The 57,120-nt window shown below is 47.4% G+C and carries 62 protein-coding genes (2 of these 62 only partly in view); 40 read left to right on the top strand and 22 right to left on the bottom strand.

Annotated elements, in window-relative coordinates; all coding sequences use genetic code 11:
- The 4 genes from GC130_RS14200 to GC130_RS14185 all read left to right on the top strand — a co-directional run.
- Window positions 1-158 carry the end of a GyrI-like domain-containing protein gene (locus tag GC130_RS14200; protein ID WP_151998987.1) on the top strand. It extends 466 nt beyond the left edge of the window, so only the last 158 of its 624 coding nucleotides appear in the window; the start codon falls outside the window, past its left edge; its stop codon occupies window positions 156-158.
- 68 nt (window positions 159-226) lie between these two features.
- On the top strand, window positions 227-658 hold the full coding sequence (locus GC130_RS14195; protein WP_151998986.1) for a MarR family winged helix-turn-helix transcriptional regulator: 432 nt from the start codon (window positions 227-229) through the stop codon (window positions 656-658).
- Between the two features lie 42 nt (window positions 659-700).
- Window positions 701-1,213, top strand: a complete 513-nt coding sequence (locus GC130_RS14190) for a DOMON domain-containing protein (protein WP_151998985.1) — start codon at window positions 701-703, stop codon at window positions 1,211-1,213.
- Between the two features lie 20 nt (window positions 1,214-1,233).
- Window positions 1,234-1,668, top strand: a complete 435-nt coding sequence (locus GC130_RS14185; RefSeq protein ID WP_151998984.1) for a nuclear transport factor 2 family protein — start codon at window positions 1,234-1,236, stop codon at window positions 1,666-1,668.
- 59 nt (window positions 1,669-1,727) lie between these two features.
- Here the strand turns inward: GC130_RS14185 and GC130_RS14180 are convergent, their stop codons facing one another.
- From GC130_RS14180 to GC130_RS14165, 4 genes are all read right to left on the bottom strand, one after another.
- Entirely contained in the window at window positions 1,728-2,414 is a 687-nt protein-coding gene (locus tag GC130_RS14180) for a hypothetical protein (RefSeq protein ID WP_151998983.1), read from the bottom strand.
- 108 nt (window positions 2,415-2,522) lie between these two features.
- Complete coding sequence (locus GC130_RS14175; RefSeq protein ID WP_151998982.1) at window positions 2,523-3,152, bottom strand: hypothetical protein; 630 nt, start codon at window positions 3,150-3,152, stop codon at window positions 2,523-2,525.
- Window positions 3,153-3,298: 146 nt separating this feature from the next.
- Window positions 3,299-4,600 (bottom strand): amidohydrolase family protein, encoded by a 1,302-nt coding sequence (locus tag GC130_RS14170; RefSeq protein WP_151998981.1) that lies wholly within the window; start codon window positions 4,598-4,600, stop codon window positions 3,299-3,301.
- Window positions 4,601-4,625: 25 nt separating this feature from the next.
- Window positions 4,626-7,664 (bottom strand): amidohydrolase family protein, encoded by a 3,039-nt coding sequence (locus tag GC130_RS14165; protein WP_226940490.1) that lies wholly within the window; start codon window positions 7,662-7,664, stop codon window positions 4,626-4,628.
- 305 nt (window positions 7,665-7,969) lie between these two features.
- Between GC130_RS14165 and GC130_RS14160 the strand changes: the two genes are divergently transcribed.
- Window positions 7,970-8,650: a DUF3667 domain-containing protein gene (locus GC130_RS14160; RefSeq protein ID WP_193217863.1), complete on the top strand. Its 681-nt coding sequence runs from the start codon at window positions 7,970-7,972 to the stop codon at window positions 8,648-8,650.
- 61 nt (window positions 8,651-8,711) lie between these two features.
- Window positions 8,712-9,008, top strand: coding sequence for a putative quinol monooxygenase (locus tag GC130_RS14155; protein WP_151998979.1), 297 nt, complete (start codon window positions 8,712-8,714; stop codon window positions 9,006-9,008).
- Window positions 9,009-9,162: 154 nt separating this feature from the next.
- Here the strand turns inward: GC130_RS14155 and GC130_RS14150 are convergent, their stop codons facing one another.
- On the bottom strand, window positions 9,163-10,968 hold the full coding sequence (locus tag GC130_RS14150) for a right-handed parallel beta-helix repeat-containing protein (RefSeq protein WP_151998978.1): 1,806 nt from the start codon (window positions 10,966-10,968) through the stop codon (window positions 9,163-9,165).
- A 281-nt stretch (window positions 10,969-11,249) separates the two neighbouring features.
- Here GC130_RS14150 and GC130_RS14145 point away from each other — a divergent pair, with 281 nt between their 5' ends.
- Entirely contained in the window at window positions 11,250-11,546 is a 297-nt protein-coding gene (locus tag GC130_RS14145; RefSeq protein ID WP_151998977.1) for a putative quinol monooxygenase, read from the top strand.
- A gap of 72 nt (window positions 11,547-11,618) precedes the next feature.
- Here the strand turns inward: GC130_RS14145 and GC130_RS14140 are convergent, their stop codons facing one another.
- From GC130_RS14140 to GC130_RS14095, 10 genes are all read right to left on the bottom strand, one after another.
- The gene (locus GC130_RS14140; protein ID WP_226940489.1) at window positions 11,619-12,308 is read right to left on the bottom strand and encodes a heavy metal transporter; all 690 of its coding nucleotides are present in this window, start codon (window positions 12,306-12,308) and stop codon (window positions 11,619-11,621) included.
- 147 nt (window positions 12,309-12,455) lie between these two features.
- Entirely contained in the window at window positions 12,456-13,016 is a 561-nt protein-coding gene (locus tag GC130_RS14135; protein WP_151998976.1) for a DUF4256 domain-containing protein, read from the bottom strand.
- A gap of 4 nt (window positions 13,017-13,020) precedes the next feature.
- Window positions 13,021-13,599 (bottom strand): YdeI family protein, encoded by a 579-nt coding sequence (locus GC130_RS14130; RefSeq protein WP_151999042.1) that lies wholly within the window; start codon window positions 13,597-13,599, stop codon window positions 13,021-13,023.
- A 24-nt stretch (window positions 13,600-13,623) separates the two neighbouring features.
- Complete coding sequence (locus tag GC130_RS14125) at window positions 13,624-14,061, bottom strand: DoxX family protein (RefSeq protein WP_151998975.1); 438 nt, start codon at window positions 14,059-14,061, stop codon at window positions 13,624-13,626.
- Window positions 14,062-14,107: 46 nt separating this feature from the next.
- On the bottom strand, window positions 14,108-14,569 hold the full coding sequence (locus GC130_RS14120; protein WP_151998974.1) for an SRPBCC domain-containing protein: 462 nt from the start codon (window positions 14,567-14,569) through the stop codon (window positions 14,108-14,110).
- A 10-nt stretch (window positions 14,570-14,579) separates the two neighbouring features.
- Complete coding sequence (locus tag GC130_RS14115; RefSeq protein WP_151998973.1) at window positions 14,580-14,900, bottom strand: metalloregulator ArsR/SmtB family transcription factor; 321 nt, start codon at window positions 14,898-14,900, stop codon at window positions 14,580-14,582.
- A 114-nt stretch (window positions 14,901-15,014) separates the two neighbouring features.
- On the bottom strand, window positions 15,015-15,380 hold the full coding sequence (locus GC130_RS14110; RefSeq protein WP_151998972.1) for a DUF2200 domain-containing protein: 366 nt from the start codon (window positions 15,378-15,380) through the stop codon (window positions 15,015-15,017).
- 354 nt (window positions 15,381-15,734) lie between these two features.
- A complete protein-coding gene (locus GC130_RS14105) occupies window positions 15,735-16,637 on the bottom strand; it encodes a hypothetical protein (RefSeq protein ID WP_151998971.1) in 903 nt (300 codons plus the stop codon).
- Window positions 16,638-17,119: 482 nt separating this feature from the next.
- Complete coding sequence (locus GC130_RS14100) at window positions 17,120-17,476, bottom strand: VOC family protein (RefSeq protein WP_151998970.1); 357 nt, start codon at window positions 17,474-17,476, stop codon at window positions 17,120-17,122.
- Between the two features lie 87 nt (window positions 17,477-17,563).
- Window positions 17,564-17,803, bottom strand: coding sequence for a DUF1059 domain-containing protein (locus tag GC130_RS14095; protein WP_151998969.1), 240 nt, complete (start codon window positions 17,801-17,803; stop codon window positions 17,564-17,566).
- A gap of 181 nt (window positions 17,804-17,984) precedes the next feature.
- Here GC130_RS14095 and GC130_RS14090 point away from each other — a divergent pair, with 181 nt between their 5' ends.
- From GC130_RS14090 to GC130_RS14010, 17 genes are all read left to right on the top strand, one after another.
- On the top strand, window positions 17,985-20,924 hold the full coding sequence (locus tag GC130_RS14090; protein WP_151998968.1) for a sialidase family protein: 2,940 nt from the start codon (window positions 17,985-17,987) through the stop codon (window positions 20,922-20,924).
- Window positions 20,925-21,677: 753 nt separating this feature from the next.
- Entirely contained in the window at window positions 21,678-22,295 is a 618-nt protein-coding gene (locus GC130_RS14085) for a Uma2 family endonuclease (RefSeq protein ID WP_151998967.1), read from the top strand.
- A gap of 120 nt (window positions 22,296-22,415) precedes the next feature.
- Window positions 22,416-22,910: a hypothetical protein gene (locus GC130_RS14080; RefSeq protein ID WP_151998966.1), complete on the top strand. Its 495-nt coding sequence runs from the start codon at window positions 22,416-22,418 to the stop codon at window positions 22,908-22,910.
- A gap of 55 nt (window positions 22,911-22,965) precedes the next feature.
- Complete coding sequence (locus GC130_RS14075) at window positions 22,966-23,787, top strand: DUF4349 domain-containing protein (protein WP_151998965.1); 822 nt, start codon at window positions 22,966-22,968, stop codon at window positions 23,785-23,787.
- A 49-nt stretch (window positions 23,788-23,836) separates the two neighbouring features.
- Window positions 23,837-24,310, top strand: coding sequence for a hypothetical protein (locus GC130_RS14070; protein ID WP_151998964.1), 474 nt, complete (start codon window positions 23,837-23,839; stop codon window positions 24,308-24,310).
- 97 nt (window positions 24,311-24,407) lie between these two features.
- Window positions 24,408-24,650, top strand: a complete 243-nt coding sequence (locus GC130_RS14065) for a UPF0175 family protein (protein WP_151998963.1) — start codon at window positions 24,408-24,410, stop codon at window positions 24,648-24,650.
- Window positions 24,651-24,902: 252 nt separating this feature from the next.
- The gene (locus tag GC130_RS14060; protein WP_193217862.1) at window positions 24,903-25,136 is read left to right on the top strand and encodes a DUF3368 domain-containing protein; all 234 of its coding nucleotides are present in this window, start codon (window positions 24,903-24,905) and stop codon (window positions 25,134-25,136) included.
- 109 nt (window positions 25,137-25,245) lie between these two features.
- Complete coding sequence (locus GC130_RS14055; protein ID WP_151998961.1) at window positions 25,246-25,674, top strand: SRPBCC family protein; 429 nt, start codon at window positions 25,246-25,248, stop codon at window positions 25,672-25,674.
- 21 nt (window positions 25,675-25,695) lie between these two features.
- Entirely contained in the window at window positions 25,696-26,538 is an 843-nt protein-coding gene (locus tag GC130_RS14050) for a helix-turn-helix domain-containing protein (protein WP_151998960.1), read from the top strand.
- A 103-nt stretch (window positions 26,539-26,641) separates the two neighbouring features.
- The gene (locus GC130_RS14045) at window positions 26,642-27,436 is read left to right on the top strand and encodes an SDR family oxidoreductase (RefSeq protein WP_151998959.1); all 795 of its coding nucleotides are present in this window, start codon (window positions 26,642-26,644) and stop codon (window positions 27,434-27,436) included.
- 1 nt (window position 27,437) lies between these two features.
- Entirely contained in the window at window positions 27,438-27,848 is a 411-nt protein-coding gene (locus tag GC130_RS14040; RefSeq protein ID WP_193217861.1) for a hypothetical protein, read from the top strand.
- A gap of 53 nt (window positions 27,849-27,901) precedes the next feature.
- Window positions 27,902-30,913 carry a sialidase family protein gene (locus GC130_RS14035; protein ID WP_151998958.1) on the top strand — a complete coding sequence of 1,004 codons (3,012 nt, stop codon included), beginning with the start codon at window positions 27,902-27,904 and terminating at the stop codon, window positions 30,911-30,913.
- 180 nt (window positions 30,914-31,093) lie between these two features.
- Complete coding sequence (locus tag GC130_RS14030) at window positions 31,094-31,489, top strand: hypothetical protein (RefSeq protein WP_151998957.1); 396 nt, start codon at window positions 31,094-31,096, stop codon at window positions 31,487-31,489.
- Window positions 31,479-31,682, top strand: a complete 204-nt coding sequence (locus GC130_RS14025) for a helix-turn-helix transcriptional regulator (RefSeq protein WP_151998956.1) — start codon at window positions 31,479-31,481, stop codon at window positions 31,680-31,682. Before GC130_RS14030 ends, GC130_RS14025 begins: the two co-directional genes overlap by 11 nt.
- Before the next feature lie 35 nt (window positions 31,683-31,717).
- Window positions 31,718-32,398, top strand: a complete 681-nt coding sequence (locus GC130_RS14020) for an SGNH/GDSL hydrolase family protein (RefSeq protein WP_151998955.1) — start codon at window positions 31,718-31,720, stop codon at window positions 32,396-32,398.
- A 149-nt stretch (window positions 32,399-32,547) separates the two neighbouring features.
- Window positions 32,548-33,249, top strand: a complete 702-nt coding sequence (gene rpiA, locus GC130_RS14015) for a ribose 5-phosphate isomerase A (RefSeq protein WP_226940488.1) — start codon at window positions 32,548-32,550, stop codon at window positions 33,247-33,249.
- Between the two features lie 141 nt (window positions 33,250-33,390).
- Complete coding sequence (locus GC130_RS14010; RefSeq protein ID WP_151998954.1) at window positions 33,391-34,875, top strand: M20/M25/M40 family metallo-hydrolase; 1,485 nt, start codon at window positions 33,391-33,393, stop codon at window positions 34,873-34,875.
- A 409-nt stretch (window positions 34,876-35,284) separates the two neighbouring features.
- Here GC130_RS14010 and GC130_RS14005 read toward each other — a convergent pair whose 3' ends face one another.
- Window positions 35,285-36,217: a glycosylase gene (locus GC130_RS14005; protein ID WP_151998953.1), complete on the bottom strand. Its 933-nt coding sequence runs from the start codon at window positions 36,215-36,217 to the stop codon at window positions 35,285-35,287.
- 105 nt (window positions 36,218-36,322) lie between these two features.
- Here GC130_RS14005 and GC130_RS14000 point away from each other — a divergent pair, with 105 nt between their 5' ends.
- From GC130_RS14000 to GC130_RS13975, 6 genes are all read left to right on the top strand, one after another.
- Window positions 36,323-36,760, top strand: a complete 438-nt coding sequence (locus GC130_RS14000) for a MarR family winged helix-turn-helix transcriptional regulator (RefSeq protein ID WP_151998952.1) — start codon at window positions 36,323-36,325, stop codon at window positions 36,758-36,760.
- 49 nt (window positions 36,761-36,809) lie between these two features.
- Window positions 36,810-37,715, top strand: a complete 906-nt coding sequence (locus GC130_RS13995) for a hypothetical protein (RefSeq protein ID WP_151998951.1) — start codon at window positions 36,810-36,812, stop codon at window positions 37,713-37,715.
- Between the two features lie 72 nt (window positions 37,716-37,787).
- On the top strand, window positions 37,788-38,231 hold the full coding sequence (locus GC130_RS13990; protein WP_151998950.1) for a hypothetical protein: 444 nt from the start codon (window positions 37,788-37,790) through the stop codon (window positions 38,229-38,231).
- Between the two features lie 131 nt (window positions 38,232-38,362).
- A complete protein-coding gene (locus GC130_RS13985; protein WP_370455783.1) occupies window positions 38,363-41,536 on the top strand; it encodes a glycosyl hydrolase in 3,174 nt (1,057 codons plus the stop codon).
- Between the two features lie 131 nt (window positions 41,537-41,667).
- A complete protein-coding gene (locus GC130_RS13980; protein WP_151998949.1) occupies window positions 41,668-41,994 on the top strand; it encodes a PadR family transcriptional regulator in 327 nt (108 codons plus the stop codon).
- On the top strand, window positions 41,991-44,579 hold the full coding sequence (locus tag GC130_RS13975; RefSeq protein ID WP_151998948.1) for an ABC transporter permease: 2,589 nt from the start codon (window positions 41,991-41,993) through the stop codon (window positions 44,577-44,579). Before GC130_RS13980 ends, GC130_RS13975 begins: the two co-directional genes overlap by 4 nt.
- A gap of 108 nt (window positions 44,580-44,687) precedes the next feature.
- Here the strand turns inward: GC130_RS13975 and GC130_RS13970 are convergent, their stop codons facing one another.
- Window positions 44,688-45,377 carry a ThuA domain-containing protein gene (locus tag GC130_RS13970; protein ID WP_226940486.1) on the bottom strand — a complete coding sequence of 230 codons (690 nt, stop codon included), beginning with the start codon at window positions 45,375-45,377 and terminating at the stop codon, window positions 44,688-44,690.
- A gap of 99 nt (window positions 45,378-45,476) precedes the next feature.
- On the opposite strand from GC130_RS13970, the gene GC130_RS13965 reads away from it, so the two are divergent.
- From GC130_RS13965 to GC130_RS13950, 4 genes are all read left to right on the top strand, one after another.
- On the top strand, window positions 45,477-46,643 hold the full coding sequence (locus GC130_RS13965; protein WP_151998947.1) for a glycoside hydrolase family 5 protein: 1,167 nt from the start codon (window positions 45,477-45,479) through the stop codon (window positions 46,641-46,643).
- Between the two features lie 6 nt (window positions 46,644-46,649).
- A complete protein-coding gene (locus GC130_RS13960) occupies window positions 46,650-47,360 on the top strand; it encodes a hypothetical protein (RefSeq protein ID WP_151998946.1) in 711 nt (236 codons plus the stop codon).
- An 86-nt stretch (window positions 47,361-47,446) separates the two neighbouring features.
- A complete protein-coding gene (locus tag GC130_RS13955; protein WP_151998945.1) occupies window positions 47,447-48,691 on the top strand; it encodes an ectonucleotide pyrophosphatase/phosphodiesterase in 1,245 nt (414 codons plus the stop codon).
- Between the two features lie 11 nt (window positions 48,692-48,702).
- A complete protein-coding gene (locus GC130_RS13950; protein WP_151998944.1) occupies window positions 48,703-49,302 on the top strand; it encodes a YdeI family protein in 600 nt (199 codons plus the stop codon).
- Here the strand turns inward: GC130_RS13950 and GC130_RS13945 are convergent, their stop codons facing one another.
- Window positions 49,303-50,049 (bottom strand): DeoR/GlpR family DNA-binding transcription regulator, encoded by a 747-nt coding sequence (locus GC130_RS13945; RefSeq protein ID WP_151998943.1) that lies wholly within the window; start codon window positions 50,047-50,049, stop codon window positions 49,303-49,305.
- Between the two features lie 81 nt (window positions 50,050-50,130).
- On the opposite strand from GC130_RS13945, the gene nudK reads away from it, so the two are divergent.
- Window positions 50,131-50,712, top strand: coding sequence for a GDP-mannose pyrophosphatase NudK (gene nudK, locus GC130_RS13940; protein WP_151998942.1), 582 nt, complete (start codon window positions 50,131-50,133; stop codon window positions 50,710-50,712).
- Between the two features lie 67 nt (window positions 50,713-50,779).
- On the opposite strand, the gene GC130_RS13935 is transcribed toward nudK, so the two are convergent.
- Window positions 50,780-51,391: a hypothetical protein gene (locus GC130_RS13935; protein WP_151998941.1), complete on the bottom strand. Its 612-nt coding sequence runs from the start codon at window positions 51,389-51,391 to the stop codon at window positions 50,780-50,782.
- Window positions 51,388-51,882 carry an RNA polymerase sigma factor gene (locus tag GC130_RS13930; RefSeq protein ID WP_151998940.1) on the bottom strand — a complete coding sequence of 165 codons (495 nt, stop codon included), beginning with the start codon at window positions 51,880-51,882 and terminating at the stop codon, window positions 51,388-51,390. The genes GC130_RS13935 and GC130_RS13930 overlap by 4 nt, the downstream gene beginning before the upstream one ends.
- A 154-nt stretch (window positions 51,883-52,036) precedes the next feature.
- Between GC130_RS13930 and GC130_RS13925 the strand changes: the two genes are divergently transcribed.
- From GC130_RS13925 to GC130_RS13910, 4 genes are all read left to right on the top strand, one after another.
- A complete protein-coding gene (locus GC130_RS13925) occupies window positions 52,037-53,062 on the top strand; it encodes a glycoside hydrolase family 43 protein (protein WP_151998939.1) in 1,026 nt (341 codons plus the stop codon).
- Window positions 53,063-53,103: 41 nt separating this feature from the next.
- Entirely contained in the window at window positions 53,104-53,526 is a 423-nt protein-coding gene (locus GC130_RS13920) for a hypothetical protein (RefSeq protein WP_151998938.1), read from the top strand.
- Window positions 53,527-53,606: 80 nt separating this feature from the next.
- Complete coding sequence (locus tag GC130_RS13915; protein ID WP_151998937.1) at window positions 53,607-53,825, top strand: hypothetical protein; 219 nt, start codon at window positions 53,607-53,609, stop codon at window positions 53,823-53,825.
- A complete protein-coding gene (locus GC130_RS13910) occupies window positions 53,818-54,108 on the top strand; it encodes a type II toxin-antitoxin system RelE/ParE family toxin (protein ID WP_201568261.1) in 291 nt (96 codons plus the stop codon). The genes GC130_RS13915 and GC130_RS13910 overlap by 8 nt, the downstream gene beginning before the upstream one ends.
- A 43-nt stretch (window positions 54,109-54,151) precedes the next feature.
- On the opposite strand, the gene GC130_RS13905 is transcribed toward GC130_RS13910, so the two are convergent.
- Both GC130_RS13905 and GC130_RS13900 read right to left on the bottom strand, forming a co-directional pair.
- On the bottom strand, window positions 54,152-54,715 hold the full coding sequence (locus GC130_RS13905) for a gluconate 2-dehydrogenase subunit 3 family protein (RefSeq protein ID WP_151998935.1): 564 nt from the start codon (window positions 54,713-54,715) through the stop codon (window positions 54,152-54,154).
- Window positions 54,716-54,725: 10 nt separating this feature from the next.
- Window positions 54,726-56,411, bottom strand: a complete 1,686-nt coding sequence (locus tag GC130_RS13900; RefSeq protein WP_151998934.1) for a GMC oxidoreductase — start codon at window positions 56,409-56,411, stop codon at window positions 54,726-54,728.
- Between the two features lie 139 nt (window positions 56,412-56,550).
- Here GC130_RS13900 and GC130_RS13895 point away from each other — a divergent pair, with 139 nt between their 5' ends.
- Window positions 56,551-57,120 carry the 5' portion of a cyclase family protein gene (locus GC130_RS13895; protein WP_151998933.1) on the top strand. It continues 312 nt past the right edge of the window, so the window shows 570 of its 882 coding nt (coding positions 1-570); the start codon lies at window positions 56,551-56,553; its stop codon lies beyond the right edge, outside the window.

Raw genomic sequence — 57,120 nt, 5'->3', positions numbered from 1 at the left:
CGTTTGACAACGAGCCTGAGAGCCTGGGCAAACTACAGGGGTTTATTGAAGCCAATGGCTTAAAACGCAACGGTCTGCATCATGAAATCTATTTGTCGGACTTTAGGAGGACAGCCCCGGAAAAATTAAAGACAATTTTGCGGGAGCCAATAAAATAACCTTTTCAAAACTTTCTCGTTAAGCAGATCATTTATAAATTTGTATATCAATAATTGATATATCAATAATGAAAGATGATTTGTCGCAAGTTGTGCTCTTCATGCTTGACCAAACCAACAAGCTCGCCAAGCAATACTCCCAAAAGGAGCTGGATAAGAGAGGTGCAGGCATCACTGTCGACCAATGGGTATTGCTAAAAGTGATCGAAGCAGACCCTGGTCTTTCTCAGCGTGACCTTGCCGAAAAGTCTATTAAAGATCCGGCTTCCATCACCAGAATGCTCGATTTACTGGAAAAGAAAGGACTCATTCAAAGGGAAGCCATAGAGGGCAATAGAAGACAATACATGATTACTGTTTCCAAAGAAGGACAAAAATTCATCAATAAGCATATGGCTATGGTGCAAAGTCACCGGGCCAAAAGCCTGGAAGGGTTCTCTAAGAAAGAGGTAAATAAATTGAAAGATATGCTGCTGAGAATCCAGGGCAACATGATGTAAAAAAATTTCTACAAACAATTGATATATCAATAATTGATAGTAATGAAAATAATAATTACAACCATCGGTATCCTTTGTGGCGCTCTAGCAATGCTGTATAACCCCACCCCTTCTAGTCAAACCAACATCATTCGCAAAAACGGAATGGAAGTCATCTGGGCCCATCAGGACGATCGGGTGCAATTCGAACTGAAAGCCCCGACAACGGGCTGGGTAGCCATAGGCTTCAACGAGGCGGATCAGCTGAAAAACACCTACCTCATCATGGGCAGGGTGGCCAACAACTTGGCGACAGTGAAAGAACACTTTGTTGTCGAGCCGGGAGACTATCGACCTATTGAAACTTTCGGAGCTCCTGTATTGGTCGACTCTATTGAAGGCCTGGAAAGTGAAGATGGGACAGTCATCAGGTTCTCATTGCCTATAGAGGCAATTGACGCCTACCGCAAGGATTTAGAGCCTGGCAAAAGCTACTCCCTATTAATGGCCTTTAGCCTGGAAGATGACTTCCAGCATCATTCGGTCATGCGAACACAAACAACAATTCAATTATAAAGCTCAAACAATTTCTAATCATGAACACAAACATTTCAAACATTATGATGACCGTATTTGGTACTATGGTATTTAGTATTGCTCAGGGACAGGAAACTGGCGTGGAAGAGGTAAAAAAGACGATCATGCAATTCGCCACAGGCGCCGACTATCAGGATTCGATTATCCTTGAAGAAGTGCTGGACGCCAACTTCACGGTGGTAATGAACCGCCTCTTTGGCTCAGAAGGGGTGGCCATCATGCCCCGGGAAGTGTACCTCGCCAAAATCAAAAACAAAGAATTTGGTGGCGACAAAAGAGAGGTAACTATTTCTAATGTGACTATCAATGGAAATACTGCCAATGCGCTAGTAAGCTTTAAAGGCAGTAAAATGACTTTTGTTTCTACCCTGCTCCTGGTTTTGACCAGGGAAGATAAATGGAAGCTGGTAGCTGACCTGCCAAATGTGATCTAAACACTGTGAGGCTGTCTCTACCACTGGCTTATAGTCAATGCCTTGAGGCAGCCTCCAATTTATGCCCCAGCAGATACGGTAATGTGTTCCTTCCTTGTTTTAAACTTGCGCTGAAAGAAAATGATCGCAGGTGTAAAAATCACGGTCGGGATAAGCCAAAGCAGCCATTGATACTGCGAACCTCCCATGATACGGTCACCGTTTTGCACGGCGAAAGCTGTAATGGCTGCAATATAACTGCCACCAATGGCACTGATATGCTGGCGCAACCACCACAGTTTATAGGTCTCTTCCTTCGGCTTTAGTAAAAAAGCCAAATCTCTGTAGGCAGCAAAAGCAGTGAGAAAACCGAAAATGTAACTGAGGATAGCCAAAGATGCTCCAAAACCAGCGATACTTCCCACATAGAATCCGTAGCCCACGAGCCCAACGCCAAAAGCCATAGTAAGTCCCGAAGCACCCAGGTCAACCCAGGTGTGCTCTCCCAGCTTCTTTCGTTTGGTCACCCTATAGCCAGTGAAGGTGGCGTAAAAGCTCACTACCCCTACTACCATGAGAAAAGCACTGAACCGGTAGAAAGCTATGATAAGTATGGCAGAAACAAATATCCAGGCCATGCCCAGCACATACGCTATCCCCAGCTTTTTGTGGAGTTTGCCGCCCTTCTTGCTAATGAAGTTGAGCAGGCCGGTGAGTAGTACCAATGCACCAGCAGAGGCGTGAGAAATGAGTATCGCTTTTTCCATATCGTTTCCTTTTGATCAAAGAAACGCCGCAAAAAGCGACTATACCATAAAGAAATGCTGAACCGTCGATTTACAATGACGAGTTGTGCGGGATACTGGATGTAGCAATTAAATAGTTGTTTGTTCAAGCAACTCCCTGAGAGCGCTCATCGACTTGGTCATTTGATAGTGAACGATGGGATCTGTGATAAGCCGTGGTACGGCGCTTGGCTTGGTGCTGACCTGATAGCTGATTTCGACTACGTCAAATCCCAAAGATCGGATCGTCCATTTTCCCTGCACTTGTTCCATCCTTTCGGCGCCTTTCTTCAAAGGAAGGACATCGTCCACACTTTCAATAGCCACCTCAATAATATTACCCTTCTCTACCAGAGAGTGGCGAAGCACGGCATCGTGGTCGTTCAGTGGCCAGGGTAGGTCGTATTCAATATATGTGACCCAGGTGTGTTTCTCGTTGTTGAGCACATCGTAAGCACCGGCGCCAATATTCCACTGCATCCCTTTGTCAGCGTTTCTCAGCATTTCTACAACCATCGCAGAGCTACTTTTGGCAGTAAAGACCGCTTTCACCTCCCTAACATCAACGCCATAACTGTTAACAATAGGTCTTTCATGAAGGGTAATGTTTTCCCGGGCGTACACCTGCCTGAACGCTACTTCTTTGGCAACATCAGTCTTGTCCGAAGCAATGGGCCATGCCGATGCAAAAAGGACAACAGCGGAAACTAATTTTAACATCTTAACGGATTGACAATAATAATACCACAATGACGAGCGGGCGCAAAAATAGTTGCTGTTCGTGAATAAAAAATTTATTTCTTAGGGGAGAGCACAAAAAAAGGCCTCAAGATACTTGAGGCCTTTCACTTAATCACTTTTGTGATCTATTTCTGAGACTCATACTTGCGTTTGAAGCGGTCGTACAGCATTTGCTGCTTGCCATCCAATATGATGCCTTTGCCCATAATAAAGGCACTGGTCACCTTGCTGGTGCGCATGTCGAGAATATCTCCTTCAGACACCACGATATTGGCATCCTTGCCATTCTCCAAGGTACCCGTAGTGCCATCGATGCCCAGTATCTGCGCAGTGTTAGAAGTAATCATCTTCAATGCCTCCTCTTTGCTGATACCGCCATAAGCTGCTACTGTTCCTGCTGTGAAAGGCAGGTTCCTTGAGCCATGAAGGGTTTCATACGTCAATCCTACTTTGATGCCTGCATTTGAAAGAATAGCCGGTAACTTATAGGCCAGGTCATAGTCCTCATCTTCTCTGCCTGGGATTCTGTGCACGTCGGTCAGCAACACTGGAATGTTGTTGTCTTTCAGAAAATCGATGCAGTTGCCTGCGTCGGTTCCGCCCACAAGAACAATGCTGGTGGCACCACTCGCCTTGGCAAACTGAATACCCTCCATGATCTCCACCCTCCTGTCGGCATGAACAAACAGCTTCTGCGCTCCGGTAAACAAGCCCTTCATCGCTTCCAGCCTTAGGTTGGTGACGGCAGGCTGTCCTTCGCTGTAGGCTTTTGCGTCAGCAAAAAACTTCTCCAGCTTGTCAATCGATGATTGGTAGTTGGGGTTCTTGCGAGGCTCCGTCTCTCCCATCCACCAGCGTGGGCTAAAGGTTTTCGTAGGCCAGTTCAGGTGAATAGCATCGTCGGCTTTGTACTGCGCATCTTCCCAGTTCCAGCCTTCCAACATCATGATAGAAGAAGTGCCCGTAACCAGGTCGCCCTGCGGGGTGCTCTGAGCAAGCAAAATGCCGTTGTAGCGTAACGTGGCAATCACTTCAGAATCTGTATTGTAAGCAACCAGGCTCCTTACATGTGGATTCAAGTCGCCAACTTCCTCACTATCGATAGACGCTCTTACGGCTGAAATATCCTCAAGGCCCAAGGTAGTATTAGGCAGTATCAAGCCCGGATACACATGCTTGCCTGCAATATTGATCACTTCGAATTTCGTCATGTCTAACCGCACAACGGTGGCATCGCCCACGTTGGTGATTTTTCCATTCTCAAAAGTCACGAATGAGTTTTCGATCACCTGGCCATTGCCAATGTGCGCCGTGCCATTCATTAGCAGAATAGGTTTTTCCTGCGGCCCCACCGGCTCAGGTACCTGAGCTTTGGCTTGTCCTGCTATCAACAAACAGGCTGCAACTATGTATTTTAATTTTTTCATCTCGTTTAGCTTTTAAAGTGGACGGTTAGTCTTCCTGCGAGGCTTTGATGATGTCTCCAAGGTATTCATCCTCGCAATCCCATCTGTGCTTGTACTGGCGGGACGGTTTCTGAGTAGCAGCGCCGGAAGCCTTCGCTGACTTCATTTTGGCAATAATCCTTGCTCTCTCATCCTGAACGGCGTCTCTCATTTGCGCATCCTTTTCTATATCGAAATACACAATACCATCTACCATAGTCTTCTCTGGCTTGGCATAAATTGAAAGCGGATGGTCGTTCCAAAGCACAAGGTCAGCATCTTTGCCTACCTTAATACTACCCATTCTGCTATCGAGATGAAGCAGTTTGGCAGGATTGATGGTCACCATTTTCATAGCTTCTATCTCGCCCATATCAGCATACTTGATCGACTTGGCAGCTTCCTGGTTCAGGCGGCGGGCCATTTCAGCATCGTCTGAGTTGATAGCTACCGTTACGCCGGCCATGGTCATCAAAGCAGCATTGTAAGGAATCGCCTCACGCACTTCGTACTTATACTGCCACCAGTCGGCGAAAGTACCGCCACCGGCACCATGCTCGGCCATTTTATCTGCCACTTTGTAGCCTTCCAAAATATGTGTGAACGTGTTGACACGGAAGTTGAAACGCTCAGCCACTTTCATCATCATATTGATCTCAGGCTGCACGTAGGAGTGGCAAGTCACAAAACGCTGTTTGTTCAATATCTCCGCCAGTGCATCCAGCTCGAGGTCTTTCCGTGGCTTCACCGCTGTTGCTTTCGCCTTGGCAGAAAGGCCGTTGTAGGCCTTCCACTCCTTGTCGTATTCCCCGGCTCTTGTAAACGCATCCGCCATTACCTGCTCCACACCCATACGGGTTTGAGGGAAACGGATATTGCTGGTAGGAGGTCGGTTCGACTGCTTTACGTTTTCACCCAAAGCAAACTTGATGTACTTATCAGCACCTTTGATCAGCAGGTCCTGAGGAGCTGCGCCCCAACGGAACTTGATCAATGCAGACTGGCCGCCAATAGGGTTGGCCGAGCCATGCAGCAGCTGAGCGGCTACTACACCACCAGCCAGCTGACGGTAGATATCAGAGTCCTCAGAGTCAATCGCATCTTCCTGGCGTACTTCTGAAGTAACAGCTTCAGAGCCTTCGTTCACGCCGCTAAGTGCAATATGCGTGTGTTCATCGATGATGCCCGGCGTCAGGTGTTTGCCTGCACCGTCGATAGTTACTGCGCCAGCCGGAGCGGATAGCCCCTTGCCTACCTGCGCTATCTTGCCGTTTTGTACCAACACATCAGTGCTTTCCAGCTTACCGGCATCTTCGCTGGTCCAAACTGTAGCGCCTTTGATCAGGTATGTTTTGGCTGTTGGAAGCTCTTCGTTACCGAAGGCTACAAAAGGATACATGATCTTACCAAGACCTGGTGCTTTGTCACTGTCTCCGTCCTCTTTCTTCTCTTTCTCCTCCAAAGCACTCTGGTAAGTAGCTGTCCACTTGATCCAGTCGCCGTTTTCAACCTGGCCGTCACCTTTAAAGTTTTTGCCGTTCAGCCAGCCTGCCAGGCGAATGTTGCCATCTTTCTTTTTGTCGGGCTGGAAGCTCAGGCTGATATTCTGTCCGTCAATAGTTGTTTTGGCGTCTACAGAAGTCGAGTCGTTCACTTTAACTTTAGCTTTCTGTGAACCTGCTTTGCCCGAAATTTCCATAGTGAAGCTGTTGCCACCATAATTCAGCTGATAGCTACCAGCATAGTCGGGTGCGTTCATGTCGGTCACTTCAAACTTATCACCCTGCACCCAGTTTTCGTAAATAGAAGTTTTCTCATCGAACAGGTTACCAGAAGTAATCAGGAAGTTGGCCAGCATGCCTTTTTTCAGACTGCCTACTTTGTCGGCTGCCTTCAAAAGTGATGCAGGAGTGTACGTAATCGCTTTCAGCGCTTCCTGCTCACTCAAGCCGTATTGAATGGCTTTTCTTACGTTAGGCAAAAAGTCGGCAGGGTCTTTCAAATCGCTGGCAGTAAACGCAAAGGTGATGCCGTTTTTCGCTACTGTAGCGGCGTTGGCAGGAGCAAGCTCCCAGTGCTTTAACTGAGAAAGCGACACATTCAATGCGTCGTAAGGGTCGTCCACGTCGTAGGCAGCCGGGTAGTTCACCGGAATGATAAGTGGCGCCTGGGTAGCTTTTACCTCGTTGATCCGCTGATACTCATCGCCCGAACCTTTGATGATGTACTGAACGCCGAACTCATCGCCCACTTTGTCGGCCAGCAGAAGTCTCAGCTTGTTGTCAGTTTCGAAAATTTGTGGAAGGCTTTGAAGCGCATTGAATGCCTCAAGGCTCACATTGGTTTGCACCTTGTTGAGGGGTGAGGTGTACCACTGAGCATCGTAGTGAGTTTGGCGAAGCAAAGCCACATAACCCATGATTGAGTTGGGATAATTCTGCGTGGAGCTACCTTTGTCAAATGCGTAGTTGGCAGCTGCTCTTTCTTTCACAATCACTTCGTTCACCGGGCCATCGCTGAGCGTCACCAGGGTGGCGCTTCCTCTCACAATGCCGTCGGGCCTGAAGGCCAGCACAGTGCCAAAGCCTTGCTTTCTCCACTTCTCGGCTGTTTTGGCATCGATGGTAAACTCGCTGGCTCCGTCGAAGTCGGCTTTGATAGCGTCGTTCCAGCCATAAGCTTCCTTGCGGTCGGAATCAAGCTGTGGAGGATCCATAAAGCTTCTCCTTCCTCGCTTCACCTCAGGCATACCATAACTGGTATAAGGGTCTACGATAGAAGGATAAATGAATTTTCCGCCAAGGTCAGTAACGATGGCGCCTTTGGGGATGGCAACACTCGCTCCGACTGCTTCTACGAAGCCGTCTTTCACAAGCAATGTTGCATTCGCTAATGTTGTTTGATAATCCACCACCACGGTGGCGTTCGTAAAAGCATAAATATTCAGCCGTTTATCCTGGGCACCATTCACAGGAAAGTTTTCCTGAGCCAGTGCCGGAGACAAGACCATACTTACGCCCATAAACAGGAGTATTAATCTCTTCATGTCCTCAATGTTTTTTGGTTTTCTAAGAGAGCGAAGATACAAGGATGAGGATCAAATTGCGGCTGGATTTATACAGGTGGCTATGTTGATAAAATGTCGGAATTATTAGTCTATTTATGAAATAGAGCCCTTCCGGAGAAAAGTCATGCCGCCGATATTTGCCTCACATAATATACCGTCGCCGTGATAGTTAAGTAGCCGTTTTGCTAATTTCACGGCTGATGGTATGTAAAAACTGCGGAACGGTGTTCCAGGGTAATTTTTGCCCGAATTGTGCACAAAGCGCCAAAGTGGATCGCTTTGATATGAAAACATTGTTGGGGGAGTCTTTCGAATCGTCGCTCGATATCGAAACCGGCCTGTTTGGCACCCTCAAAGAACTGGCGATACGTCCGGGACAAGCCATTAGGGGGTATATCGATGGCAAGCGGCTCAGTCTTTATGTGCCAGCCAAATTCTTGTTGTTGGTTGGCGCTGTTACCACCATTCTTTCTATCCGCTACGGCATCTTCAAAGTGGCTCAGGAAAACAACTTTTTTGAAGACTGGCATTGGTACAAAATGCATTTCGTTGGTTTCTGGGACTTCGCCAACGAGTATTCTACCCTCATCAACATTATTGCCATTCCTATCTATACCTTTTCCACCTGGCTTTTTTTCAAACCCATTGGCGACAACTTTTCCGAACATTTGGTAATGAATATATACGTAACGGCCCAGCAGCTCGCACTTATCGTTGTCATATTTCCATTGCTTCAGCTATTCCCGGATGCCAAGGCGGCCATCATAACCGTTTACACAGTAATGGTGCTTTCGTACAATATTTGGGTCTACACCACTTTCTTTCGAATGAAAAACTGGATGGGTGTTACGCTGTCGATCATGGCCACAGCCTATGCCCAGCTCTGCACCATCATCATGACACATTTGACTTTCCTGGCACTGGACATGTTGAACTTACTGCCCTATCTGGAGTTTGAATTGTAACAAGACAGGGGAAAAAATTGTATCTTTAGAATACAAGTTCAACTTAAAACACCCACCAGCGATGCTCTACGTAATGGTTCAATTTCGTGTAAAAGGAGGCCATGTGCAGGAAGCCGAAAGGCTGATACGTGGCTTTATCGACAATATCAGAAATAACGAGCCTGGCACGCTGGCCTATCAGTCCTTTCAGTTCAATCACGACATACAGGAGTTTGTGCACCTTATGTGCTTTACGGGTGAGGATGCTGACGAAAAGCACAAAGATTCCCCCTATATCAAGCAGTTTGTGGACACCCTCTACCCTATCTGCGAGAGCGAACCCAGGTTTCATCACCTGGGGTTGGTGGCGGAGAAGTAAGGCATATTGCGATAAAAAAGTGGGGCAGTTTGCTAAAATGAGTCGGGACTATTTATCTCAGGTAAGATATTTTTGAACTATTTTGAACATCAGGAGCTGGCGAATAAATTACTGCCTTTACTAGTTGAAGCTTTTGCGAAAGGGGGTAAACCTGCTACCTGCTTTGAACAGGAGTAAGCAAGGGCCTGACAATCTGTGGTCCGGCCTCTTCAATTACTTTTAGAGCCTCACCCGGCCATTTCTCCCCTTCAATTTCAATATTGTTCTCGAATACATTTCCCTCGGTCCTTACAACAATCTCGTCTCCTTTTAAATACCAGTTCTGTCGAAAAGTATTTCCATAGTTTGGTTTGTTCCATGATGAAAGTGCTCTGGGAGCAGATCCAATTACATTGCGCTCTATCGTGTAATAACAACTGCCTTTGTCTAGATATATAGCAGCCATTGGCCAATCCTCATTCCAATTGCCTCTGTTGATATGATGGATGTAGTTGTTGGAGAACTCGGTGCCAGGTGCTTTAGAAAGAGAATAGATGCCAGCGCCATCGTCGTGTAATTGCATCACATGGTGGATATCATTGTAACGCACTTTATTGTTTTTAAGATTTGTGGTTGCGTCAGTCCATCCCCATCCTATGCTTATCGCCGTATAGGGTAAATCAAAAATCTCATTGTGTTCAATCACAATACCGTTCACATAGGTCGCATTGATTCCAACGCCTCCTGTGTAGTCACGAGCTACTTTCGTGATATAATTATTATCGATCGAGTCTCCTTTGCATTCATGAGCGGTATCGGGGTTGGGATTCCAGACATCGGAATAAACCTGTATACCATTGCTAGCTATCTCTGTTATCAGGTTCCCTCTAACAACATTATTGTATGATGAATGAGAAAATTCTATCCCCATTCCACCAAAGAATCGTACAACATTCCCATCAAACCGAATATTATTCGATCGAACAATCCGGATACCACCTGGTATGAATCCTGCACTGTAGCCCCGGCGAGCCCCGGCCTGAATACCGATTCGTGCTTCATCCGGCATGGCCCAATTTGTGTGTTCGAATATCAAACCCTCAAATGATAGATGGCTTGCGCCATCAATATTGAGCAGTAAATTTTGAACAGGAGCAACTACCACGGCGTTTTTCATAGATTCACCCTCCAAAGGATGATAATACACCTCAGCCGATGATTCATCGAAAAACCACTCGCCCGGAACATCCAACAGGTCAATGGAATTTTCAAAATGAAATGGTTGTTTATCAGCCCACCCTGGGCAGCATCCTTTTTGCCAGGGTTCTGTACTCATTTCAGGTTCTCTAAAATAAACCCACGCATGATCACCTTTGATTTCGAACCGGTCAATTCGGTACCTAGCCTGGTTCCAATGGTGTTTAATTACCATTTCTATGTCTTGGATTCCAGCCCAAGTCTGTATTTCGGAGGCATTCACCCTCACTCTTCTACCCTCCGCCTCCCAGCCTTTGTACCAGTAGTAAGGCCCGAAATTTCTTTCGTCGACTCTATTCGGGCTTCTTGCCCGTGTAGCCCTGACACCATTGACGTAAAGCTGCCTAAACATTGGTCCTCCATAAAAAGCTTTATAGATGCCTCCACCCACTTCCAACCAATTGTCTATACGCACACCTCCACTAATACTTGAAGACTGGTCGCCAAATCTCTTGTAGCGCACATAAAACCCGTTCCTGCCGCCATGTCTCTCTGAAAAAGTCAGTGTGGTGTCCAATTCATACCTTCCTCCCAACAGGTATACAATTATGTCGCTTGCCATCGACGGACTAAAGTCCGCAACTTTCTGTTGCACAGCCACAAGGCTGCAAGGTCGTTTCAATGAGCATTTGTCACCTTTGCCATCAGGAGCAACATATAATAAAACCTGCGCCTTTGCATTAACAAAAAGAAAAAACAGAAGTAGCAAAGCAATATTTTTCATGGGTAATTACTGAAATTACTTAAGTGAAAAAAAAAATAAAAGGCGCCATGCCAAACGACCTGTTAAATTTAACAAAATTAATGCAAGGCACTCAAAGCATAAGTAGTTTACTGTAAATACAGGAAGCTTTGCTATTTTCTCACTTTCAAAAAAACCTATCCGATCGAGTAATTCAAACCTCTGAAACGTTCGACATTGATCACCTAAAACTTCCTGGTTAACCGATCAAATACGTTGATCAGGCCTGACCAATTTAGTACTTCCCACAAAAGAAGAATCCTATGGTTCACGTAATGGTTCAATTTCGTGTAAAAGAAGGCCATGTGCAGGAAGCCGAAAAGCTGATTCGCAACTTCATAGCTAGCATCAGAGATAACGAACCTGGAACGATAGCTTACCAATCTTTTCAGTTCAATCACGATATCCACGAGTTTGTGCACCTGATGTGCTTTACAGGCGAGGATGCCGACGAAAAGCATAAAGACTCCCCTTACATCAAACAGTTTGTGGACACCCTCTACCCTCTCTGCGAGAGTGAACCCAGGTTTCATCACCTGGGGTTGGTGGCGGAGAAGTAACCCACCGATATGCGGCTGACAAGGCAGTACCCTAACACTACCGACGAATTCCTTCTTTCTTTTATACGCTGCTTAAGCAGAAATTTTGGCTTCCTTCAGAATGGTTTCGTAGTGAGCTTTAAGCGCCTCATCAATCGAGTTGTAAAAGTCGGCCAGCTCCATTTCATCCAGGTCAATTATCACCTGATTGTTGTTGGTCAGCTGCACCTGAATCTTGTGAAGAACATTCCTCTCATCTTTCACAGGTATAATGTGCTGAACCTCGGCTATCTTAAATACTCCTTCTTTTCTATTGTTTTTATAGGCGATCTCCTCGTTGGTCAGCTTCAAAAAATCATTGTAGTTATTGATCCCTGAAATTAGCTTCCCGGCAACAGGTGCAATGACACAAATGGCCGCCCAGATAAAGAAACGAACCTGGTTTACTTCGTAGTTGACATAAATGAAAACAAAAATAGCAGGTATGCTGAAATAGATGAATAATTGTGTCAGCAACTTGTTTCGGTGGTTTCTGAAGACCACCTGCCCTTCGGTGGGTACTACTGTAATGGGGAACAAAAACTCTTCCCAAAGGATTAACACCATAATAACGACCGCAAGACCAACGAGGGCCATGCCTATATACCCGCTAGTGTCCTCCTTGAGTTCGCCGAAGGGAGCCTCAAAAAGCTGGGAGCCCAAAAAGGAAGACAAAGCGAAAATAAGCAAAAGAAGCCCTACGCTGAATTCTACCGGATAGGTTGGTCTGATGATTTTTCCCATAACACTGACGTCTAGCTATGATTATTTTTTTGCGATATTACCAAAAAAAAGACTCAGAGTCAGCTTTTGTTTGAGGCGCAAGAATAATTAACTCGAAGGAACAGACTGGGAGACAAAGAACCTGGCAACAGCAGTGATCCTGCCTATCTAAACCCTCAAAGAGCCACGGAATCCTCTGGCGCCATAGTAAGACTCAGCACCGTTGTGGTACAGGAAAACATGGTTGAAGCGGCGGTCGCAAAACAGGGCGCCGCCAAGCTTTCTGACATCAGGAGGTGTTTGCACCCAGCTTGAAGTTTTCAAGTCGAACTCGCCAAGGGTTTGCAGCATACGGTACTCTGCTTCTGTCAGCATTTTTATACCCATGTTGGCAGCCATATTGGTGGCACTGTCCGCTGGCTTATGTTCTTTCCTCGACTCCAGCGCCTCATGGTCGAAACAAAGGCTTCTCCGGCCTTTAGGGCTTTCAGCGGAGCAGTCATAAAAAATGTACTCTTTTGTGTTGTCATCAAAGCCAACAACATCGGGCTCACCACCTGTTGTTTCCATGTCGTCGAGCACCCATAACTTGCCCGGGTTGGCTTCCAACCTTGCCTTTACTTTAGCCCATTCCAGCCCTTTATGGCGATTTATATTCATCTCAAAGCGGGCCTTCAAGGTGTTAATCAACTCTTCGCTTTGCACGGGTGACAATTCCTTTTTTGACATCTCGCTAATCATTTAGTCCTTTTCCATCCAAAATATGTTGCATATACTTTTCGATTCTTGCCTCCCGGGTTTTGGATTGCTTTGGCTGAGAAAAATACAGCAGGTATCCTCTTTGCCGCCCAGGCGTCAGTGCCTCAAAAGCGGCTTTCAATGTCGGGGTTTCATCCAGTGTCTGGCGAAACTCATCGGACATATTGAACTCCGACGTTTTTTTAAGCTCAACCTGAGCACCAGATTTTTCTATTCGAATGGCGTCGAGAATGTAGTCTTTGATCATCGGCTCCATCTCTACTACTTGCTCAGCACTGGTGAATCTTAGCTGACGTGCCGCCTGCACATTGTCAGTTTGCTGAATGAGCAAGCCATGCTCGTCCTCCAGCAGCACTCCTTTATGGAAAAGCACGGCGCAGTATTTCTTAAAACCATGGATCAACGCCACATTGTTTCCCCGCAACGTGTAGCAAGGCTTTCCCCATTTCAACTCCTCCTCCAGTTCAGTGTCAAGAATAATCCTCCTCAATTGATAGAAGGCCTCCAGCCAGCGGGAAGTTTTGCTGAAAAAAGCATCGATACTGGGACTCATATGGCTCATAACGTTAAATTTAGGTCAGGCAGAGTAAAAAACACAATTCGAAGCATGGATAACTTTCGTATCACCGGCTACTCGGACAGCCGTTGCAAGTTTCCTGGAAGGCGGCCTGAAATACCAGGACACCGCCGTAAGCACCAGTAATAGTGAAGGGCCAAAGAGCTCCACAGGATCGCTGCCGGCCGCTATGTGAGAAAAGATGGCACCCACCATGTTGAAGAAAAAGCCAGCGTAGGCCCATTCCTTTAGTAGCGGGAATTTGGGAACAAGTACTGCCACCACTCCCAGGAGCTTCAGAGGGCCAAGTATAGTGAGGATGTAGCCAGGGTAGCCCAGTTGAGCCATTTTCTCTACTTCTTCCTGCATCTTAATGATCTGCACTATGCCAGTTGAAGTCATGCCCAGAGCCAGCCAGCCAGTGGCAATCCAGTAAATAATTTTTTGTGTCTTTGTCATGGTTAGTTTTTTTTGTTCGGGTGTAAGTTTTAATGTCATTTAGGGATTAGTTCTGGCTTAATATTTCCTGGATGCGGTTGTGAGCCATATTAATGCCTTGCGCAAAAGGCAACTGCAATATCTGGTCCCGGATGGCCACCGACCTGTAAACCACGTGCATGGTGAGTTTGCTGGTATCTGCATCCAGCTTTTCAAATTCAAGAAACTCCAGCTGAACCCCAAAAGGCGCATTGTCCATTTCAAAAGTCCTCGTTATCTTTTCATTGGGAACAAATTCATGTATTGTCCCATTGAAGCCATGCTTATTCCCTTTTGGGTCGGTGGTTTCAAATTGCCAGCTACCGTGCTTTTTGCTTTCAAGCTTCAGCACTTTCGTGCCCATCCATTGTTCCACAATGCCTGACTCTACATACGCTTTAAAGAGTAGCTCCAATGGCAAATCAAACTCTCTCGTGATGAGCAATTCCTGCTTACCATCTTCGGCCTGAATCTTTGTTTTTCGTTCCATAAAATCCTCTTTACCGGGTTTTGTGCTGCTTCATCACAGCTTCCAATTTATTGAATCTGTCGTCCCACATTTTGCGAAATGGTTCAATGAAATCGGCTACCTCTTTCATTTTTTTCGCATTGAGGTGATAGGAAATCTCCCTTCCGTTCTGCTCTTGTTCAAGCAATTCGCATTCAGTGAGAATCTGCAGGTGCTTTGACACCGTGGGCCTGGCAGTGTCGAAGTTGGAGGCAATGGCCCCTGCTGTCATCGACTGGGAAGCCACCAGAAGAAGAATGGCCCTCCTTGTGGGGTCGGCTATGGCCTGGAAAACGTCACGTCTTAAATTCATTATGTAGCTATTTGACTACAAATATATGTGTAGTTATTTAGCTACGCAATAATTTTATGGAATAATCAGCACTTTCCGACAGGGTCAGGGCATTTCGGGGGCTCGCAGGCAAGCTTACACTACCCGCAAAATCTTCTCCATCTTGCGGCCTTTTGCCAGCTCGTCGACCAGCTTATCCAGGTATCGGGTTTGTTGTGTCAATCGATTTTCGATCTCTTCCACCCGATAGCCGCAGATGACGCCGGTGATCAGGTGAGCATTGGGATGGAGCGAGGCACCCTCAAAAAATTGTTCGAATGTGGCCTTGTTTTCAATGAGCTCGTGAAGCTTCTTTTCATTGTAGCCGGTTAGCCATTGAATGACCTCGTGCAATTCAGCTTTGGTTCTACCCTTCTTTTCAACTTTCGTTACATAATGCGGATACACGGAAGCAAAGATCATTTTTGCAATACGCTCATCGTGGTGACTTGTGTCCTTCATATTCGTTCTATGTTCTAGCTAATTTCGATGCTGCCAGCTGGCACGCTCCTGTTAATAAGTTTGGGTAATCAAAAATACACAAAGTGGCGAGAACTAGGTTCGAAAGCATTTAGAAGCCACCGCCATGTCCTGATCTGCAAGCCCAAACAGTTTATTACTTTTTGGCCAGGGTCAAAACTACTTTTCCAATAGCGTAGTGGGTTCCAAATAGTTATTAAACGTGATTGTTATTGGAAGACGTTACCTTAAACAATACCGTGTCGATTGAGTCAGAGTGTGTTTTGCTTTTTATTTGAGCTACGCCACATTGAAACGTTAACAGCGAAACAGAGACCACAGAATAAATATGTCTTTTTACTGTATGCTCCATATTACTCTCTGATCGTTTTGTTCATTCAGTAGGGTTAAGTGAGGTTTAGGGGTGCTTCCATCAAAAATCAATTGCGATGAAAACAATAGTTTTTCTTTGTTCCAGAATGCCACCCAGTGAGGTGTCAATGGTTCAGTTTGTTGAAGAATAATTTGACGGTTTCCTTTTGCATCAATTAAATCAAAAGATCTTCTGCCCCAATAAGAAAGCAGTAATTCTCCATTAGAATAATCTGCGTCAAATAATTGATTTCGGTTCAATGGCGAATTTTGCACACTAGGATCAGTTAATTCATTCCATTGTTCAAGGATGCTTCCATTTTGTTGCACCAAATAGCAACCCTCATCATCCAAAAGAAGGATTTGGCTGTCCTCAACAGCCCGGATTCTTTTTATTGGAAGGTCAAATTCAAAATACTTTGTGGGCTGCTCTCCTTTTTTCGAGCTATATATTTCAGGGTATTTCCCGAAAACCATTTGATTGTCAGAAAGCATAAAAAATCCACCTTCTCCAATCCTGTAATCGTCTTTGAACCAATCCCAAATAACCTTTGGCTGCGAACCAATTGTTGATTTTAAAACCCTTATATGAAATTCATCGGATGCTTGCAAAAACCTCCTTTCTATAATGTAGATTTCATTTTGGTTATTGTAAAGCATAAAATCACTTGCTGCATACTCGGATTGAATAAACACTTTTGGTTGAGAACCTTTTGTCCAAATCATTACACAGGCATAATGGTTTAGGTCATTTATTGGGTTTATATATGACCATAGCACATTCTCACCAATAGTAATCATATTTCCTGTTGGGTGTGCAAATGCAAACGACGTGAGGAAAAACAGAACAGTTCCTAATATTGTGTTTTTGATGTTTAGTGTTTTCATTTTCCAAGTTAACGCCCAGCAGCAACTCTTGGGATAGGTAAGAGATACCTCTGCCCTCCGCAAATAGCCACGCCAATGAATAAAAATACATAATGTGTGCGGGGACTGCAATCCCTACTGCGATTTCCTTGCAGGTGAGGCCCCATAATATCTTGTGTTAGCGCACTATTTAACGGTGATTTTTTTGGACGCTACATAGGCATATTTATCAATCAGCATATTCGCCGCAAATAGCTCTAAAATGGGACAAGACTCTATTACCATTTTATCTTCGAATAACGGCCAGTTCACGTATAGGTCTTACACCCTTAGCAACCCAAGCTCTGCAAAAACTGGACTTTTCTGAAGAGGAGTTTGCGACGTAGCATACGAAGATGGGCTGTATTGCAAAGAATAAAGAGGCAAAAGGTGAAAGAACGGGACACAAACACCTTCCAACAATAATATTCGAAAAAGAAGCCGAAATGGCTGCATTTCGCACTTTAACTGTACGCCTCCCCAAACGTGAGACAAGTACCGTTGGGGTCGGCGATGGCAAACTCCTTTTGCCCCCAGGGTTTCGACTCCAAACGGCTGATGATTTTTACCGCCGAACTGCCCTGCCTGCACTTTTCAAAAAGACTTTCAATGTCGCTGTCCACACGCACATAAATCATAAAGTCGGACTTGGCCGGAACAATAGTGGGGAATGAAAAGAAATGCAACTCCACCCCGTCTTTGTCCATGATCAGGTAGTCGCCATAATCGGACCGCAGAGTAAAACCCAGCTGATTCACATAAAAATTGACAGTTTCCTGCTTGTTGATAAAAGGAAGCTTGGGAACAACGGAAGTGAGCATATCTTTTTTTAGGCAATTTATACACTTCCATGCATATGAGCACTTGATTGGAATCAAGAAACGAGGCGCACAAGCCGCCACGCAGTTTTACAAATGATCAGGAAGCGCTTTAAATTCCTTTTTCTTTGCCTCAAACCAGGCTTTCATTTTCTCCGGCGATTTCATTAGCTCGCCCATGGCCTGCATCGCTTCGAGATGGGCCGCATCCCCTTTTTGAAACATTTCAGTTCCGTGGGCTTTGCTTAGCTGGGCTATTTCGTCGAACGTGGCAGCATGGAAGGCTTTGTCGCAGGCCCCTCCCAACTGTCGGCAGGTCATCGTTTTCATAGTAGGGTAGTTTGTGTAAATGTTTGGGATAAACAGCCTTATTCAGCATTTCTACAGTCGACACCTACTTAAAGGTAGTCAATTTGCCGATTAATCCACGACCAACATCACCCCACTTACCACTATTCACATTTCACCTTTGCCTACTTTTAGTTAAATAGTACAAAAAAAGAGGATTCAAATGAACAACAGACAATTACTAATCACTTTATCGTTGACCCTTTTCCTGGCCTTGCCAGCATTGGCGCAGCGAAAAAAGGCTGCTCCCGCCGAAATAGTACCCAAAGCAACACTCGCCGCAGAGCGCTGGCAGGGCTACCAGCAAAGGCTGGCTCTTCAGCAAAATTCTCTGGTGAAAAACATTCCCTTCCGCAACGTGGGGCCCACAGTAATGAGCGGCCGGGTGGATGACATAGAAGTAGACCCCTCCGACCCTACCCACTTTTATGTGGCCTATGCCTCGGGTGGCTTATGGGAAACAAAAAACAACGGCATCAGCTTCACCCCTATGTTCCAAAATGAGATTGTAATGTCGATAGGCGACATAGCTGTCGACTGGGGCACCGGAACTATTTATGTTGGCTCAGGCGAAAACAACTCCAGCCGTTCTTCTTATTCTGGTTATGGCATATTCAAAAGCACCGACAATGGCAAAACCTGGATCCACCTGGGCCTCGAAGAAAGCCATCACATTGGCAGGATCGTCCTGCACCCCACTAACCCCAACACCTTCTGGGTGGCAGCCCTTGGTCACCTTTATTCCGACAATGCCGAGAGAGGCGTTTACAAAACCACCGACGGCGGAAAAACCTACACAAAAACCCTCTTCAGCAACGACAAGTCGGGCGCTATTGAGCTGGCAAAAGACCCCTCCAACGCCGACATCCTTTACGCAGCCCTTTGGCAAAAAGACCGCAAGGCATGGAACTTCGACGGCGCTGGTGAAGGCTCCGGTCTCTACAAAAGCACCGACGGTGGCAGCAACTGGACGAAAATCAATACCGAAGCCAGCGGCTTCCCTACTACGAAAGGTGTGGGGCGCATAGGCCTGGAGGTGTCGGTGTCCAATCCGTCGATCGTGTACGCCATGCTCGACAACCAGGACTTCCGGGATAAAAAAGAAAAGAAAGACGAAGAAGAAAAGGTGACCAAAGACCTGCTGAGGTCGATTTCGAAAGCTGACTTTCTGGCACTCAACAACAAGGACATCAATGCCTACCTGGATGCCAACCGATTTCCTCAGAAATACAATGCCCCCGATATTAAAAAAGACGTGGAAGCTGGCAAAGTAAAGCCGCTCGACCTGGTGGAATACACCGAAGACGCCAACTCGCTCCTGTTCGACACCGAAGTGAAAGGCGGGGAAATGTACCGCTCTAACGACGGTGGGAAAACATGGTTCAAAACACACGCAGGTTACATCGAAGACCTGGTGTACAGCTACGGTTACTACTTTGGGCAGGTGCGCATCGACGCCCGGGACCCCGACCATATTTACACCATGGGCGTGCCCATCGTTCGCTCGCTCGATGGCGGCAAAACCTGGGAGTCCATCGACAACGACAATGTACACAGCGACCACCACGCCCTGTGGGTAAACCCCAATCGCACTGGTCACCTCATCCTCGGCAACGACGGCGGCATCAACATTTCCTACGACGATGGCAAAACCTGGAACAAGTGCAACCCCATTCCGCTGGGTCAGTTTTATTCCGTGACCTACGATATGGCCAGCCCCTACAATGTGTACGGCGGCCTGCAGGACAACGGCGTGTGGATGGGGCCAAGCAACTACGAATACAGCAACGGGTGGCAGGCAGAAGGCCAGTATCCCTACAAATCCATTTTCGGCGGCGACGGCATGCAGGTACAGGTCGACTTCAGAGACAACCTGACCTACTACACCGGTCTGCAGTTTGGCAACTACGTGCGGGGCAATTCACAAACTGGCGACAGAAAGCGCATCACGCCTTCACATGAGCTGGGCGAGCGGCCCTACCGCTGGAACTGGGAAACGCCCATCTTCCTCAGCCGCCATAACCAGGACGTGCTCTACATGGGCTCCAACCGCTTCCACCGAAGCATGGACAAAGGCGACAACTTCGAAACATTATCAGGCGACCTGACAGCCGGTGGCAAAAAAGGCAACGTGAGCTATGGTACCCTGACGGTAATTGCTGAGTCCCCTACCCGCTTCGGCCTGCTCTACACCGGCAGCGACGACGGGCTGATTCACGTGAGCAAAGATGGCGGCTACAGCTGGACAAAGATTGTGAGCGGCCTGCCACAGAACTATTGGGTGAGCAATGTGGAGTCTTCCAAACACAAAGAAAGCCGGGTGTATGCCTCGCTCAACGGCTACCGATGGGATAATTTTGATGCCCTGGTTTATGTGTCGGAAGACTATGGTGCTACCTGGAAGAAGATTGGCTCCAACCTTCCCAAAGAGTCTGTAAACATCATCAGAGAAGATCCTGAAAACGAAAATGTGCTGTACGTGGGCACCGACCACGGCTTGTATGTATCGGTTGACAAAGGCAACAGCTTCATGGCTTTCGATGGTGGCCTGCCCAACGTAGCCGTGCACGACCTGGCCATTCACCCGAGGGAAAAAGAGCTGATCGTAGGCACGCACGGCCGCTCGATCTATATTGGCAATGTAGCCCACCTGCAAATGCTGACTGGCGAGGTGCTGGCCAAGGCATTGCACTTGTTCGACACCGACAAGGTAACCCACAGCGAACGCTGGGGCATGCCAGGCTACAGCCAATGGAGACCCGTGAATGAGCCCAGCCAAACATTGCCATTCTACGCTAAAGCAGGCGGTGATGTGGCACTCACCCTCACTTCCGACAAAGGCACCAAAGTATATGAGACTACAATAAAAGCCGACAAAGGGCTTAACTACTATGGGTATGACCTGACGGTGACTGACGCTCATGTTGATGCACTCAAAGCGGAGCTGGGCGAGGAAAAAGCCAAAGCGGTGAAAAAGGCCGACAATGGCAAAACCTACCTCGTGCCAGGCACTTACACCGTCACGATTAGCCAGGGCGGAGAAACTTCCACCACCAAGCTAAAAGTGGACGAGCCAAGAAAACGACCGGAGAGGAAGGGGTAGGACATCTGGAGATATTTCAAAAGGTGTTTTTATTATGAATGTCACATTGAGCCTGTCGAAATGCTTCATCGCTGCTAATAACTAAGACTTCGACAAGCTCAGTCTGACAGCTCTATTTCCTTTTGAAATATTTCCAGATGTGTTGTGTCGCTGTTTTCAGCACTAGCCTGAAGTAGAGTAGTGCCCATCTGGGAGGGTGGGGGAAAAATGGCCAGGATGGAATCGGCAGGGTGCGGGTTTTTGGCTCGTACCTAAAACAACTGTCATTGAGAGACCTAACATTTTTGGCAAACGGCACCAATTGAGATGACGTGATTCGAAATGTCAAAAGAATGTGTCAGATTGAGCTCCGTCGAAATTCACATTCTTTAAAAGACTCATTAACACGTCATTGGTAGAAAGATCCCCAATGCTGATTGTTTGTGAAATAGTAGCGTAACGTGGCAATCTGTCAATTAGGATACGGCTCCGTAGTCAACAGATTGCCGCAGCTACCCCAGAGATTTCACACATAATAGACATGCAGTGAGGCAGCTTCGCAATGACGGTAGAGTTGGGCTTAGCGCTTTCAAATTCGAAGCCACCACCACCTGACCGTCATTGCGATGGAGCCGAATAATGCCAAATCTATGGCAATTAACACCAAGCGACTGAAGCAATCTGTCAGTTTTGGAGTACCATCCTAACAAGCAGATTACTCTGTCACCCCTTTCTGCAAACAGAAAAACTCATATTTTTTCCATATTTTTAACCATGCCCAAAGAGTATCAATTCCCCGAAGAGCGCATCGAAGACTTCACCCTCCTGGATCCCGAAGTCTCCTATTCCTATGCCGACTACCTCCGTTGGGCCTTTGAGGAAAGGGTCGAAATCATCAAAGGAAAGATCTTCAAGATGTCGCCTGCTCCTCAAACCAGGCACCAGCTGATCAGCACCAACCTCATTTTGGAAATTGGAGCCAGCCTGAAAGGCAAACCTTGCAAGCTATTCCATGCGCCTTTCGACGTCCGCCTACCCAACCAACCGGGAGATGATGACAAAAAGATATTCACTGTGGTACAGCCCGATATTTGCATCGTATGTGACGCCAACAAACTCGATGAGAAGGGATGCGTGGGTGCCCCAGACCTAATTATTGAAATCCTTTCTCCCTCTACTGCCTCAAGAGACCTCAAGGACAAATTTGAGCTTTACGGCGAACACAAGGTTAACGAGTATTGGTTGGTTTTCCCTAACGACAACATCGTGGAGATTTTTCTTCTCAACGCAGAAGGCCATTACCTGTCTGCCGCCAGACTTTCCGGCAGCGATCACGTTCAATGCGGCATGCTTTCCGCAATCAACCTTACAGTGGGCGATATTTTCGAATAGATCAATAGTTGTGGTGTTGCCTGGATGTAATTCCATGAGGTAAAGCGCTGCCTATTTTCGCTCGCCGCCCCAACCCCTTCCAGCTTCCCTGTGTCCTATCGCTCAAACATTAAATTCATTATGAGTATCAGGCACTTTTTCATCTTACTTTTGAGCGGACTAGCACTTGCAGGCTGCGGAGTAACCGACGACGACATTCCCAAAAATGAAACCACCGTCTTCTTTCTCGTCACTGAATTTGGCGCAGAAAAGGGCGACTCCTACATCCTGCCACTTTCCAGCGCTGAAGACATTGCAAAGGCAAGGGCGATCGTAGCTGATAGAAACAACGAAGCGCTGGACAGGCTGGTTGTGGCTAAAGTGGCGGCAACCGATGGCACCGAAACCTACCTGAACAAAGACTTGCTCCGAAATGTCACGTGGTCGTGGAAAGTAACGGAATTTAGCGGCTTCGCTGGCTCCACTATTGAAATTCTCGACGGCGGCCCTCAAGACGTAGAAAATGACATGGATTGGTGGTTCGACAACACAGGCCAGGAAGAAGGCACTGGCAACATCGGTTTCTGGGGATACACTGTGCAGAGAGAAGTGTCGCCAGAGGAAATAAAAAAATAAAAGGAACGGCTCATGGCATGAAAAATGCCAGAGATTGCTCAAACACAAAATAAAGATGAACAACACAATCAAACTGACCGGCCTGGCGCTGGTGCTTTTATTCACGCAATGCGGCAACAACGGCGGTGGAGAGTCGATGAACTTCAGCAGCGAAATGGCTCCTGCCGCTGACCGTAAAATGGCTGCTACCGAAGAAGCCCAGCAGGGATATACAGGAGACACTCCCAACACTATCGAACGAAAACTCATCAGAGAAGGCCATATGCGCTTCAAAACTGAGAGCACCGGAAAGACCCGTGTTTTCCTCGACTCAATCGTTGCCTCCTATGGCGGGTACGTCTTTAATGAGAACATGTACAAAAATGAGGGCACAGTGGAGCAGAGTGTGGCCGTTCGGATACCCGACGAAAAGTTTGATGCTTTTATGGGGTCCATTTCGTCGTACGCTGGCAAGCTCGAAAGTAAAAATGTGAATTCCATCGATGTGACGGAGGAGTACATGGATGTTGAAACAAGGCTTAAAACAAAGAAGGAGCTGGAAGCCCGCTACCTCGATCTGCTGAAGCAGGCCAAAACTGTGACGGACATGGTGGCCATTGAAGCACAGCTGGGGCAGGTGCGTTCAGAAATTGAATCGATGCAGGGCCGGATGAACTACCTGCAAAGTCGGGTGAAGTTTGCTACACTCTGGATCAACTTTTACCAAACAGACGTAGAGGGCTTCGGCTTCTGGGACAAAATTGGCGGAGGCTGGGGCGCCGGTTGGACCAAGTTCCTGAGCTTTATGGTGTGGACGGTGGAGCTATGGCCTTTTGTGCTGATTATCCTCACAATCGTAATCATACTGCGGATAAGAAGAAGGCGCAGAAATATTTAAATCTACACGGGGGAGCTTTTGCTCCCCTTCTTTTATCTTGTCTTTGCTCATGGTCAAACACCTGCTTGCCCTGCTTTTTATGTTTTTCATTGCGTCAGAATGCCTTGCCCAGCAGCCATTTCTGTTGTTTCATAAAAGCAGGATAAGGGAAGCGAAGTATTACGCAGGAGAAGTGATCGCCTTTCGCATCAAAGACAACGATTTCAAGGTGACTGACCAGATCAAAGGCTTTAAAGACGGCCTGATACTCTTCGATGGTTATGAAGTTGACCCAAAGGACATCACCCACCTGTATATGGACGACAAAACCATTATCTGGTTTGCCCTGCGGTTCAAGCTGTCGAGGCTCTGCTCTATTGCCGGCGCTGCCTATCTGGGGCTCGATTTACTCAACAATTATGAAACCGACAGAAGCACCATCATCCTGGGCGGCTCCCTTATTGCTGCCGGTGTTTTAAGTCATGTCATCTTCAGAAGGGTCTTTAAAATCAAGGGGAAAATGAAGTTGGTGGTGATTGAATGACTTCTTTCATTATAACTAATTTTCCGGAAAAACAGAAACTCTTTGCTGTTACTTCATCGTTTTTACATCTGAAACGATAAATTCCTATCTTTACTAAATGACTCTGGTAATCGACAATGCTATCTTAGACAATACAGGCCTAAGCAGCGAGGAACTACAGCTGGAATTGGCTATTGCGCTGTACAAACACGGCAAGCTCTCAATTGGTCAGGCTTGTGAGCTTGTTTCATTAGATAAAATCGCTTTTCAAAGAGAACTCGCTTACAGAAACGAGTATCTCAACTATGATTTGAATGATCTTTCTGACGATTTGAAAACTATCAAATCTTTCAACTCCTAAAAACTTGGTAGTAGTAAGTGATAGTTCGGTTATTACTGGCCTGCTGGCTATTACAAACTACACCTTCTCCAAAACCTTTTTCACAACGTTCTTCTCACTCCTACAGTTTACTCAGAACTATCCACGCTCAGAAAATACAACTACCCTATAGAAGACATAAACACCTCCTGGATCAATGTAAAGGGAATAAAAGACTACAAGAAACTTCAATCGCTTAAGCTGGAACTCGACCTCGGTGAGGCCGAATCCATCGTGCTCGCCCTTGAAGAAAAGGCCGATTACCTACTGGTTGATGAAAAAAAGGGAAGAGATATCGCAAAAAAAGAAGGTCTCAATATAATTGGACTTTTGGGTATCCTTGTTCAGGCAAAAACTGTCGGCCTAATACCCCTCTTGAAGCCAGAAATAGAGATCCTCACCTCAAAAATTGAATTTAGATTGCACCAAAAACTTATCCAGGCAGCGCTTGACGCAGTTGGAGAGTAAACGAATACTTCCTGCCGCAATCCACCCTCCAATTTGCCGGTTTTCGCAAGCTTCCACTTTGAAGCTTTCACCTAAATTTGTATCATTCATTCACTTAAACACAAAAGTCATGAGCGATAACAAAACCCTTGCACCTATCACCATAGAAGCCGTTGTCAATGCTCCTATTGAAAAAGTTTGGACCTGCTGGAACGAGCCGGAGCACATCACCCAATGGTGCCATGCCTCCGACGACTGGCATGCGCCCTTTGCCGAAAACGACCCAACGACCGGAGGCAAATTCAAAACTACGATGGCCGCTAAAGACGGCAGCTTCAGCTTCGACTTCGGAGGAATATACGACGAGGTAAAAACGCATGAAAGCATAGCCTATACCATGGAAGATGGCCGCAAGGTCAATATTCTCTTCACAGCCGATGGTGACAAAACGAAAGTGGTTGAAATCTTTGACCCTGAAAAAGAAAATCCTATCGAAATGCAGAGAGGTGGCTGGCAGGCCATCCTTGACAACTTTAAGAAACACACTGAAAGTATCTAAACATGTCGTTAAACCGTCAGGATGGTCATAAGCCACGAAAAATTTGACTATCGCAACAAATGTCTGATCGAAAAGGTGGTCATTAAGGCCCCTTTTCGATTTGCTGTTGACTTCCACGAAGAAGCCTGTTTTATCCACTTTTCCGCTGGTGAAGCGAGGATCAATTCTCCCTCCGGTCAGCTACCTGTGGAGCCGGAAGACTCCGTGCTGCTGAAGTGCGGCAGCCACTTTGCTGATTTGCTTAAGCATGGTGCTTCCAACACATACGAGATTCTCGTCGTGCACCTTTATCCTGACATCCTCCGAAGCATTTACAAACATGAAATTCCGTCTTTTGTAAAGGCAGCCACATCGAGCTCACTTTTCCAAAAGTTAATTCCTGATCAGCTGATTGGGAAGTTTATTGAAAACCTTTACTTCTACTTCGACAATCCTGCTTTGGTCAGTGACGAGCTACTCGAACTCAAAGTAAAAGAGTTGGTGCTGCTGCTTATACAGACTAAAAATGCCGGCTCGGTGCTTCAGCTGTTTTCCGACCTTTTCACCCCCCGACAGGTCAACATCCGGGATGTGGTCAACAATCATCTTTTTTCTAACCTTTCGCTGGAAGACCTCGCCAGGCTTTCCAATATGAGTATATCCACTTTCCAGCGATCATTTCGGGCCAGCTTCCATCAAAGCCCAGCTAACTACATCCGCACCAAGCGGCTGGAGCGGGCAAAAGAGTTGCTAGGCGTAAGTACCTTAAGTGTGGGCGAAATAGCGTTCCAAACCGGCTTCAATGACGTTGCTCATTTTTCCAGGGCATTCAAAGCCGCCTTTCTGTTATCCCCATCCGGTTACCGCAATTCAGCGAAAACCTAAACTGCTCTCCCGACCGGAATAGTCAACTCATTGACCTATTTGTACAAAGCAAATACGTGCAGAGCCCGGACTTTTGCTGTGGATATGATAATTCACAGTAACCATGAAGAAAATAAACAAAGAAAAGTTTGGCCCCTGGGCTTTGATCACGGGAGCTTCAGCCGGTATTGGTGAAGAGTTTGCCAGGCAGCTTGCAGCCGAAGGGTTTGACCTGGTGCTGGTAGCGAGAAGAAAACAGCTGCTGGAGCAACTGGCACAAGAGCTAAAGCAAAAACACGGCATCAACTATGCAGTAATCGAGGCTGATCTTTCCACACCAGCCGGAGTAGAAAAAGTGTTTGAAAGCACAATCGAACTAAACATCGGTCTGCTGATATCAAACGCAGGCACCGGCAAACCCGGGAAATTTCTCAGCTTCGGTCTCGATCACCTCATGGCCACCATTCAACTGAATGCACTTTCCCACATTGCGTTGACCCATCACTTCGGACGAAAAATGGCGGCGGTAGGCAAAGGTGGTATCCTGCTCACCGGAGCCATGGGTGCCATTGATGGGCTTCCCTACATGGCCAATGAGTCGGGCACTAAGGCGATGGTGCAGGCCCTTGCCAAAGCCCTTAATACGGAATTGAAAGCAAATGGCATCCACATCACTGTGCTGGTGACCAGCCCCACCGAAACGCCGGTACTGCCGTTGCTTGGCTTCACAAAAGACAACCTACCCATGAAACCGCTGTCGGTGCAGCAGTGCGTAAGTGAGGCACTCGAGGGATTGAGGAAAAATCGGCTTTCGGTGTTGCCTGGCCTGAAGTACAGAGTGATGAACACCGTGGTGCCGGCATCATTTTCACGGGCAATGATGGCCAAAGTGTTTAAAAAGAACAACAATATCGACTAGCATGAAGACCATCAAAACCAGTTCCATTCTTCTCGGATCCATGAGTCTTGCCTTTGGCCTATTGAAGTTTACAGATCCCTTTCAAACGTGGTATGCCACTCAAATAGAAACTTCCGGAATGCCCTCTGTTGCCTATCCCATGGGCATTGCCGGTGAAATAATCACCGGATTGTTGTTGCTCATCCCATGGCTCCTGTCATTTTCTGCTGCCTCAAAAAAGGTATCGCTGCTAGTGGGCCATGTCTCACTAGGCATTATGATGATAGTGGCATGCTATGTTCATCTGCTTCCCAATGTACCTGCCGATGTGCTGCCACTGAAGATAAAGCCGCCATTTATTCCCTTAGCAGTTTTAGCCTACACTCTGTTGAATATGATTCAGATATACCGATCTAAGCCATTTAACAACTAAGGCTGCCACACTTTCAACTTTTTTGGTAGATTCCGACACCAAACGAATCTGCCATGTCAAACCAATCGAAACCAATAGTAGCCCTTTTGCTGGGCGTATTTTGCCTGCTGAGCTCTCAGCTGTCCGCACAAGTTTATCAGCCCGAAAAATTCGGTGATATGAAGTGGCGCATGATTGGGCCACACCGGGGTGGACGAACCGTCGGCGCTGTGGGCGTACCACAGCAGCCCAATGTGTTCTACATCGGCGTGAACAACGGAGGCGTGTGGAAAACCACCGACTACGGGCGCACCTGGGTGCCGATTTTCGACGACCAGCCTACCGGCTCTGTCGGTGACATTGCCGTTTCTCCTTCCAACCCCAATGTGCTGTACGTTGCTTCTGGTGAGGGTCTGCAACGCCCCGACCTTTCCGTGGGCAACGGCATGTATAAAACAACGGATGGCGGCAAGACGTGGAAACATCTTGGGCTGGAAGACGGCCAGCAGATCGGGCGGATTGATATCGATCCAAAAAATGAAAACAGGGTGTTTGCAGCAGTACTCGGTCACCCCTACGGCCCCAACGAGGTGCGTGGCGTATACCGTACGCTTGATGGCGGCACTACGTGGGACAGGGTGTTGTATATGGATGAAAACACCGGAGCCATTCAGGTGTTGATCGATCCACAAGACCCAAATACAGTGTACGCTTCGATGTGGCAGGCCCGCCAGGGCCCCTGGGAAAACGCAGCGTGGCAGGGACCGAACAGCGGGCTTTACAAGTCAACCGACGGCGGCAATAGCTGGAAAAAGCTGGACAAGGGCTTGCCTACTTATGAGCAAGGCTTGGGTCGCATTGGCATCTCAGTAGCACCAAGCGACAACAAAAGACTCTACGCCAGCGTAAATGCTCCTGAAGTAGGTGGCATTTTCCGCTCCGACGATGCCGGTGAGTCATGGTACCTCATCAACAACGACCCAAGACCGTGGGGCCGGGGCGACGACTTTGCAGAAATACAAGTAGACCCCACCAATGCCGATGTCCTTTATTCTGCCAATGTGGTCACCTGGAAATCGATGGACGGCGGCAAAACCTTTTCGGCCTTTCGTGGTGCTCCCGGTGGCGACGATTACCACCGCATCTGGATCAATCCGACCAACCCGGACATTATTTTGATTGCCGCTGACCAAGGGGCGATCATTACCGTTAATGGTGGCGAAACCTTCAGTAGCTGGTACAACCAGCCTACCGCTCAGTTTTACCACGTAAGCACCGACAACGACTTTCCCTACAATGTGTACGGTGGTCAGCAGGAAAGTGGCTCGGTGGGCATTGCCAGCCGTGGCAACGATGGCCAAATCACTTTCAGAGAATGGCATCCCGTGGGCGTAGAAGAATATGGCTATGTGGCAGCCGACCCGCTTGATCCTAATATCATTTATGGTGGCAGGGTAAGCAAATACAACAAGAAGACCGGTCAGGTGCAAAACGTATCGCCTGATCCTGTGCGTGATGGCGGCTATCGCTACATCCGTACCATGCCTATCCTGTTTGCACCCACCGACCCAAGAACACTGTACTCAGCGGCCAATGTGGTCTTCAAAACCCAAAACGGTGGCGACAGCTGGGAGGTCATTAGCCCCGACCTTACAAGGGCCACCTGGGACATTCCGGCGAGCGTGGGGATTTACACCGACGAAAGCATGAAAACCATGCCCCGCCGTGGTGTGATCTACACACTGGCGCCGTCACACGTTGATGGCGAGGTAATTTGGGCGGGCACCGACGATGGACTGATTCACGTGACCAAAGACGGTGGCAAAAGCTGGACGAACGTTACACCACCCCAGGTCACTTCATGGGAAAAGGTGTCGCTGATGGACGCCGGGCACTTCGACAAGGAGACAGCCTACGCCGCCATCAACAGCATTCGCAACGACGACATGAAGCCGCATATTTTCAAAACACATGACAGTGGCAAAACGTGGACGGAGATCGTGAAAGGCTTGCCCAACGACCCCATCAATGTGGTAAGGGAAGACCCTATCAGAAAGGGTTTACTATACGCTGGATCGGAAACGCAGGTGCATGTTTCGTTCGACGACGGAGCCAACTGGCAGCCATTGCGCCTCAATATGCCGGCCACCTCCATTCGTGACCTTGTCATCAAAGACGACGATGTGGTGGTGGGCACGCACGGGCGCTCGTTCTGGATACTGGACGATATCACCCCTTTGCGCCAGTTGACAACGACAGCTGTAACTCAACCGGTGCTATTCAAACCCCAGGATACCTACCGGGTGCGCTGGAACATGAACACCGACACACCGCTACCACAGGAGGAACCCGCTGGTCAAAACCCACCAGATGGGGCTGTCATTAATTACTATTTGCCAAGCAACGCTTCGGAAGTAACGCTGGAGATTTTTGACCTCAATGGCACGCTGGTAAAAAAATACAGCAGCAACGACAAGCCCTATGAGGTTCCTGTTGTCAACTTTCCACACTACTGGCTGAGACCTCAAAAAATCCTTTCCGGCAAAGCTGGTCTCAACCGCTTTGAATGGGATATGCACTACACACCACTTGAAATACCAGGTCGATTTTCCATCGCTGCTATTTATGAGAACTCGGCTCCTGAGCCTGACGGCCCTTTCGTGCTCCCCGATACTTACAACGTAAAACTAACAGTAGATGGCAAATCGTACAGCCAGCCCATCACCATCAAAATGGATCCCCGGGTGAAGACTTCCAGGGTGGATTTGCAAAAGCAGTTTTTCCTTTCGATGGCCTGTTACGAAACGAGGAAAAAGAGTCTCGCTCTTCTGGAAGAAATGGAAAAGGTGGGCAAAACCCTGACAGCTGGAAAGGGAAAAAGCAAAGCGCAGGCTGCTGCAGCAAGCCAAATGCAGCGGGAGGTAGCGTCCGCAGACAGAACACTCAGCCGGCTGATGTCAATTCTCCAGGAAACTGACATGACGCCTACCATCTCGACTGCGAAAGCAGTAAAACAGTATGTCGACCTGGTGGCTAAACAGGCAACCGACTGGGCGGCATTTAAGAAAGTGAACAAATTACGCTAAAGACAGAACAAAGGAAGTTTTTGACATAAAGAATGAAAAATTTTACTAAAAGTAAAACAAACTTTACTTTTAGCCGTATAGGGTTTACATATTCGATGAACTTTACTTTGATATGAAAATTCGGATCAAATTGAATCATTTTTACTAACCCCCTCCTATAGAAAATGGGGTTGGATACTATTGATTGGAGGTATTCCCCTGGTGCTGCTGGCCTTTACCGTGGTGGTGATGACCGGTGCTATGGATCGTTTTTCTGCATTCTGGTCTGGCTGGGGCCTGTTCTTCCTGCACGTTCCTCTTAGCATTGGGCTATTCTTTCTACTATTCGCAAGAGAAAAGGAAGAGGACGAACTGTTTTTAGCGCTCAGGTTCAAGGCCATGATGCACGGCATTCGCTTTACTTTTGTTGCCATGCTGTTTCTCCCCATGATGGCGTGGGTGTCAGCCATCTGGAGAGGCATGCCTTATCATTTTCCGGAGGTTGGGGGAAATCTGGCCGTCGTTACACTATTGCTTTTGTATTCCAATGCCACCTATGGTTACTTCAAATATCAACTAGCCAAAGATGAAGAATAGCATCAAGGTGGAAAGAGCGAAGAAGGATCTCACTCAGGAAGACCTGGCGCAATTGATTGGAGTTTCCAGACAGACCGTCAATTCGATTGAAAAGGGAAAATATGTGCCCTCCACGGTGGTTTCGTTGAAAATGTCGAAAGTTTTTGGAGCCCCCGTCAATGATTTCATGGAATTGGATGAAAATGATGTTTAGATTGAAGCACTACTAAAATTACCTGAACTACTGATATGAAAAACAATATCCTGCTACTGACTGTCATGCTGTTTTCTTCCCAGGCTTTCGCCCAGGACTGGTCCAACTTTACCAAATATCGTGAACAAAATGAGGCCCTGGCACCACCAGCCAAAGGGGAAAACAGGGTGGTATTTATGGGCAACTCGATTACGGAAGGCTGGAGCAGAGTAAATCCTGAATTCTTCGAAGGCAAACCCTATGTGAACCGGGGTATCAGCGGACAAACCACACCCCAAATGCTGGTGCGTTTCCGGGCCGATGTCATCGATTTGAAACCAGTGGTAGTGGTGATCCTTGCCGGCACCAACGACATTGCGGGCAACACCGGTCCCTCTACCCTTGAAATGATCGCCGACAATATCTACTCAATGGCGGAGTTAGCCCGGGCCAACGGCATCAAAGTGGTGCTTTCATCGGTGGTGCCAGCCTACGATTACCCCTGGAAGCCAGGCATGGAACCAGCGCCAAAAATCGTCGCCCTCAATAAAATGATCAAAGCCTATGCGGATAAAAATAAGATCGTGTATGTCGACTATTTTTCTGCCATGGCCGACGACAGGGACGGCTTGCCAAAAGAGATGGCAGAAGATGGCGTGCATCCTACGAAAGCAGGGTACAACGTGATGGAACCACTGGTCGAAGCGGCGATTGCCAAGGCTTTGAAAAGTAAATAGAACAGTTTTGAAGTATACTTATTGACTTCAGACGGCAGAAAGCTTTTGCCTTTCCGACGTCCGGGGCTGGCAAGTCCCATCGGGACGCCATATCGGTACAGCTGGCCTCTGGCGCAAGGCAAGTGCCGTAGGCACGACACAAAAAAAGGATGATGAACTGGAACAGCAAACTAATCAGCAATCTGAACTTCGGTGCCAACATCACTAACCTGGAGGCTAAGCTTAAGCTGGCGGCAATGGTGGCTGCCAAAGCTAAAAACGGCGAAGCCATAGGTTTTGGCTCCGGTTCCACCAGCTACCTCACCATCCTCGAAATAGGAAAACGAATGGCAACCGACGGCCTTCAGGTCAAAGCCATCCCTACTTCCCATGAGGTAGAACTAACCTGCACTAAACTGCATATTCCTACTGTTTCTTTCAACACCGCCCGGCCCGACTGGTACTTTGACGGGGCCGACGAAGTAGACCCTGCCAATAACCTCATCAAGGGGAGAGGTGGAGCCATGTTCAAAGAAAAGCTCATCATGACCGCTTCACCCAAAACTTTCATTCTTGCAGATCCCTCTAAATTGGTAAAAAGGCTTGGCGAGAAATTTCCCGTGCCGGTGGAAGTGATCCCCTCGGCGCTGAGTAGTGTCGAAAACAGCCTTTTGACATTGGGTGCAGCTAGCATACAATTAAGGATGAGTGGCGGCAAAGACGGCCCAGTGATTACTGAAAACGGAAATTTCATTTTGGACGTACACTTCAACGATATTGGAGAAGGGCTGGAAAAAGAGATCAAACTCATTAGAGGCGTGCTGGACAGCGGGCTTTTTATCGGCTATAACATCGAGGTAGTCTCTTCCTGACAGCAATAGTTAACCGTTGACCATCAAAGTGGTGGGTGTTTGAACAAAAAGCACCAATTTACACGCTCAATTTCCGAAACCGATCTTTTCTGACTCATGAATAAATCTCGTTTTCAAGCCATATCCGCATTTTGCGCATGCATGCTCATCGCAGCAACCTTTAAGCTGGCCGCCCAAAAAAGCATAGACGCTGCCATTGCCGAAGTGCTCCCTGCAACCCTCAAAAAACACCGGGAGTTCGTTAGCCTGCCCAATATAGCCTCCGACAAGGAAGGCATTATGAAAAACTACGAGTGGGTTAAAAAGGAATTGGAGCTGCAGAAGTTCACCGTGAAAATGCTGGAATCATCTACCCTGCCGCTGATGCTGGCAGAAAGGACAGTCAGCAAGAAGGCCAAAACCATCCTGTTTTATCTGCACATTGATGGCCAGCCTGTGAATGCCGCCAACTGGGACCAGCCCGATCCTTTTGTTCCGGTGTTGAAACAACAAGACAGGGAAGGCAACTGGTCGGCCATCGATTGGAAAAACCTGGATGGCGCCATCGACCCCAACTGGCGGATTTTTGGCAGAGCAGCAGCCGACGACAAGGCACCGATCATGATGATGCTTACCGCTGTTGAGTTGCTCGACAAGGCCAAAACCAAATTAGGCGTCAATGTCAAAATCATTCTGGATCCGCAGGAAGAAGCCGGCTCCGAAGCGTTTCTTTCCACTCTCGACCAATACAAGGCTGACTACGCCGCCGACTACATGATCATCATGGACGGGCCTGCTCATCCTACCAATGAGCCCACACTTACGTTTGGTTGTCGGGGCAACGCTACTTGCAGCATCACCACCTACGGTGCCAAGCTGCCTCAGCACAGCGGCCACTATGGCAACTATGTGCCCAACCCCATTTTCACCCTGTCGCATTTGCTCGCCAGTATGAAAGATGAAAATGGCAAAGTGCTGGTGGATGGCTATTACGACGGCATCGAAATGACGCCAGCCGTGAAAGCCCTCCTCAGCCAGGTGCCCGACGACAATGATGACATCCGAAAAGGATTGGTCATCCACGACGCTGAAAAAGTTGGCAATAACTACCAGGAAGCTCTTCAGTACCCTTCGCTGAATGTTCGCCACATCGATACATCTTGGAAAGGGCCAGGGCTCAAAACGATCATTCCCGAAGAAGTTACCGCCTATATCGACGTGCGCCTGGTGGCAGAAACAGATGGCGGTGAGCAGCTCGCTAAAATCAAAACGCATATTGAAAAGCAAGGCTTCCTTGTGCTGGACAGAGCACCGACAGACGAAGAAAGGCTCAACAACCAAAAAATAGCGACTTTCAAAGCTAACGGTTTTGTCAACGCTTTCAGAACGGGTATGGAGGCTCCAATTGGTCAAAAGCTTCGGACAGCCATTGCAAAAGAGTTCGGCGAACCTCCGGTGAGTATTCGCACCATGGGCGGCACCGTGCCTATCATTCCGGCGATTAACACCCTCGGTATCCCCGCCATTATTGTGCCCATGGTGAACATGGACAACAACCAGCACAACCCCAACGAGAACATCCGCATCGGCAACATCAGCCAGGGCATCAAAATGTGCATGACGATTTTAACAATGGAGCTAAATTAAAGAGGTTAGAGATTAAAGAGGTTACTCTGTGCAGAAGCGCAGAGAGTAACCTCTTTAATTCATTTATGCTCTACTGGTGATCATGGACAACAACCAACACAACCCCAACGAGAACATCCGCATCGGCAATATCAGTCAGGGCATCAAAATGTGCATGACGATTTTAACAATGGAGCTAAATTAAAGAGGTTAGAGATTAAAGAGGTTACTCTGTGCAGAAGCGCAGAGAGTAACCTCTTTAATTCATTCATGCTCTACTGGTGAACATGGACAACAACCAACACAACCCCAACGAGAACATCCGCATAGGCAACATCAGCCAGGGCATCAAAATGTGCATGACGATTTTAACAATGGAGCTTTAAAATTAAAGAGGTTAGTCTCTGCGCAAGCGCAGAGACTAACCTCTTTAATCTTCAGGAAAAAACACGTCGACTTGATCGTGCATGGTATACAGCCGAAACCCTGAACCATCCGGCACCAGTATGCCGCTGGATCGGTTCTCCCCCACAATGGGATTGCCCTCATATTTCGTCCAGTGTACCAGGTCTTTGGATGCCGCCACGTTCGTTGACCATTCATGCCAGTCTTCAAAGGCAGTGCCGTGGTAGTAAGCGTAGTACGTACCATCGTACTTAATGATTTGATTGACCGCCAAACCATATTTATCATATTCCTCCGGGCCCATTTCTATCACAGGTTCGTCCTGCACATTGGTCCAAACCTCAAGGTCTTTGGAAGTAGCCAGCCAAATACCCAAATCGTTTCGCTCATACAATAAATACCACACATCTTCCTCAAACCAGGCGGTAGGCGTGCCGTAAGGCCCCTCGCTAAGCGGCTCTCCATTCACCAGACGAATGTCCAGCGAGCCATGGTCCGTCCAACGAATACCATCCGGCGAAGAAAGACGATGGGCTATATCTCCACGGCCTTCAGCAAACATCTGGTACACACCGTCCACCTTTATCACCATCATGTCTTCTGTCCAACTCCCATCAAATACAGGATTGCCAGGATAGCGATTCCAATTGATTCCGTCAGCAGAAGTGGCATACCCCAGCGATAAGCTGCCGGCCTCTGACCGATAGCCTGTATACCACATTTTATAGATGGAATCCTCCTTCAGGATATACCCCCGCTCCCGGATATGCTCATCCCAGGTGGACTGACCAGTGCCGGTAAAAATCGGATTGTCAGGGTAATCACTGAAATCGACCAGTTCGGCTGGGAATTCTAGCGACTCCTCCTTTTGGGTGGCTTCTGTTGGTTGCCTATTTGAGCCGCCACAACTCAGCAAGAACGCACAGGCAATAGCTATTAATGGCTGATAAGTTTTCATCTTCTTCACTATTAACAAGGAATTTAACTTTTTATGAATGAATAAGAACAATTGATCCTGGAACTTCTTTTTCATACTTTTACATTAGATGCATATGCAACCAATATGAAAGCACCCAATTCCCTGGAAGAGAATCTACTGTTTCAAATCAGTGAAGTGGCGAAGCTGTTACATAAGAGGCTTACAATGGCTTTCGAAGAAAATGGATTCGATGTTACGCCTGAGCAGTTTTCAGTACTGGCTCTGCTGTGGTACAAAGAGGGTGTCAATCAGCAGGACATCGCCAACGAGTTGCGAAGAGACAAGACAACGATTGCCCGTATAATCAGCAATATGATCAATAGGAACCTGATCGTGAAAATACCAGACCAGCTCGACAAGCGAAACAACCTCATTTACCTGACAAAAAAAGGAAAGGAGTTGCAGACGGAAATGGTAGCCACTTCGGGCAAGGTCTATTTGCAAACCATGCAGCACCTGCCGGCAAAAGACGTTGCCGTGAGCCTGTCGGTATTAAAACAAATAACAAAAAACTTTGAATGATTTTTTCTATATATTATTAGTTGTATCGCCCACTATTTTATTTACCCCTATGAAAAGCTTTTTTAAAACCACAGCCATTTGGGTCGTCTTGTCAGTGCTGATGTTGGTGCTCTGGATCCTGGGTTTAATCATTGGTAATACCATCTTTCCAAGCGATCTGATGAACCCTTCAAACGGATCAGGAGATGATGGACTGCCAATCATGCTACTCATTTGCGGCCTTAATACAGCCGCTATCATGTACTTTATTCACAGCACACACCGGCGGGGCTGGCCGCTAGTGGCCACTCTCTCTCTCGTGGTTTTTGGCATCCAATATTTCATGTCACAGATCGAAACGCTTTGGTTCAACGACAGCCTCAAGATGGAACTGAACAGCATTTGGGCATTGGTGGCAGGAGGTGCAACCTCTTCCATGCTGTTTTCCGTTCTTGCAGTATGGGTAACAGGAACCTTCAAAAAAAGGGAACAACTAACTTCAAAAGGTGAGACAATGCCTTTTTCCAATACCTTAACAATGACAGCACTGATGGCAATAGTCATCTGGCCTTTGATCTACTTTCTGGCCGGCTATTTCATTGCCTGGCAGTTTGAAGAGGTTCGCATTTACTATTCAGGCAGCAGTGAAAAAGCCTCCTTCCTGTTCATGATGAAAGAGAATGTCGCTTCACATCTATATTCATTTCAGGTACTAAGAGGTGTTTTGTGGACATTAATTGCCCTCCTTGTATTTCGCTCAATCTCTGGCAGTTGGCTGCAAAAGGCAGTCGTACTTGGACTCATGCTTGCTGTGGTGGGGTGCAGTCAGCTGCTGCTGCCCAACCCTATCATGCCCGAACCTGTGAGGCTGGCCCATCTTCTGGAAACCTCTCTTTCAGGAGTAGTACTTGGCATGGTGATGGCCTGGTTCTTTGCCAGAACTTCGCCAAAGAAAGCTAGTGAACCATTGGCTTGACAAAACCATAAAACGAATCGACGTTTTAGGAATTAGCCCTAAATTGCTTCTCTTGCATCCCATCTTTGCAGTATGAACAACGAACTACTAAGGCATACAGTGGCTGCGATCAGGTATCGGCTGACAAAGGCCGTCGCCCGGACTTCGGATGGCTTTGGAGAGTACAAAGTCAGTGCTCACACACGAACTCCCAATGATATCATCAACCACATGACTGACTTGGCTTTGAAGGCAACAATGATGGTGGAAGAAGTCCATCTTAACAGCCCTGCACCAACGCAGCTCACTTTTGAAAAAGAGCTTGCCAGGTTCAATGAGAGTTTGACTACCCTTAGTAAATTATTAGAAGCAAAAGAGCTGGATGCCTCCCTGGTAAAAAAGTTACTGCAAGGCCCGGTTCTCGATATGGCCACACACGTAGGGCAAATAGCCATGCTCAATGGGCTCAACGGGAACAAGGTGCCTAAGGAAAATTACTTTGCTGCTGATATGAAAAACAGCCACCCGGAAGAGTAGAAAATAACCCCGCCACCGTTCATCCTTCATTATTTTCGCTGCTCCTTTCTGTATTTTAATTGAATAGCACTTGGTGTAATTTGACCTCAATTACTACTTGTTAAGGTTCATTAATTAATCGAAAACTGTATATGAAAATGACTTACAACCCAAAAATGCCCTGGCAGGGGTTTTTGCTGGCTTTGGTTGTCCTGATGGGCACCACCGACGCTTTTAGCCAGCGACGAGGAAGCAGCTCTGCTCCGGCGACTACCAAATTTGATGAATCACTGTATTCTGCGTTAGAGTGGCGCTCCATTGGGCCTTTCAGAGGGGGCAGAGCCGCAACAGTGACAGGAGTGCCCAACAAGCCTAATCTCTTTTACATGGGTGCAACCGGCGGTGGCGTTTGGAAAACAACTGACGGCGGACAGCGCTGGGAAAACATCTCCGACGGCTTCTTTGGCGGTTCCATTGGCGCAGTAGCCGTGAGCGAATACGACAACAACGTGATCTACGTCGGCGGCGGAGAAGGTACGGTAAGGGGCAACGTTTCTGACGGACAGTTTGGCATCATGAAATCTACCGATGCCGGCAAAACCTGGACAGACATGGGGCTGCCCAAAGCTTATCACATCCCAAGAATTCGGATTCACCCCAAAAACCCTGACCTGGTATATGCAGCTGTGCTGGGCGACATCTGGAAGTCTTCAGCTGACCGTGGCGTTTATCGTTCTAAAGACGGGGGCAAGAGTTGGGAAAAAGTACTTTTTGCCAATGCCGATGCTGGCGCTGTGGACATCTCTATGGATCCGGGAAATCCCAGGGTTCTTTTTGCTACTACATGGAGGTTCAATCGTTCACCTTACGGCTTCGATAGCGGCGGAGAGGGTTCTGCTCTTTGGAAATCAACTGACGGCGGTGATACCTGGAAAAACATCTCGACCAACAAAGGCTTGCCATCTGGCATATGGGGCATTGCTGGCGTATCAGTATCTCCGGTTAACTCCAACAGGGTGTTTGCCATCATAGAAAACGACAAGGGTGGTGTTTACCGTTCCGACGATGGTGGTGAAAACTGGAGTTTGATCAACAGCGACCGCAGCCTTCGTCAGCGTGCATGGTACTATACCAAAATATATGCTGACACCGAAAATGAGGACATCGTTTACGTAATGAATGTCAACTTTCACAAGTCAAAAGACGGCGGAAAGACTTACGAAGAGTACGAAACCCCACATGGTGATCATCACGATCTTTGGATAGCACCAGACGACCACAACAGAATTGCAGTGGCAGATGACGGCGGTGCGCAGGTAAGTTTCGACGCCGGCGACAACTGGTCAACCTACATGAACCAGCCTACTTCACAGTTTTATCGTGTGGTCACCGATAACAGCTTCCCTTATCGTATCTATGGTGCACAGCAAGACAACTCAACAGTAAGAATTCGCCACAGAGTAGACGGCGGCGCTATTACGGAAAGCGATTGGGAGGAAACAGCCGGTGGTGAAAGTGCACACATTGCACCTGATCCTGACAATAATGACATTGTGTACGGCGGTAGCTATGGCGGGTACCTTACAAGGGTTAATCACGCCTCGGCTGAAGAAAGAAACATCAACGTTTGGCCCGACAACCCTATGGGCCATGGTGCTGAAGGCATGAGGTTCCGTTTCCAATGGAACTTCCCGATCTTCTTTTCTCCCCACAATAGCGATAAGCTATACACTACCTCCAACCAGGTGCACGTGAGCTACAACGAAGGCCAAAGCTGGGAAACCATCAGCCCGGATCTTACCAGAGCTGAGCCAGAAAAGTTAGGCCCTGCGGGTGGCCCTATCACTAAAGATAATACAGCGGTAGAGTATTATGCGACTATTTTCACTGCCATTGAATCGCCTTTTGAAAAAGACCTTATCTGGACAGGTTCTGACGACGGGCTGGTACACGTGACCAAGGACGCAGGAAAAACATGGGAAAATGTAACCCCTCCCACAGCACCTAAATACGTGATGTGGAATAGCATCGACCCTGACCCTTTTACAAAAGGTGGGGCCTACCTCGCTGGTACGCAATACAAAATAGGTGATTTCAAACCATACCTCTTCAAAACAGAAGACTACGGCAAAACCTGGAAGCAAATCACCAGCGGCATCAACCCCTCACACTTCACCCGTGTGGTGAGGGCCGATCCAAAGCGCAAAGGCTTGCTGTATGCAGGTACAGAGTCAGGTATGTACATCTCATTTGACGACGGTGCCAGCTGGTCTACCTTCCAGCTCAACTTACCAACCGTACCTGTCACCGACCTGACCATCAAAAATGATAACCTGATTGCTGCCACACAGGGAAGAAGCTTCTGGTTGATCGACGATTTAACACCTTTGCATCAGCTCAACAGCACAGTGGCTGCTGCCGATGTGCACCTGTTCAAACCGATTGACAGCTACCGCATGGGCGGCTTTGCCTGGCGTGTACCTACCGGTGCTGGCAAGAATCACCACAATGGCGTACAGTTCTTCTTTTCATTAAAGAGCGAACCCGGTGAAAAGGACACTGTAACATTGGAAGTAATGGAAGCCGACGGCGACCTGATCAAGAAGTTCTCTACTGTATCGAAAGAGCGTGGCGAAAAACTGACTGTGAAGAAGGGTAGCAACACCTTTGTGTGGAATATGCAATATTCAGCTCCGGAAGGTTTCGATGGCCTGATCATGTGGGCAGCCCGTTTGAGCGGCCCAAAAGCAGTGCCCGGCACTTACAAGGCCAGACTGACAGCGAATGGAACAACCAGCGAAACCGAGTTCACCATTCTGAAAGATCCCCGGACAGAAGGCACAGTTGCTGACATCCAGGCTCAGTTCGACTTCATCCAGGGAGTAAACGCCAAAATGACTGAAACTCACCAGACGATTAAGGACATTCGTTCCGCCCGTGTGCAAATGAATGACCTGAAAGAAAGGCTGGGCAAAGAAGACGCTTACAAAGAGTTGGTTGAGTCTATCAACGAAATCAACAAAAAGATGACAGCGGTAGAAGAAGAGCTCTACCAGACCAAAAATCGCAGTGGCCAGGATCCCTTGAACTACCCCATCAGGCTGAACAACAAGCTGGGGCACCTGAGCTCTGTGGCCAACAGCAGCGACTACAAGCCAACTGACCAGACCATTGCTGTGAAAACAGAAATTGAATCGGCCATCAATGAGCAGCTGACCAAGTGGGAACAAATCAAAAACAGCGACATCCCTCAGCTGAATGAGAAAGCCAAGCAGAAGGGCGTAGAAGCCGTGATGCTGAAAAAAGGCGATGCTTCAAGCATGTAAATCATTAATTTGAATTGAAATAGTAAGAAAACCGGAAAGCTACACTCTCCGGTTTTTTTTGTGGCACATTCTATTTTTTTAAACAAATATTAATTATACTCGTATTTATATTTTATACAAATGACAATAATATGAGTTTACACTTGGGCGTACTTGAAGAGATCATACTTATCATACTACTATCAAAGGAAGAAACCTACGGCTTCGATATCGCTGTTGAGTATGAAAGTCAGTTTAACCAAACCATTTCCCTGCCAGCCATCCATGTAGTGTTGAAGCGACTCGAGAAGAAAGACTTGGTAAGCACCCGCATGGGCGAGCCTACACAGGAAAGGGGCGGTAAAAGGAAGCGCCTGTACAAAGCCACCAGCAAAGGATACGAAGCCGCCAGAACACTTCAGGAAAAAAGAACGGAGCTCTGGAAAGGCGTTCCTTCATTCAATGTGGCAGCCCAATGAAATCAAATAATACAACCCCACCCCGCTGGGCAGATCGCTTTCTCAAGTGGGCCTTAAAGTTCGATAGCTACGAAGAAGTAAGCGGTGACCTTCATGAGGCTTTTCTTTGGAGAGCAAGCAGCAAGGGGCCTGGCTACGCTAAATGGATGTACACCGCAGAAGTAATCAAGTCAATTAGATTTTACAACATAAAACCAATTGCCGCAATGAATCACTACCTCATTATGTACAAAAGCTACCTAAAAACAGGATGGAGATTCCTCATGAAGAACAAGTTCTACGGCACGCTGAATATCATGGGCCTTGCGCTAGGTATTTCATTTTGCTGGCTTGCGTATTTGTATGCCAACGATGAAATGAGCTACGATAAACATCTGGACGGCTACGAACGGCTCTACAGAATTGTGATGGACCTTAACCATGCTGATGTAGTTGACCACATTGGAGGCAGTTCAAATGCTATGTCTGTCTATTTTAGGGACAATGTTCCCGAGATTTCTGCCGTGGCGAGGCTAAAAACCGGATTCGGCTTGATACAAAAAGAAGAAGAGGTACTGAAAGAGTCTTTCTTATATACTGACAAAGCGCTGTTCGACCTGATTGACATGGAGTTTACCGATGGGAACCCCGGCACATTTGACCTACCGAGCGATATCATCATCTCTGAATCGATGGCCAGTAAACTCAACCTTAGCGGTGAGGCGGTTGGGAGTATTCTGTCACTCAATGAGTCAGGAGACGCTGAAGACTTTATCGTACGTGCCGTGTTCAAGGACATTCCTGAAAACACCTCTGTCCGTAGCCATATTATGGTGTCGTACACAAACTACGAATCTCACACCCCAGAGCGTCGACTTACCACCTGGATGGACATTAACATGAATACGTTGATTCAACTGCAGGAAAACACAGGTAAATCAGAGGTGGTGCGCAAGATGAACCTCATGCAAGCAGAAAAAGAAGAGGACCCAGAGCTTAACGATAATGTAAAGCTGGGGCTGCAGCCTATCACAGAAATTCACCTGGATACTGCCTACGGGCATTACAACGGAATAGCCCGTGGAGGAAATAAGACCCTGATCAAACTCTTTGCAGCCATTGGGATATTTTGCCTCATCATTTCCATGATCAACTATTCGAATTTCAATATTTCACTCTACATCGCCAGGTCAAGAGAAGTGGCATTGCGCAAAGTAATTGGCGCTAGAAACAATAGCATTTTTAGTCAGTTGATCACCGAGTCCTTTCTTTCTTCGCTATTTGCCGGGGTTTTTGGCGTTCTCCTTTTGGTTTTCATTTTACCCTACTTCTCTTCCTTTGTCAACAAAAGTTATGAACTGAGCTTCTTACTCAATGCGGAATTCCTCGTGGGTGCCACTATCATATTGTTAGGCACCGCCTTCGTGAGCGGAGTGTACCCGGCCTTTGTGTTGTCGAGGTTTTCTATCGTCAAGTCTCTCAAAGGAGAGCAGAAAATACGCAGCGGTAAATGGATTACCCAGACATTACTAGGCACACAGTTTGTCATTGCTACTGTGCTCATTGCAGGCATGTTGACTTTGAGAAATCAGATCAGCTTTCTTACTTCATTCGACACGAAACTGGACTACAATCAGGTGCTTTATATCGACGACTTCAACTCTGATGACGACCGGGTCAAAGCGTTCATGAACGACCTGGAGCAACTACCGGAAGTCTCCGGCGTGGCTTCAACCTCTGGCTATAATGGAACAAGGATCAAAATGGAAGAAGATGAAATTCGGGTCAGGCACCTGAGAGTGGATCATGACCTCATGCAGCTGCTCGATATAGATATTGTGAATGGAAGAAACTTTGATCCGGCAATAAGCTCTGATGCCACGCAAGCTATCCTGATCAATCAGGCTTTGGCGGAAAGATTGGGCATGGCTAACCCCATCGGGGAGGTTGTGCCTTTCGATTACGGCGACTTAAAGAACCCAAAGATTATTGGCGTGGTGGAAGACTACCACTTCGAGTCGGCAAAAAGCACCGTGGAGCCATTAGTGATTTATCAATCGCCACAATACCAGCTTCAAAATGTTTATATCAAGTTATCTGGGGGCACGCAATTCAACGCAGCTAAGTTTGAAGCCGTATGGAAAAAGCATTTTAGCCCATTCCCTTTGAACTATACTTTTCTCGAAGACGAATACATCAGAGCATATGCCGCCGAGCAGCGAATGATGCAGTTGGTCAGCATCGGCTGTTTCGTCTCCATTTTTCTTGCTGCCATGGGCCTGCTAGGCATCGTTGGCTTGCAGTTAAATCAGAAGTTGAAGGAAATAAGTATCAGGAAGGTGCTGGGCGCCAGACCGAATCAGTTGTACCAACTCTTTACTCAAAGGTTCCTGATTGTCATCGTGATAGGGCTGGCCCTTGGCCTGTTTGTCAGCCATCAGTTGATCAATGAATGGCTGAGCAGTTACCCCTATAGAGTGGATTTTGGAGCAGAAATTATTCTTATGACCATTGGAATTGCCCTTTTTATCGGACTGAGCACAGTATTAAGCCAGGTATTCAAGGCCGTCAGAGCTAATCCGGTGAGGTACCTAAAGGACGAATAGCCTATTCGCCTGCTGTCCAAAAAATAGCATTTCTGAACATGGTGGTATAGGCCTTGTTGTCAAATAAGAGAGGTGAATGCCCCATGAAAATATAGACGTTTCTTGCCTTCACATTCTCATTCGTCCATACCACAGGGTGGTCGCCCATCTTAATCTCGGAGTCAGGAACGAGGTTGACTCGTCTACCGAAGCCAACACTCTCACATTAGGTCTGGGGCTTTTATCGTAGGTGTACCATTCCTCTTTTTTAACGGGAAACTTTGCTGGCAATCCCTTCATCACCGGATGGCTATTTGCTTCAACAATTACGTCCGCTGAAGCGAAATCGGCAATGTAATTCTGATACCCGATGCCGCCCATGAAGCCTGAAAACCAGCCCCACATTGAGTAACCGTCAAACTCACCGAGTAAAGTAGCATGATGGAAGCCGATCCAGCCTCCCTTGCCCTCTTCAATATAGTTTGCAAAAGCTGCAGCGGCCTCCTCCTTCCAACCATAGGGTGGATAGTCCAGCTGCACAATGAGCTGGTAGTTGGCCAAAAAAGCTTCGTTGATTTTATCAGTAGAAGTAATGAAGTCCAGCACCAATGAGCTGTCGGTAGCCAGCTGCTTCAGCCAGGGAACGGCTGCGTTGGTGTACTCAAGATGGTGACCTCCGTTTTCGTAAAGAACTAAAACATGAATCCTTGTGCCTACTTGCGACTGCTGCGCATGTGTGCTTCCCAGGCTAAGAACAATGAGGTACAAGGGAAACCAATGCCTCCAGCATATTATACTTCCAATGCCTATACCTTCCATTATCCCTTTGAGTAAAAACGATCCATATTCTAGGCCAAGTTATTTATATTAGTTGAAACCTATTCTGCATCGAATGCGAATACTAATTAAACACTCGCTATGAACAATCCCGCCCCCCAACACCGCCGTGAATTCCTAAAAAAATCAAGCCTCGCCGCTGCCGGAGCAATGGTTGCAGCCAATGCGCCATTTGACCTCTTTGGTGCACCAAAATCGAAAAACAAGCTGCCCCAATGGAAAGGCTTCAACCTCCTCGACTTCTTCTCTCCCAACCCGGCCAATGGCCGTGAAGGCACGAAAGAGGAATACTTTAAATGGATGGCTGACTGGGGTTTCGACTTTGTGAGGCTTCCCATGGCTTATCCCTCCTACCTCAAATTCGACCGCAGCAGAAACATTACTCCGGAAGAGGTCAGGAATATCGACACCGAGGCAACCGATAAAATTGAAGAGTTGGTGTACCTGGCGCACAAATACAAACTACATGTGAGCCTTAACCTGCACCGGGCACCCGGCTACTGCGTAAACGCCGGTTTTCATGAGCCCTATAACTTATGGACAGACCAGCAGGCACTGGACGACTTTTGCTACCATTGGCAATTTTGGGCTACCCGGTTCAAGAACGTATCAAATAAAAAAATAAGCTTCGACTTGCTCAACGAGCCTGGCAACCGGGAAGATATGAACGACCAGCACTCCAAAAGAGGCCCGGTGCCGGGCGATGTCTACCGCAAAATGGCCATCGCTGCCTCAGAAGCCATCAAGGGTGTTAATAAAAAGCACGTGATCATTGCAGACGGGAACAATACAGGCAGCACGGTCATTCCAGAAATAGCCGACCTCGACATTGCACAAAGCTGTCGTGGCTACACACCTGGCATTGTGTCGCACTACAAAGCACCCTGGGCCATGAAAGACATTGATAACCTACCTGAGGTTAAATGGCCAGGCCAGGTGGGTGACCAATACCTGAGCCGTGAAATGCTTGAAAAGTTTTATGCCCCGTGGATTGCATTGAAGGAGCAAGGTGTGGGTGTGCACTGCGGTGAATGTGGCTGCTTCAATAAAACGCCTCACGATGTGTTCCTTGCCTGGTTCGGCGACGTGCTCGACATTCTGCACACCAACCAGATAGGCTTCGCCTTGTGGGAATTTAAGGGCAGCTTTGGCATTCTCAATTCGGGCAGAGAAGATGTTGATTATGAGGACTGGTACGGGTTAAAACTTGATAGAAAATTGCTTAACTTACTGACAAAGAACGTGTAAAAACGAATGAAAAGCCGCCTCCTATTTGCGCTGTTTATTGCCCAAAGCCTTTTTTGTTTTGGGCAATCCAACTTTAGCTTCGGGTTCATGGGAGGGCTGGGCTACAGTGGTTGGGGCAAAACGCTTCCCGACGAAAGCCCAAAGGCGTCTTACACCCCAACCAAAGCGAAAGCTTTAGGTATCTTCGCTAGTTACAAACTACCCTATCGGCTGAGGGCAACCACCGAAGCCACCTTTCTTCAATCTGGTAGTTTGTACAGAAATGAGGCATCAGTTTCCAGTCCATTTGTTGGCGCAACTTCAAGTCCTGCAGAAGTAACCTACAAGGTTTCGAGGATTTATGCCCCCGTTCGGATATCTTATGATATACTGAAGACCAGAGTAACCCCTTTTGTTAGCTGGGGATTCGGGCCCTCCTTTGTGCAACGGGCGTCGAGAAGCCACCGTGATGATCTGTCGCCAAACGAACAATCTGAAGATTTGAATCTGGAAGTATCCTACAACAACCAGCTGCGCCTAGCGTTCCCAATGTCTTCCAGCATAGGCATCAGGGTATTCGAAAGGCTCACTTTGGAGGCATCGCTCATCCTGGGGAAAAAGTTTTATTATAGATTCCAGGCAGACGAAACCGTTTGCTACGAAGGCTGTGCAAAACCTGAACTCAGCTACAATAACCGAATGATTCTGTTCGCTGCCGCCTACAACATCCTGCCCTAGGGTTCTGCACAGATTATCTTTTTGTGAAGTCGACACTGCTTTGGCACGTTTGCCCTATTTTTAAGTATTGATAAGCCAACCATACGATGACCAAACGCATTGCCCTTTTTTTACTGTTTGCTGCCCTTGCAGTTATTTCTGAAAGCTGCACCTCTGGCAAAAAGCAAGAGCCATATGTCTTACTCATCTCCTTCGATGGCTTTCGGCATGATTATGTCAACACATTCCAGCCTCCCCATTTCCTGGAGTTTATCGAGGAAGGAACAGCGGCCAAGGCCATGATTCCTTCTTTCCCCAGCAAAACCTTCCCTAACCACTACACCATCGTCACCGGCATGTATCCGGGCCATCATGGTCTGGTCGACAACACCTTTTATGATTCTACACAAAACGTGGTTTATACCATGGGCAAACGGGAGCTAGTCCAGGACGCTTTTTATTATGGAGGCCTTCCTCTCTGGCAACTGGCACAGCAGCAGGGGTTGAAGTCGGCTTCGTATTTTTGGGTAGGATCAGAAGCACCGGTAGCGGGATTTTATCCCGACTACTATGAGATATACGATGGTGATGTCCCTAACGAGGCCCGTATCAAAAAGGTGGTGGAATGGCTTCAATTGCCTGAATCTGAAAGACCCAGGTTCATTTCTTTGTATTTTTCGCTGGTGGATAGTGAAGGACATAGCTCGGGGCCTAATTCCGGGAAGCTGAAGGAGACCGTGCTTGAAGCCGATAGGTTACTGGGCCTGATCGATCAAAAAATAGCTGAATTGGATCTGCCCGTCAACATCATCGTCACGTCCGACCATGGAATGTACGAAATGACGGAAACGGCTGAAACGTTTATCTATCTCGACAGCCTTTTTGCCCCGGATGACAGTATCAAGTTCGCCAACAGCGGGCCTATAGTGCATGTGTATGAAGACGACAGCACCAGGCAAGAGCAGATTTTTCAGTCGCTGGCAGCCAAAGAGACTCACTTCAAAACCTACCGGCGAAAAGACACACCAAATCAATGGCACTATGACCAGCATCCCCGCATCGGCGATCTGCTGCTGGTAATGGAACCTGGCTACTACTTTAGAAACGGCTCGCCCGACACGACAAAAACGATGATGGACTCACCATGGGGTGTCCATGGATTTGATCCGTACGTAACGCCTGAGATGGGAGCGATCTTCTACGCCAAAGGGCCCAACATCCAAAAAGGACTACTAGTGCCTCCTTTTGAGAATGTGCATGTGTATCCATTGGTCGCAAAAATCCTCGGTTTGACAACTCCTTCGAACATTGACGGCGACCCGGACGTTTTGATGAAAGCTTTTGTTGAGTAACTCTGTCGAATATGGGCAACGCACGGGAAGATGGAATAGCAACGCTGCACGCCGCAAGCCAGCAGGCATGGAGAGAGTGGCTGGAAGTCAACCATGAGACAGAAAAAAGTGTGTGGTTGATTATCTACAAAAAGGAAAGTGGTACCCCCAGCGTCTACTACCCTGAGGCTGTCGATGAAGCATTGTGCTTCGGGTGGATCGATAGCAAACCCAACAAACGTGACGAGAAGAGTTACTTTCAGTTCTTTTCAAAAAGAAATCCGAAAAGCAAATGGAGCGGAGTAAATAAAAGAAAGGTGACTCGACTGCACAATGAAGGGAGAATGGCGCCTGCCGGGCTAAAGATGGTTGAACTTGCCAGGCAAACTGGCACCTGGGAAGCTCTCAACGACGTCGAGACCCTTTCAATTCCACATGACATGGAAGCGTTGCTGAAGAATACTCCCGCAGCGGCCACCAACTTCAGTAACTTTCCGCCCTCGACAAGAAGAGGCATCCTTGAATGGGTTTCCAATGCGAAAAAGCCTGAAACGAGACAAAAAAGGATTGAGGAAACTGTATCGCTTGCAGCACAGAACATTCGTGCCAATCAGTATAAGCCGAAAGGTTAGCTACCTGATCAAATGGATGCCGGCTTGTTCATACCTGGCGGCGAGTACTGGGGAAATCCCCCTATCTGACACCAGAGAATCAATAAGAGACATTCCGGCAAACTGTAAATAGGCGTCTTTTTCCAACTTTGAAGCATCGCAAAGCAGATAGGTTTGCTCCGCCCTATGGGCCATCGCCAGGGTGATGGACGCTTCTTTTTCGCTGGCTGCGCTGAGTCCGTTGGCAAGCGACACGCCATCCACCCCGACAAAAGCTTTGTCAGCCTTATAGCGGGCTATATGTTCCAGCGCCATGCTACCATGCACCGCTCTTCGCTGAATGTCAATTTCCCCTCCAATCAAATTGATGGTAAAGCCAGGATGGTTTAAAAGCTCCGAAACTATCGGTAGCGAATTAGTAATAATCGTCAACCTCTCCAGCTTTCTTAAGTGAGCACACATTTGGAAAACCGTGCTACCGCAATCCATAAAAATGACATCGTTAGGTTCTACGCACGAAGCCGCCAGCTTACCAATGTATCCCTTCGCTTCATTGTTCCTCGATTCTTTTTGATGAAAGCCCGTACTCTCTGGCAACATGGCCCCGCCATGGGTGCGCACAAGTAGCCCCTTTTCGGAGAGGACAACCAAGTCACGTCGTATGGTAATATCCGAAGTATCGAACAGAGTGGCCAGTTCCCTCACCGACGACTCCTCGCCTGCCTTTAATTGCTCAAGTATTCCTTTTTGCCTCGCCTTGCTGCTCATAGGATTCTTTTTTGTAAAGATAGAATAGAATTATTGAAAGTGATTGTTTTATGATTATTTTTGATCAAAAAATGATCAATCATGAACAATCCCAATATTAAAATTGAAAAGAAAGAGCTGCTATCCGGCAACTGGTACAAACTCTACAAGGTCGATTTCCAGATCAAAGGAAAGGCAGGCGAATGGCTTAGCCAGTCACGGGAATGCTACGACAGGGGCAATGGAGCCACTATCCTTCTTTACAATACCGAGAAAAAAACTGTAATCCTAACAAAGCAATTTCGGATGCCTACCTACGTAAATGGCAATGACACCGGCATGATGATAGAAGCCTGTGCCGGCTTGCTGGATGCCGATAGCCCTGAGGAGTGCATCAGACGGGAGACCGAAGAAGAAACTGGGTATAAGATCAGCAAGCCGGAAAAAATTTATGAGCTCTACATGAGCCCAGGCTCAGTAACAGAGATTCTGTACTTTTTCATTGCCGAGTACACCAAAGAACAAAAAGTGAGCGAAGGAGGAGGGGTTGACGAGCACGAGGACATTGATGTATTGGAAGTCCCTTTTGCCAGGGCATGGGAAATGGTAAAAACGGGAGAGATCAGAGATGCTAAAACGGTGATATTGCTCCAGCACATGAAATTGAAGGGTATTGTTTCATAGATTACTATGAGAACACACATCTGCTTCACGAGCAAAGAAAAATTGGGCAAGAGTACAATGAATCTATCTAATCATTGATGTCTCTCAATTCAGAAAGGTTTTCCATGAGCTTACTCAAGTGTTTTCCGTAGAGCTTGTTGATATACCATTTATTGAAAAAGTAGAGTGGAAAAGCAAATAGCAGGTTGAGGGCCAACCAGAGGCCAACTGCAAATGCCAGATAGCCAGGTGCTATTGAGCTCTCATAAGCCCCTTTTGCGATGATGAGTCCGCTAAGGATTGGAGCTATTGACATGCCGATCCACAGATAAACTTTTAAGTATTTCCCTAGTAGTGTTGCTTGAGTTTGTAGCGTGCTCGCAATGGTGTCCGTTTGGTGCCCCATCTTAAGCAATAACCCGTATTTCAATGCAAAATAAACAAGAGCCATCACCCCCGTTACAACAAAAATCCACCATGCAAATATTTCGAAGCTATTTTCTCGTGAAAAAAAAACGAAAATGGCCACCGGGTAAGTGAGCAAAAACAGCGTCAGATCCAAAAGCAGGCCTTTTTTTAGCTTAGATACGAAGGAACTGGATTTGCCAATCAATATTTTTTTTATGGCTTCCTCATCTGGTGAGTCACTCTCTTCTCTAGTTACTTTCCATAGCTCTTTCAAATCGTCTATATCTTTCATGGCATCTCCCCCATTATCTTTTTCAACCGATCCTTTATTCTGTGCATTTTCACCCTGAGGTTATTATCGTTTATACCCAAAACTTCCTCCATCTCCTCATAGCTGTGTTCTTCCAGATACATTGTGACCAACGCTTTCTCCACCTCACTTAAGCGGGCAATGGCCTGATACATTCTGGTGATGTCTTCGTCTACTTTCGTTTCTTCGGGCTGGTGGCTCCAATGGTTCTCCTTTCCCTCGATATCATCGGTAGGTACTCTTTTCTTGCGTTTACTGAGATGGCCAATGGCTGTATTCAAAGCCACCCTGTAGAGCCAGGTGCTGAATTTTGACCTATGCTGAAAGCTGCCGAAAGACTTCCACAGCTGTAGCATAATCTCCTGGAAGAGATCCTGCCGATCGTCAGGATCATCACAATATACCCGGCATATCTTAGTCACAATGCCGTGATGTTGTTTTGTCAGTTCAAGAAATTCGTCAGAGACCTTCAATGAGCTGTTTTTATTCGGTTAGTTGAAGCGATCTCTAATATGTTACAGTAAAGTCAGTTTTAATTCCCGGCAAGTATCTTTTTACAAACACTCACTAATTTTTACTGGCTTGTTACCGCAAGGCTCTCCATCTTTAGAGCCTGAATTGTTCCTTATGAAAATTACTTTCTACTTCGTACTTGGCTTCACTTTGCTCTCAGCTTGCCAACAATCTAAACCTGCGGAAACTGCCGGAGTCAAAATGTCCGGCAACCCATTGTGGGAAGGCTGGTACGCCGATCCGGAAGGTGTGGTGTTTGGCGATGAGTACTGGATTTACCCCACGTTCTCAGCGAAATATGAGGAACAGGTATTCCTCGATGCTTTCTCCTCCAAAGACCTGATCAGCTGGACAAAGCATGAGGGCATTATGGACACCACCATCGTGAAGTGGGCCAACCGGGCGATGTGGGCTCCCTCGGCCGTTGAAAAAGATGGGAAGTACTTCCTCTTTTTTGCTGCCAACGACATCCAAAACCAGGACGGCCCTTACTGGAAAGACAACCCCGATGCAGCCAAACAGCAGGGAGGTATCGGCATTGGCGTGGCTGACAGTCCGGCGGGGCCATTTGCCGACTACCTGGGCAAACCGCTCATCGATCAATTCTACAACGGCGCCCAACCCATTGATCAGTATGTATTCAAGGCGATGGATGACAAATACTACATCGTATATGGCGGCTGGCGCCATTGCAATATCGGGCAGCTAAATGACGACTTCACGGCTTTGGTGCCATTTGAAGATGGAGATCTTGTCAAGGAAATCACGCCAGAAGGTTACGTGGAAGGCCCTACCTTCGCCATTAGAAACGGAAAATACTACTTCATGTGGAGCGAAGGCAACTGGGGCGACGAAACCTACCGGGTGGCCTATGCTATTTCCGATTCTTTGTTTGGCCCACATAAAAGAATAGGCATCATCCTTTCCCAGGACCCTGAAGTAGCAACCGGCTCCGGTCATCATTCTGTGATCAATGTGCCCGACACCGACGAATGGTATATTGTGTATCACCGTCGTCCCATTCCCAACGAAGGCCGTGATCATCGGGTAACCTGCATCGACAAACTGGAGTTCAATGAAGATGGCACCATTAAGCCTGTAAAGATTACTTTTGAAGGTGTGGAAGCCAGACCACTTTAGATATTGCCAGTTTTGTATATTCGGATAATAAAAAGTCGCCCATGAGAACGCTCTTTGTCAGTACCATCGTTTTACTCTTTTGCTATTCCTGCGGCTGCAAGTCTGAGTGCACCAGTCCCCCGATGACTTTTAAACTAGAAATTGTGGATTTGGAAACCGGCGCTAATCTGATCGAAAATGGAACGATCAGCACCACCGACATCACATTAAAAGCCACGGATACCGGTCAAGAGGTGGATTTTTTGATTGCAGACAACCAAATAGTGTCCGATGAAATAGGCTGGAAAAGCGCAGACGGATCCACTGAGTTTGAACTAAAGCTTGGTGAAGCGGGAACAGTGATTTGCACGATTGTATACAAAGGTGTTTCTGAAAATTGCTGCAGCTTCTTTGAATTGCAGGGCACCAGCTTCAGTAAAGAGTATGAGATGGTTGATGAGTATAGTTACTTGATCAAACTTTAGAGGTCTGAAAGGATAAATCCAGCCAGGAACCAACTTACTATTTAGGTCATTTTCATTATCTTTAACTTAAACACCAGGAAATGACAGCAAGCACCAAAAGTCAATTGGTTGAGTGGATTACCCAACTTGACGATCAGGAGTTGATTGAAACGATCAGCGCAATCAAGGAATCGGTAGAAAAAGGAGACTGGCACAAAAGCCTGAACAACAAGCAAAAGGCCTCCATCAAACGGGGACAAGACGATCATAAGGAAGGAAGAGTCCTAAGTAGCGAAGATTTTTGGCAGAAGCATGGGTGATACCAGAACAGTAGTCTGGTCGATGGAATCCTCAAAAAGAATCGAGGAAATAAAAGACTTTATCAGGCTCAAATGGACAGAAAAGGAGGTTGGTATGTTCCTCCTTGATCTGAGAAAGTTTGAATCAATTGTGAAAAAATTCCCTTACGCCTACCCATCATCCCCTTCTGTCCCTGAAATTAGGCGTGCAGTGATTTCGAAGCATAATTCGGTAGTATATCAAATAGATGACAATACTGTAAGAGTTCTCACTGTTTTCGATAACCTAAAAGACAACGAGTAGCACGATGTCGCCAAAAGCAATTAAGTTTCTTTCTCGCCATTTCCTAAGCCCAGGCCCTGTCGCCCTTAGCGTAGGGCACACATCCCTCCCATCTTCCCGGTACTGCGATATATCGCAAGGCCTGCGTAGCCCCAGGCTCTGAGGAAAAATAACCCCAGTGGGTAAGCTGATGCATCATGGTAAAATAGTGAACAGGCTCGTCCTCCGCTTTGCCTTCATTGTACTTTTCCGCTTGCTCCAAAAGGGCAACAAGCAATAACTCCTTCTTCTCAGCACCAATGACCATAAAGTCATCCCCCTGCATTTGCTGGCTCGCCTTGTTCAGTTTAATCAGTCCTTCTGTAAATATCTTCTGTTCGTCTTCCGAGTAGCAATCAGTAACTATCACCTTCATAAACGCACCAATTCTAGCGGCCTTTGCCCCTGGAGAACCTTCTGTGGTTGGCAGTATGGTTTCCCCCACCTCGTCCAGCAATGCAAGGTCGTCGGCACTGAACAGCCCCTCCTTTGGAGCTTGTTGTTTGCATCCCGTTAAAAATGCCTGAGCACCTACCATGGTGCCTCCCATAAGCAGTGCCGTGGCTGATATCGCTTCTCTTCTGTTCATAGCTCTTCGTTTACAAATTCCCCTTCTTAAACTCCTCAGCAGCATAATTTGCCGCCCGGGCCGTCAATGCCATGTACAAAATCGACGGGCTCTGATTGCCTGTGCTGGTCATGCAGGCCCCGTCGGTCACAAACACGTTTTTGCACTGGTGCACCTGGTTCCATTTGTTCAAAATGGAATTGGAAGGATCAGTCCCCATCCGTGCGCCCCCCATCTCGTGGATGTCGAGGCCGGGCGCTTGCTTGCTGTCGTTTGTTTCTATGTTTTTAACGCCCGCTTTTTCCATCATCAGCCTTGCCTGGGTGAGGAAGTCATCGACCATTTTCTCATCATTGTCGTCGTACCCCACAGATGTTATCAGCAGGGGAATGCCCCACTGGTCTTTCTCTGTTTCGCTTAGCCTCACATGATTTTCCGCTTTGGGAATGGTCTCTCCCTGCATGTACATATACACATGCCAGCCGCCAGGTTCTGTCTGCGACAATTTATAGGCAGCTCCTATAGCTGGCTGCTTGAAATGCACGCCTCTCGCCCGCCAGGCACCTGAGAAAATGGTATACCCACCTACAAAGTCAGTGTCTTTTTTGCCAAGGTTTCGGAAGTTGGCAATAATCGGCTCTGTAGGGTTTCTTCCGTAATAGTATTTGTCTTCAAATCCATCGACCTTTCCTCCTGCCCAGCCACGGTAATTATGAAACCCTACATATCTGCCAAGCAGGTCGTTGTCGTTGCCCAGCCCATTCGGGAAACGATCCGACTTCGAGTTCAGCATAATCAGTGTGCTATTAAGCGCCGAGGCGTTCAGAAAAATGATCCTGGCTTTGAAGTCGGTTGTCTCTTTGGTGTTGGCGTCAATCACCCGCACACCGCTGGCCTTGCCCGTAGCTTCATCGTACAGCACGGAGTGCACCACAGAAAATGGCCTGATGGTCATATTGCCCGTTTTATCGGCCCAGGGCAAGGTGGATGATACAGAGCTGAAGTAGCCACCGAAAGGGCAACCCCGCATGCACAGGTTCCTCGCCTGGCACTTTCCTCTACCCTGTTGAATATGAACCTCCTGAGGCTCGGTGATGTGCGCCCAGCGGGCATGCACCATGTTCCGGTCGGGAAAATGCTCTTTGATTTTGTCGCTCATGTGCTGCTCCACACAGTTGAACTGGAAAGGAGGCAGAAATTCGCCGTCGGGCATGGCTTCAATGCCATCTCTGGTGCCACACACACCCATAAATTTCTCCACATGAGAATACCATGGTGCTACGTCATCGTAGCCTATCGGCCAGTTCATGCCATAGCCTTGTCGCTCAGGAGCAGTAAATTCATACTTGCTCCAGCGCTGGGTAGCCCGGCCCCAAATGATTGACTTGCCTCCCACCTGGTAGCCTCGGATCCAGTCGAACGGCTTTTCCTGCACATACGGATGGTCTTTGTCTTCAATAAAAAAATGCTTGGTATCCTCTCCAAAGCCCGCAGCTTTGGTGATGAGTGGGTTTTCGTCTTTGAACTTTTTGGTCAGAGCCCCTCTATGTGCCAACTCCCAGGGCCGGAGGTGGGCCGTGGGGTAATCTTTATTGTGCACCACATCGCGGCCCCTTTCCAGTACCAGGGTTTTCAGTCCTTTGTCACAGAGTTCTTTGGCAGCCCAGCCTCCGGAGATTCCCGAGCCGATCACAATCGCATCGAAAGTGTTGTCCATATCATCAAGATACCATTATCAAAAATTACCTATCAAGGTAGAAAATTTGGAAAGGACTTGACATAGAATATCGTATTTTTACCTGTCCGGCACCTACTGCTATCCGGCAATTCATTTTTGATCACTAGAGTCCGTAGCCATGTCCAAACGAGTAATATTCGATTTTGATATCAGCTTCACCAACGGTGGTGGCATACAAGGTCAGGAGTTTCGCCTTGACATCGGCGGCGAGTCGATCTCTGATCAGGATTTGGCTGACTACATCGTATGGGACATGCGCCTGCTGATGGTGGGCAAAGTGAAGATCATTAACAAACGCTACATCGCCGAAGAGCACAAGCGGTCTCCTATCTCGCTAGCGCAGGGAGAAGAGCTTATTGACCTCAGCCATACTGTTTTTGATGGCCTGGTAACCTACAAAGGTCTGCCTGCTCCTGTCATTTGCGACTACCTGACCAGAGAACAGTCAAAAGAGATTTACGACAAAGGTGCTACCGTACAAATTGGGCGCATCGACATGGTGGCCAACACCGGCACTTATATCGACTGCCCGTTTCATTTCTTTGAAGAAGGCATGGATCTGTCAGAAGTACCACTCACTGCGTTTACCGGATTGGACGGCATCACCATAGAAGCCAGGGGAGTGATGGAAATTGGCGTCGACTTTTTCAAAAACAAAGAGATCAGGAACAAGGCTGTGCTGGTGCAC

The organism is Imperialibacter sp. EC-SDR9, from assembly GCF_902498805.1.
Classification (GTDB): Bacteria; Bacteroidota; Bacteroidia; order Cytophagales; family Cyclobacteriaceae; genus Imperialibacter.
This window is presented reverse-complemented; position numbering and strand designations above follow the sequence as displayed.

Coding starts and splice junctions, on each gene's coding strand:
- GC130_RS14140 (WP_226940489.1), bottom strand. CDS start 12,308: ATGGGAAAAATCATCAGACCAACCTATCCGGTAGAATTCAGCGTAGGG.
- GC130_RS13935 (WP_151998941.1), bottom strand. CDS start 51,391: ATGAAAGATATAGACGATTTGAAAGAGCTATGGAAAGTAACTAGAGAA.
- GC130_RS13975 (WP_151998948.1), top strand. CDS start 41,991: ATGAAATCAAATAATACAACCCCACCCCGCTGGGCAGATCGCTTTCTC.
- GC130_RS14000 (WP_151998952.1), top strand. CDS start 36,323: ATGAAAGCACCCAATTCCCTGGAAGAGAATCTACTGTTTCAAATCAGT.
- GC130_RS13965 (WP_151998947.1), top strand. CDS start 45,477: ATGAACAATCCCGCCCCCCAACACCGCCGTGAATTCCTAAAAAAATCA.
- GC130_RS14185 (WP_151998984.1), top strand. CDS start 1,234: ATGAACACAAACATTTCAAACATTATGATGACCGTATTTGGTACTATG.
- GC130_RS14170 (WP_151998981.1), bottom strand. CDS start 4,600: ATGAAAAAATTAAAATACATAGTTGCAGCCTGTTTGTTGATAGCAGGA.
- GC130_RS14105 (WP_151998971.1), bottom strand. CDS start 16,637: ATGAAAACACTAAACATCAAAAACACAATATTAGGAACTGTTCTGTTT.
- GC130_RS14150 (WP_151998978.1), bottom strand. CDS start 10,968: ATGAAAAATATTGCTTTGCTACTTCTGTTTTTTCTTTTTGTTAATGCA.
- GC130_RS14095 (WP_151998969.1), bottom strand. CDS start 17,803: ATGAAAACGATGACCTGCCGACAGTTGGGAGGGGCCTGCGACAAAGCC.
- GC130_RS14045 (WP_151998959.1), top strand. CDS start 26,642: ATGAAGAAAATAAACAAAGAAAAGTTTGGCCCCTGGGCTTTGATCACG.
- GC130_RS14135 (WP_151998976.1), bottom strand. CDS start 13,016: ATGTCAAAAAAGGAATTGTCACCCGTGCAAAGCGAAGAGTTGATTAAC.
- GC130_RS13910 (WP_201568261.1), top strand. CDS start 53,818: ATGGGTGATACCAGAACAGTAGTCTGGTCGATGGAATCCTCAAAAAGA.
- GC130_RS14025 (WP_151998956.1), top strand. CDS start 31,479: ATGAAGAATAGCATCAAGGTGGAAAGAGCGAAGAAGGATCTCACTCAG.
- GC130_RS14075 (WP_151998965.1), top strand. CDS start 22,966: ATGAACAACACAATCAAACTGACCGGCCTGGCGCTGGTGCTTTTATTC.
- GC130_RS13970 (WP_226940486.1), bottom strand. CDS start 45,377: ATGGAAGGTATAGGCATTGGAAGTATAATATGCTGGAGGCATTGGTTT.
- GC130_RS14110 (WP_151998972.1), bottom strand. CDS start 15,380: ATGAAGGACACAAGTCACCACGATGAGCGTATTGCAAAAATGATCTTT.
- GC130_RS14040 (WP_193217861.1), top strand. CDS start 27,438: ATGAAGACCATCAAAACCAGTTCCATTCTTCTCGGATCCATGAGTCTT.
- GC130_RS13950 (WP_151998944.1), top strand. CDS start 48,703: ATGGGCAACGCACGGGAAGATGGAATAGCAACGCTGCACGCCGCAAGC.
- GC130_RS14055 (WP_151998961.1), top strand. CDS start 25,246: ATGAGCGATAACAAAACCCTTGCACCTATCACCATAGAAGCCGTTGTC.
- GC130_RS14165 (WP_226940490.1), bottom strand. CDS start 7,664: ATGAAGAGATTAATACTCCTGTTTATGGGCGTAAGTATGGTCTTGTCT.
- GC130_RS13955 (WP_151998945.1), top strand. CDS start 47,447: ATGACCAAACGCATTGCCCTTTTTTTACTGTTTGCTGCCCTTGCAGTT.
- GC130_RS14115 (WP_151998973.1), bottom strand. CDS start 14,900: ATGAATTTAAGACGTGACGTTTTCCAGGCCATAGCCGACCCCACAAGG.
- GC130_RS14100 (WP_151998970.1), bottom strand. CDS start 17,476: ATGCTCACTTCCGTTGTTCCCAAGCTTCCTTTTATCAACAAGCAGGAA.
- GC130_RS14130 (WP_151999042.1), bottom strand. CDS start 13,599: ATGAGTCCCAGTATCGATGCTTTTTTCAGCAAAACTTCCCGCTGGCTG.
- GC130_RS14070 (WP_151998964.1), top strand. CDS start 23,837: ATGGTCAAACACCTGCTTGCCCTGCTTTTTATGTTTTTCATTGCGTCA.
- GC130_RS14020 (WP_151998955.1), top strand. CDS start 31,718: ATGAAAAACAATATCCTGCTACTGACTGTCATGCTGTTTTCTTCCCAG.
- GC130_RS13925 (WP_151998939.1), top strand. CDS start 52,037: ATGAAAATTACTTTCTACTTCGTACTTGGCTTCACTTTGCTCTCAGCT.
- GC130_RS14065 (WP_151998963.1), top strand. CDS start 24,408: ATGACTCTGGTAATCGACAATGCTATCTTAGACAATACAGGCCTAAGC.
- GC130_RS14125 (WP_151998975.1), bottom strand. CDS start 14,061: ATGACAAAGACACAAAAAATTATTTACTGGATTGCCACTGGCTGGCTG.
- GC130_RS13990 (WP_151998950.1), top strand. CDS start 37,788: ATGAACAACGAACTACTAAGGCATACAGTGGCTGCGATCAGGTATCGG.
- GC130_RS14035 (WP_151998958.1), top strand. CDS start 27,902: ATGTCAAACCAATCGAAACCAATAGTAGCCCTTTTGCTGGGCGTATTT.
- GC130_RS13920 (WP_151998938.1), top strand. CDS start 53,104: ATGAGAACGCTCTTTGTCAGTACCATCGTTTTACTCTTTTGCTATTCC.
- GC130_RS14195 (WP_151998986.1), top strand. CDS start 227: ATGAAAGATGATTTGTCGCAAGTTGTGCTCTTCATGCTTGACCAAACC.
- GC130_RS14175 (WP_151998982.1), bottom strand. CDS start 3,152: ATGTTAAAATTAGTTTCCGCTGTTGTCCTTTTTGCATCGGCATGGCCC.
- GC130_RS14085 (WP_151998967.1), top strand. CDS start 21,678: ATGCCCAAAGAGTATCAATTCCCCGAAGAGCGCATCGAAGACTTCACC.
- GC130_RS14090 (WP_151998968.1), top strand. CDS start 17,985: ATGAACAACAGACAATTACTAATCACTTTATCGTTGACCCTTTTCCTG.
- GC130_RS13980 (WP_151998949.1), top strand. CDS start 41,668: ATGAGTTTACACTTGGGCGTACTTGAAGAGATCATACTTATCATACTA.
- GC130_RS13945 (WP_151998943.1), bottom strand. CDS start 50,049: ATGAGCAGCAAGGCGAGGCAAAAAGGAATACTTGAGCAATTAAAGGCA.
- GC130_RS13915 (WP_151998937.1), top strand. CDS start 53,607: ATGACAGCAAGCACCAAAAGTCAATTGGTTGAGTGGATTACCCAACTT.
- GC130_RS14190 (WP_151998985.1), top strand. CDS start 701: ATGAAAATAATAATTACAACCATCGGTATCCTTTGTGGCGCTCTAGCA.
- GC130_RS13905 (WP_151998935.1), bottom strand. CDS start 54,715: ATGAACAGAAGAGAAGCGATATCAGCCACGGCACTGCTTATGGGAGGC.
- GC130_RS14180 (WP_151998983.1), bottom strand. CDS start 2,414: ATGGAAAAAGCGATACTCATTTCTCACGCCTCTGCTGGTGCATTGGTA.
- GC130_RS14010 (WP_151998954.1), top strand. CDS start 33,391: ATGCTCATCGCAGCAACCTTTAAGCTGGCCGCCCAAAAAAGCATAGAC.
- GC130_RS13960 (WP_151998946.1), top strand. CDS start 46,650: ATGAAAAGCCGCCTCCTATTTGCGCTGTTTATTGCCCAAAGCCTTTTT.
- GC130_RS14120 (WP_151998974.1), bottom strand. CDS start 14,569: ATGGAACGAAAAACAAAGATTCAGGCCGAAGATGGTAAGCAGGAATTG.
- GC130_RS14050 (WP_151998960.1), top strand. CDS start 25,696: ATGGTCATAAGCCACGAAAAATTTGACTATCGCAACAAATGTCTGATC.
- nudK (WP_151998942.1), top strand. CDS start 50,131: ATGAACAATCCCAATATTAAAATTGAAAAGAAAGAGCTGCTATCCGGC.
- GC130_RS14080 (WP_151998966.1), top strand. CDS start 22,416: ATGAGTATCAGGCACTTTTTCATCTTACTTTTGAGCGGACTAGCACTT.
- GC130_RS13995 (WP_151998951.1), top strand. CDS start 36,810: ATGAAAAGCTTTTTTAAAACCACAGCCATTTGGGTCGTCTTGTCAGTG.
- GC130_RS13985 (WP_370455783.1), top strand. CDS start 38,363: ATGAAAATGACTTACAACCCAAAAATGCCCTGGCAGGGGTTTTTGCTG.
- GC130_RS14145 (WP_151998977.1), top strand. CDS start 11,250: ATGGTTCACGTAATGGTTCAATTTCGTGTAAAAGAAGGCCATGTGCAG.
- GC130_RS14155 (WP_151998979.1), top strand. CDS start 8,712: ATGCTCTACGTAATGGTTCAATTTCGTGTAAAAGGAGGCCATGTGCAG.
- GC130_RS14005 (WP_151998953.1), bottom strand. CDS start 36,217: ATGAAAACTTATCAGCCATTAATAGCTATTGCCTGTGCGTTCTTGCTG.
- rpiA (WP_226940488.1), top strand. CDS start 32,548: ATGATGAACTGGAACAGCAAACTAATCAGCAATCTGAACTTCGGTGCC.
- GC130_RS13900 (WP_151998934.1), bottom strand. CDS start 56,411: ATGGACAACACTTTCGATGCGATTGTGATCGGCTCGGGAATCTCCGGA.
- GC130_RS14160 (WP_193217863.1), top strand. CDS start 7,970: ATGAAAACATTGTTGGGGGAGTCTTTCGAATCGTCGCTCGATATCGAA.